The organism is Acidaminobacter hydrogenoformans DSM 2784 (assembly GCF_900103005.1).
In the GTDB taxonomy this organism is placed as follows: Bacteria; Bacillota; Clostridia; order Peptostreptococcales; family Acidaminobacteraceae; genus Acidaminobacter; species Acidaminobacter hydrogenoformans.
Genome location: NZ_FMWL01000003.1, coordinates 228,950 through 286,620 on the forward strand (window position 1 = coordinate 228,950; position 57,671 = coordinate 286,620).

A 57,671-nucleotide genomic window follows, 5' to 3' on the forward strand; every position below is an offset into this window, starting at 1 on the left:
GGATCTGCACAGCTTCAAAAATGTAAACCTCCAGCATTGCTTCGTTTTCATATGTACCAGGCAAAAATGTCACCTCATTTTTTCGGTGTTTGATTAGCTTTGATTGTTTATTTGTCCACTTGGATATTTTCCACCCCAAAGCGTCCTAAAGTCCCAGCACCTTATTCAGGGTCTGCAGCACGTGATCTTCCTTAAACGGCTTGACAATAAAGGACTTCGCACCGCTGATGATGGAATCCTTGACCATGGTCTCCTGACCCATAGCCGAAACCATGACCACATTGGCATTCGCGTCAATTTTCTTGATTTGCCTAAGCGCGTCCAGCCCCGTCATTTCAGGCATGGTAATGTCCATGGTCACAATGTCCGGCTGGAGCTCCATGTATTTTTTCACACCCACAAGGCCATTTTCCGCCTCGCCTACGACTTCGAAATTATGCTTCTGAAGAATATTTTTAATCGCCATTCTCATAAAAGCCGCGTCATCGACAATCAACACTCTTTTCAATTCAAGTCCCTCCCCTTTCTACTTTTCCCATTATTCTTCAGGCGCTCATTTCCTCTGCCGCGACGTTGATGGACAGCGTCCCAAGGCCCTCAAGCTCGAGAGGCACCACAATAGTCGAAATCTTGTTTGACAGCTCAATCTTTTCTCCGGTGAGCAGCGACGGCGGTGTGATGTCAATGTTGACGGACTGGTTCGCGAATAACGTGCTCGTGTTGCCCATGATCATGTTGCCCATCTCGGACACCGCGCTGCGGCTGAGCTCGTCGAATTCGTCCACAGGCATCCCGCCCATCATGATGGAGGCAATGCTTTTGGCAGAGTCCACGGACAGCTCAAACCACACCTGCCCCTTGATCTTTCCAATGACGCCAATCATGATGATGACCTGGTTGACCGAATACGGCGAGTTTCTCAAGTGAACCTTCCCCAGCTTCGCCTCAACGCCGCACAGCATCTGCATGACGGATTTCGCCGCTTCAATAAACGTATTGATGTATTCAACTTTCATAATGCACCTCCCTCATAATGCCGTTCTTTATGCTTATCGTCGAAGATTTCCAATTGTTAATGCTCTTTTTAAAAAATCAGATGAATATTTTACCTACTCTTTTCATTTTTCAGAGCTGAAAACTCAGAGATTCATTCGCGGCTCGTCGACTATCCAGAGAGCAAAAAAAAAACAGAGTCCACATTCAGACTCTGTCTTCTTATATTCAGTTATTCATTTCAATCATCTACTTCAAGCTGTCCACCCGCTGCTCCCTGCTGAGAATCTGGGTGATCCGGATGCCAAAATTCTCACCTATGACCACGACTTCACCCTGGGCTACCAGCTTCCCATTGACGTGTATTTCCAGCGGCTCGTCCGCCAGCTTGTTCAGCTCCACCACCGACCCCGTCCCCAGGGAAAGGACATCTTTGATCGTCTTCTTCGTCTTCCCTAAAACCACGCTGAGCTCGAGGGGCACGTCCATGATCAGGTCCAGATTTTTTTGCTGTGGCGCTTTACTCGACTCTTTAATTGGCGCAAACATAGGCTTTTGAACCTCCACTTCTGGCAGCGGCGCTGAAGTTGCCTGGGACGCAGTGAAAGGTGCCGCTGAGGTCTTTGTCGGTGCTACGGCGGGTTGGGGCTTTTCCTCGACCATCGGCAATCTCTCTGGCACTGGCACTGCATTAGTGCTCAGGTCCTCCTCTGACGCCTCCGGATTGTACTTTTTATGCAGTCCAGCCACAATGGCCTCCGCATGTGCCCCGGCGTAGAGGTGCCAAAGCGCGCCAAGCGCCTGGCCGTTTATGCCGATGGTCGCCGTCATCACACATACCGGCTTTTCCATAAAATGCTTCGCAAGCCGCTTCCCCGCGTCCCCTTCCCATATCGACGTCTCCGCCGTAAATGGCTCAACGGTCAGGCCCGTCATCTCGGAAAGGGCCTCGAACAAGTACCCGGCCGTATAATTGACGCCTTCCGTCAGAGCCGCAAGGGTCGCGGTTGACAGCCCCGCCAATGCTTCTGACGCGGCCCAGTCCCCAACCGGATCGCCGCCTGAGACAATCGACGCAATCGCCGCTGCAGCCTCAGGTTCAAGGGCTATCAGCGTGTCGCCAATCACATCACCTTTAATTTGCATGGCGGCCACTGCCATGGGCGTGGCGAAACGTGCCGCCATAGCCTCAAAAGTCAGCGCCTCCACCGTGGGCGCAGAAATCGTGACCTTCTGCTTCAAAAACTTTGAGAGGGCATCCGAGGCCGCTGACAGGGTGACATTGCCAACCTCTGAAAGAATGTCGAGGTCTTCTGGCATCATCAGTGTCTCTTCTTTTCCGTTCAGTTCCCCATTTTTCCGCAGGAGCGAATCCAGTTCAGCTTGAGAAATAAAATTGTCCATCATTATTCAACGTCCTCTTCCACATAGTCTAAGATCTGTACCCCCAGCTTGCCCTCAAGATCCCCGGGCTGCACGAAGTAGTGCAGCCGGTCCTCAACGAACAGCTTCAGCGGCGTGTCGGTTTTCGCATCCAGCCGTACCACGTCCCCCAGCTCCAGATGTATAAAATCATCTACCGTGATCCAGGTTCTGCCTAACTCCACGGTCATGTCTACTCCGGCGGTCAACAGACGTTCGGAGATCTGCGCCCGGAACTGCGTGTTGTCAATGCCTTTGTCCACCTCAAACCAGCTCCGGATGCTGAGTTTGTCCGTGATCTGCTCAAAGGAGGTGTAAGGGATACACAGATTGATCAAACTTTTAACGGCGAACAGTTCGACACTGAAACTGACCAGGACCACGGGCTCGTTCGGCGTGATGGACTGCACCATCTGAGGGTTGGTCTCCAGCGAATCCAGCTCCGTCTCAATCTCAACAATGTCATCCCAGGCCGTCTGAAAGGGCTTGAGAAGACTGAGCACCAAATCTTCCAAAATACCCAGCTCAATATCCGTAAATTTGTCTTTCTTTGTGACGCCCTTTCCCTTGGTCGCCGCGCCGCCGCACACCCGCTCAATGACCTGGGTAGCGAACTGCGGATTGATTTCAAGGACCTGTGTTCCGTTGAGAGGCCTTGAGCGATAAACACCCAGCAATGTTGGATTAGGTATGGAATTGATGAATTCCTCGTAACTGATCTGCTCAATCATCTCAACCGTCATCAGGACCGTCGCGTTGACCAGCGAGCTCAGCTGGCTTGACGACAGCTTCGCGAAATTCTCAAAGACCATGTAGAGCGTATTGATATATTCCTTGGACAGCTTGATGGGTCTGCGAAAATCATAGGCCTTGACCTTATTGCGCTCCTCGTCCTCACCCACCGAGCTGGCGTCTATTTCACCCGTCTGCAGCGCATTCAGCAGCGCGTCAATTTCCTCCTGCGACAGTATCTCTTTCAATTTATCCCCTCAAATCATAAAAAATCTTGATGTTTGGCAGTTCGAAGGTTCTCCGGACTCTACTGGATTACGACTTTCACGGCACTGACCTGTACCGGATAACTCTCCCGGATGGCAGGCAGAATAGTGACTTCGACTTCAGCGCCAGCCGTCAATGCCGCCTGTGAAAGCGCCCGACCTTCTGAATCCAAAATTTCTGCTTCAGGCATTAAATCCACCCAGGCCACTTCAAAGAGATTACTGCCGATGGTCTCCACCAAAAATCGATTGCCTTCTACAGACGCAATGACGCCTTCAAATACCAAGGTCGATTCGGACGCCATTAGCGTCAGCCACGCGTCTCTGACAAACTGCTGCTGATTTTCAGAGGAGATCAAAGCCTTAAGATCATCCTTTTGATCACCGTAGCTGCCAAACTGGGCGTGATTGCCGCCCTCCACCATAACCACTCTGGTGTGGAGCGGCAAGAGCGCCTCCCACTTAGAAATCTCCTTGACGCTGACCAGGCCATCCCGCGTGCCAAAGAACGCCAGCACCTCGCCGCTATAGTCATTTAAGGGCTTGCTTTCCTGAGGATAGGCCGCAAGCAGGATCAGCGCGTCGACAAGCTCCGGATTTTCATAGACGAAGTCCGCTGCCATGGCGCCGCCAAGAGAATGTCCCCCAAGCCACCAGGTGCTGATTTCAGGGTGCGCCTCAATAATCTCTGCTGCGGCGTTCGCGTCAAACACAGCTAAATTGAATGGCATTTCAGGCAGAAATACATCTACGCCGTGATCCAGCAGCGGCAGGAGCAGTGGCCCATAAGCCTGTGCCTGTACCTTGCCCCCCTGGTAGAAAATCAGGCCAGTGCCTGAGGGAGAGGCGGGATGCCAGTGGATGTGACCATCCGCAGTACTTTTAAACTGGTCGTACTGAGCGTTAAACGCCAGAGCCTCCGGTGTGGGGCCGGCGCTGTCAAAGAGATAAAGACCCGCCGCTGCTGCCGCAATCACCAGGACAGCCGCAACAGCCAGTAAAATGCGTTTTTTCATGCGTCCTCTCAGCATTTGCCCGCCTCCCATTATCCCGATTCTTATATTCCCAACTCAAGTCTTACAACGTGAAAGCCTCGTTATCCTTATCCTTACATCATGCGAATCGCGAAGTGCGGGCACGCGGAGATGCAGTAGCCGCACTGAATGCATTTGTCCGGATCGATCCAGGCCTTGCCGTCGTCGCCATAGGAGATCGCATCACTGTGGCAGGCGTCAAAGCAGGTACCGCAGGACTTGCACACTATTCCAAAAACGAAGATATTTTTTTGGACCAGCTCGAGCGGCACCTCTTTGTAGCTCGGATCATTCTTAAAATATCTTAAGTTGTACTCAACCTCATCCATACGGATCATGCCCAGGGCCAGCGGAAATTCCCCAAGGCCTCGGGCGTAGGTGATGCTCTTTTCAAATTCCGCGGACAGCGTGCCGCCGCCCAGGATCTTCATGAGGTAGACGCCTTTGCCCTTTTCGCCGCAGAGCTTGATCGCCGCTTCCATCTCTTCCTGGGTGCCGTTGTAAATGCCGCGACCCGCAACGTTGATCAGCGCAAAGACCACATCTATGTCCGCCCTGTGGGCAGCCGCCTCGACGACCTTTGGGTTGTGGGTGGAAATGCCCACGGCACGGATAACGCCCTTTTTCTTATAATCCTGAAGACACTGGAGCGCCCCGCTTCTGAGGTCAAAGACGTCCGTCTCGACCTTTGCGGCGTGGAGGTGGAAAATATCGATCACGCTGACGCCCATGGCTTCCAGGGCCTCCTGGACGGCTGCCTCCATGCCCTCATAGGTCGCTTCGTGGGATTTTGACGCTATGACAGGGATCTTGTCCACTTTTTCAAGGGCTCTTTTGATATGGGGATAAGTGCCGTACATTTGGGCGGTATCTATAAAGTCCACCCCTTGCCTGAGCGCCTCCGCTATAACCTCTGAGGCTTCCTCCACCGGCACATTTTTCTGAAGGGGACCAATAGGCAAAATGCCAAGGCACAGCTCGCCAACCTCAATGCCGCTGTCTCCGAGCTTCATGCGCTTTATGCCCTCCATCTCATGCATCGCGTTCATTTCGCTGCTGTCTTTCATCCAAATGACGCCTCCTTTGATGTCTATCGTCTAAAACCACAAATAGTTAAATTATTAATTGTCTCAGCCTTTACATTTCTCAATCTCCTGCCGGCATTTCGCCGCGAAAAGCACACTGTCAAGGGAGATGGCCACATACTTGAAGCCCTGCTCAATTCTCATTCTGGCCGTGTCGCCATCCCCGGCAATGGTGCCGCAAATCTTGCCATGGCGCTTGGTAATCTCAAGGGCCTTTTGGACCGCCGCCTCCACCCGCTCGTGGGTGACCTGGCCGGTGAGTCCCAGGGACTGGGACATGTCGTAAGGCCCCACAAAAATGACGTCAATCTCCGGTATTTTGCAGATCTCCTCCAGGTTGTCAAGGCCTTCAATGTTTTCACAGTGCACCACGATCAGCGTTTCCTCGTTCGCCTGGCTGAAATACTGCTCAGGGGCCGTCATTCCGTAGTCAGAAGACCGCATGAACGCCACGCCCCGTCGCCCAACGGGGTAATACTTGGCGTGCCGGACAAGCGCAGCCGCCGCTTTCGCGGAATTGACCTGAGGTACTTGAAGCCCGTGGGCCCCAATGTCCAGGAAATGAAGGACCGAACTCTCCAGGGTATTGGGAATCCTGACAATAGGCGTGAGGCCTCTGCGCTCCGCCGCCCGGATCAGGGTTAGGGCGCTTTCCGGCCCCATAGGCCCGTGCTCGCAGTCTATGATGGCGAAGTCGAAGCCCGCAAGCCCCAGAATTTCGATCACGTCCGGCGAATTCATGACGGCGAAGATGCCCACTGCAGCCTTGCCTTGACTCAGCTTTTCCTTCAGCGTGTTGTGGAACATGGATGAGTGCCCCCTCATGGTCGTTTGTGGTGGTGCTGAACGAAATGGTGAAAATGATCGCAAAAGTGACAGTGACAATGATTATGCCGATGGTCACACAAGCCCCACCGCATCACCCCATCAAAGTTTCTGTTCACCCTGAGCCATGCCCAGACCTATGTCCTCTGCCACTGTCTTCATGCCCTCCAAGGTATGCTTGATCACGTCATCCAGGGACCACCCCATCATGACCGCCCCCTGGTCGATCACCTCTCTGGAAACCCCCGCCGCGAAGCTTGGCGTCTTATATTTCTTTTTAACGGATTTGACCTCCATGTCCAAAACGCTCTTTGACGGCCGCATCAGCGCCGTCGCGTGAATCAGACCCGTCAGCTCATCTATGGTGAACAGCACCTTTTCCATGGTGTGCTCTGGCTCAATGTCAACACACTGGCCGTAGCCGTGGCTGGCCGTCGCGCGGATCAGCCGCTCGTCAAAGCCGCGCGCCCGCATAATTTCCTGGGACTTGACGCAGTGTTCTTCAGGATACTTTTCAAAATCCAGGTCGTGGAGTAGACCCACGATCCCCCAGAAGTCCTCTTCCGGCTCACTTAAGTGCTTCGCGAAATATCGCATGACCCCTTCCACCGCCAGCGCGTGCTTTTGGAGATAGGCGTCCTGATTGAATTCTGAAAGAAGTGCCCAGGCTTCTTCCCGGGTTGGCATATGAGACATGTATAGTTCCTCCTTGAATGCATTTTACTTATATTTTAGCATACCCATCCCAGACGTGGTGAGTGAAATGCGCGGTTCTTACACTAAAGTTAGGAAAAAGAACCTGCGGCTGCGTCTACCGGCCTATTTTCTACGCAGCGCTCTTATTATCCCGTTATCCCCCCAAAAAACAAAAGAGAAAGCGGCCAATGGTCTTAAGCCACAAAGCCGTCTTTCTCCTGTTCAAATCTGCACATTACTCACATCGATCCCTGGGAGCCCCGGCTGTCTCTGACTGCAATTGACGCCATCAGCCGGTCTTTTTAGCCTTTTACAAAATCACATTCTCAAAAAAATCCGCTTCATGGGAAATTTCAAATCTGATTTTGGAATTCTCCTGCAGCGCATCCGTAAAGACCGAGATCAGCTGAACGCCATAGGACCCAAGGCTTTGATAAAGCGCCTCGCTGTTGATCAGCCTCACATAGAGCGGATCGCTCCAAGTGCTGAGAAGATCCCAAAGCGCATCCAGGTTGTTGCCGTAATAATCCGGGAAGTTGAATTGCTGCTTCAAATGAGCATGGGCCTCTTCTTTGGTCGTCATTTGCGCGCCATCCAGGATGACAAATTGAACCTCTTCATCAGCATACATCCGGCTATTCTCGCTCCTCTCAATAAAACTGAATAAAGCTCTCATAATGATCCTCAGTGTAGTAAATCAAGCCGTCGTTTGAAAAGACCAGCCGCTCCGCGCCCCGGTAGCCGCCCTCATAATTGACATCACATTCAAACCACTTACGGCCATCCTTGTCCGGCAAGCGGCCCTCCCTGTTTCCAAAGTAGTCGCCGCCTATACTCATTTCATCCGTGACTTCCCACAGATTGCCCTTATTGCTCTCCCAGCCAAGGTCACCTGCGTCGCGCTTCGTGATAAAATTTTCCGGCAGCTCGCCGTAGAGATGGAGATACGCCGCCACTTCCTCTGGCGCCGTGTACCGTCCGCCCTCCTCGACATAGCTTTCCGCCTCTGCCAGAAGCGCCTCAAGCGGCGACAGTTCTACCGGCGGCGCACTGCTTTCCGACCCGGCTGACTCTCCTGACTCAGCCCCAGTGGGCTGTTCTGCCGCAGGCTTATCCTGAGCCCCAGGCTCAGCCACCTCAACGGCGACCCCGCAGCCTGACAGACTTAACGCCAAAGCCAAAATCATCATTAACAGAGCCAGACCAGGCCAACGCTTCTTCGACTTGCCCTTAATTTGCGCGTTCAGCACCTTCACCCCCGTTTCTCAATAAGGCCTTAGAACCCCAGCTCTTCACCTACGATCAATACGGTCATATCCGTCAGGGACGGCTTTTTATTCAAGATGGTCGTCACATTGCAGATTCTGGTCGGACTGCTGCAATCCGTGCAGACCCCTGTCTTTACACATGGATTTGGCCGGTTCAGCCGCTTGTTGTTCAGCGGTGCCGCTATAGTCCTGATTCTGAATTCAGCCGCGTCTAAATTGTCTACCAGCTTGTTGACACCCGCGACCACAATAACCTTTTTAGGACCAAAGATCATAGCCGCCACACGGTTTCCAACACCGTCACGGTTGACAATTTCACCCTTCAACGTAATGGCGTTGGCGCTGGTCAGGAAAACGTCACAGGACAGCTGCCCGTGTCTGTAAGCCGCACTTTGCTCTGGCGTGATCCCCGGCTCATTGTGCCATAGCACCTTGTTGCCCCGGTCTCTCAGCAGCTCTGCCAGCCCCAGGGATTCAATGGTCTTTGAGCCGCCAATCCCTACGGTGGCGTCTTCAGGAATCATGCTCAGGACCTGTCTCACGGCCTCGTGACCGCCTGAGACATATTCGGCCTCGAATCGGTTTACCTTCAGCGCTGCCACGGCCTCAGCCCCCAGCACTTCAGGTGTTTTGGTTATCATTTCGATCATGTCAAATCCCTCCTCGCGGTCTCAGTTCTCAGCGCTCAAGCTCACGCCTTCTGCAAAAAGCTCTGAACGCTTGATGTCATTGTTATCAGCATACAACGGAATATAATGCCCGACAAGCTTTTGATACCCAGAATCCCGCAGGTCAAAGCCGCTTAAATATAATCCTTAACATTGCACTTGTCCCGAATCACACCGCGAATCAGCGGTCTTTTACAGGTCATCAGAATCATGATTCCCGGGCCGTGACCCATCTTCACACAGTCGCTGTGCACCACGACCCCTATACTCACCGAGCCCTTCAAATAGGCTCTGCCAAAGGTGTTGTCGCAGTCCTGCAGCATGACGAAGTCCCCAAATCTAAGCGTATCAATCCCCAGGGTGCCAATAGTCTCCGCATCCTGCGTCATGATGTCATAGTCCCCCGTGTATGCATGGACAGATCCAATCCCCGACCCCATCAAATGCGCCGGCACTATGGCTGCTACCGGGAATTCGATCACGCCACCATCGGCCTTCAGATCCATGCGCTCGAGGAGCCCCGGATCCATGTTCATAACGGTGACCTCCGGAAAATCCAGGAGCTTCAGCCCCTGTCCACAGCCCTTAATCTGAATTTTGTCATCTATGGCAAGCTTCTCCATAGTCTCCTCGGAAAACTCGACAATCACGTGCTCAATACCGCCATGAGCCCCCAGAACATAGCCTGTTTCACCCTTTGCGTCCCCGGTCATGACCTTGGCCTGATTGCCCAGGCAGGACAGCACCATGAGCGCGTCATTTTCCGCGGTGATTTCATTGCGGATTGAGACACTCGGTTCAATATGGTCCCCCGCCAGCCCAAAGGCCGGGTCGCCCACATGAAGCCCATAGGTAATAGACCCCGTCGACGGCAAAATCATAGCCTCCCCATGCTGGTTCACCCTAAAGGTCTTCGAATTGATTGGATGATGGATCTTTCCCATGACCGCCTGCGCGACCACGTTCTTTTGGTTCGTTTTCAGCATTTTGACAGCTCCTTTTTTGTTATTGGTTGAGGAAATGGTACCAGATACCTTATCTCCGCCGTTCCTTTACCCCGCTTTTATTTACCCAAATAAAGTGAAAAAACGACCATCGGCAAAATTTTTAGGCCCTTAAAGCCCAAAACTCAGCCGATGGTCATTTTCCATCCATTCATCAATATTTCAGCTTTGTCAAAATCAATCTTGGCCCACTATTTACACCTCAACGCGCCGAGGCCAAGTCCACCTTATTACAGCAGCATGGCACCAACAATGCCAAAGATGACCAGCGGAATATTGTACACGAGGAAGGTCGGCACACATGTGTCCCAGATGTGGTCATGCTGACCATCCGCGTTGAGACCCGCCGTTGGGCCAAGGGTCGTATCCGAAGCCGGTGATCCAGCGTCCCCGAGGGCAGCCGCAATCGCGATCAGGAGGATGGTTGCCTTCGGGCTGAAGCCCATAGTCATTGCCAGCGGCACGTAGATGACCGCCAGAATTGGCACCGTACCAAAGGAAGTCCCAATCCCCATGGTAATCAGAAGCCCCAGGAAGATCATGACGGTTGCGGCAATCAGCTTGCTGCCGCCCATGAGATCCGCAGATGCCGCGATCAGCGTCTCAACACCGCCCGTCGCTCTCATAACCGCGGCATAGCCAGACGCGACCAGCATGACGAAAGCAATGAAGCCCATGATCCGGATGCCGCCGTCCATCATTTCGTTGATCTCGCCCCACTTGATAACCCTTGTGGCGACCATGATGCCAAGACCCACAATGGCGCCAAGAGGCAGGGATCCAAAGACAAGCTGAACCACCAGCGCCGACGCGCCCGCCAAAAGCGTGATATAGTGCACCGCAGTGACCTTGCTGTCCTTAGCTGTGGCTTCACTGTCGAAATTCACGTCGTCAATGCCTTCAACATCTTTATACTCTCTGGGCTTTCTGTAGACGAAAATAGAGATCACGAAGCCCACCAGCATGGCCAGACCCGCTACCCAGTTGGACTTCCAGATCATGTCCATGGAAACGTCCAGACCGCTGGCCGCCATTTGATCCCGAATGATCCCGTGATAGATGATCCCAAAGCCAAAAGGCAGGGTGATGTAAGGCACTTTAAGACCAAACGCCAGGGCAGATGCCGCTGTACGGCGGTCCAGCTTCAACCGGTTCATGAGGGGAAGCAGCGGTGGAATAAGAATGGGAATGAAGGCGATATGTACCGGAATCAGCGTTTGTGAAAGGGATGCGACAAAAGCAATAATTAATAATAAGACCAGTTTGTTGCCTTTGATGAGCTTTGCGATCATCAGCGTCAGCGCTTCCGCTGCCCGGGTCTTGTGAATGGCCGTTGCCAGCGCGCCGAGCAGGATGTAGCTCAGTGCCGTCTGAGCGTTGCCGCCCATGCCGCCAATCAGCGCGTCCATAGTTTCCTGAAGCGGCATTCCAGCGGTAAAGCCGCCCACCAGCGCCGCAATGATCAGCGCGAGAATAACATTGAGCTTGAGCAGACACAAGACTGTCATCACGACGACCGAGACGACTATAGGGTTGGTTAACAATTCCATTTTGTTCCCTCCTGTTTTTAAACTTTCTTCGATTCATCCGCATTCGCCTGTCCCACTTGGGCTCGTGTGGCGTGAATTCGCGGGCAAGCCTCCTTTCTCCTGAGATATGTTAGTGTGACCTTTCTTTGTGAAAGAAAAGACATTGTGTCCAAGTTACCAAAAAAACGTCAACAAATCGTCAATAATTGGATGGCTAAGAAGAATGAAGTGTGAAAAAGACCATCGGCAATTAAAAGCGCTTAAAGCCTTTATATGCCTATGGTCAAGCCGGCCAGGGCGTGCACGGGGCAGAGAAAAGTGAACTGGCGCTGGTCTTTTACCCCTTCAGTTTTTATGCACCATTCGAGGGTATTAATAATGTGTAGGTCCTCCTTCACCCGTCCACCCGTAACCTCATTTGGGGAGTGTGAATGATATGACAAAAGTATTTGCTGTCAATGGAAGCCCAACCATGGAAAAAGGCGACACAGCCCTGCTGCTGAATGTGTTCCTCCAGGGGATGGAAGACGCAGGTGCTGATGCAGCCCTCCATTATGCCAGCAAATTAGATCTCAAGCCTTGTTCCTGCGGGCAAATGTACTGCTGGTACCAAAATCCCGGCGAATGCTGCGTCCAGGATGAATTTCAGACGTTGTATCCCAGCCTGAAGGCCTCAGATATTCTGGTCCTGGCGACGCCGGTCTACATACCGCTTCCGGGGCGCATGCAGGACGTCATGAACCGGTTATGCCCTCTGATTAAGCCAAAGCTCGCGTTCCGGGAGGGCCGAACGCGGGCGGAATCCCACAGCGCGTTCAACATCAAGAAAATTGTCTTGGTCTCTGTAGGCGGTTGGTGGGAGCTTGAGAACTTCGACACTGTGGTCAGGATTGTCCGCGACTTCTCCGAGACGGCCGGCGTTGAGTTTTCCGGCCCGGTTTTGAGGCCGCACTCATTTCTGATGTATGATGAAACGGGGATGACAGCCGCCGGAACAGCCGTTTTGGAGGCGGCCAGGAAAGCGGGGCATCAGCTGGTGGCGGAAGGCTCTATAGACTCCGAAACCCTGGCGGCCATCAGCAGGCCACTCGTCCCGGAAGCAGAACTCAGGGCGCGGTATAACAAAGCGATTGAACGCTTTCCAAAGTGAAGGAAAGCAAAGACCATCGGCAGAGTTTTTTGGGCCTTAAAAGACTCAAAAACTCTGCCGATGGTCATTTTTCACCCATTTATCCAATTCGCCACACAGAAGCACAATCATTTCACTTTCGCCTTATCTCCCGTCATAAAAGATTGAATTTCCGTTTTCGAAAATCGCCATTCCCTGCCAATCTTTTGTGCTTTTAATCTTCCATCCCTGATCATATTGTATATGGTTTGGTTGCTGACTCTTAATAAATCTGCGACCTCAGACAAATTCAGCTGATCAGGTTTCTCTCCCACATCACTTTCAGACAGGCTTTTGCTCAGCTTTTGGAGCATCAGCGCATCTTTTCCTTCAATAGTGATTTCGCCACATTTGGGGCATATATAGGTCTCAACACCTTCTACAGTAAGCTTATACTCACCCCAGCCCGTATGAATCGTCGTTTTTCTTTTTTCCATCTCCAGATTGCAGATATGACACATTTTAGTCACCGACGCTGCACCTCTCTTCTTTTTAGAACATCATCGATCCAGTCCCAGGTTTCTTTTTTTGTTCATGTTTGTTCATGATATCAGTCTTATACTTATTATAAGACATTTTTCTTGTTTTTTATATCAATAATATAAATTATTATAAATTATTGATATATTTTGAACTCATCATCTATTTTTATGACTTTTTACTTCCTATGCGTATAGATTGCATGACGGCCGAAGTCAACAGTTTTTGGCCTTAAAGGTTTTTTCTTGCCGATGGTGTCTTGACTCCAAATTTACCCATAAAAAAAGGGATCAGCCCGCTTGTGAGGCTCGATCCCTGTTTGTGGTTTAAATTCTTGTTCAACTTCATCATCTTCACTGCCTGTACCTGTCACCAAAAAACGTCTTTTACTCTATCTAATCTCTATAAGCCTTGCAATCGCTTCATAAAATTGTTAACAACTTCCGCATCTTCACTGATGGTGACAGGTACGGGGGAATCTTGCCCCCGAAACCCTGCCGATGGTGTCTTGACTCCAAAGCAACCCATAAAAAACAGGGATCAGCCCGCTTGTGAGGCTCGATCCCTGTTTGTGGTTTAAATTCTTGATCAACTTCACTGCCTGTACCTGTCACCAAAATTCATCATTTGCTCAAGTCATTCTCTGCAAGCTATGCAATAGCTACATCAGGCATCAAACAACTTCCGCAACTTCACTGAAGGTGACAGGTACGGGCTAAATCGATGTAATTATCCAAGAAGCTGGAGAACGCCCTGAGGCATTTGATTTGCTTGTGCAAGCATTGCCGTTGCAGCCTGGTTGAGGATGTTGTTCTTGGTGAAATCCATCATTTCCTTGGCCATATCTACGTCTCTGATTCTGGATTCAGCAGCTGTCAGGTTTTCAGAAGTGGTTGTCAGGTTGTTGATGGTGTGATCCAGTCTGTTCTGAACAGCACCAAGCTTGGATCTTTCAGCAGATACCAATTCGATAGCATCGTCAATCGCTGTAATTGCAGAACTTGCACCAGCCTGTGTTGTCACATCAATGGTATCAATGTTAAGTCCTCCACTGGTCATTTCATTGATGGAGAGATCCATGTCCTGCCCTTCATTGGCACCAATCTGGAACTTGAGGCTGCCGCCTGTAACCACTACATCTCCAACTGCATCGTCAGCGGTGTAAAAAGCGTTGGTTTCAACAGTAATGCCAAAATCACTGAAATTCAGCTTCTGAGCGCCATCTGCATTGGTAATGGTCTGAGATTTTGTACCCGCAGAGTTTACCATGGTCAGTTCACCAGCAGCACCACTGGAAATCGTGTAAGTGTCAGCTGCAGCACCTGTGCTGGCAACTTTAGCTACACCCGCACCTGCAAGCAAAGTAGTAGTTGCAGCATCCTGTTCGACCGTAGCTCCAAGACCACCATTCAGAAGAGTCTTCTTATTAAACTCTGTGGTTCCAGCAATTCTGTCTATTTCATCAGACAGTTGCTTCATTTCCTTGTCGATTTCACCTCTGTCAACATCGGTATTGGTGTCATTGGATGACTGAACTGCAAGTTCTCTCATTCTGTTAAGAATAGAATGTGTTTCATTCAGTGCGCCTTCAGCTGTTTGAATTAAAGAAATACCATCCTGTGCGTTTCTTACAGATTGGTTAAGACCCTTTATCTGCCCTCTCATCTTCTCCGAGATCGCAAGACCTGCCGCATCATCCCCAGCTTTATTAATTCTTAAACCTGACGACAATTTCTCGAGTGACTTAGACTGTGCAGACTGCGCGCTTGATAATCTTGAATAAGTGTTCAAAGCCGAAATATTGTTATTAATCCTCATGTTCTTTTTTCCTCCCTGAAAACATTTTTTTGATTTGCGAACATCCATTTTCGCAAATTTGACACCAGCCAACCTATGATCATCTCGGTCCGCTGTTTCGGATGCATTTTTTCACCCTCATGCTGTATTAATCGGTTCCTTTTTCATTTCGTTAATAGCCTTTGATTAATTTTTTTCTTTTTTTGTCTTGGTTTTTCATTTTTTCGTCTTTATTCTTCTAATCTTTCATCCCACCTAATCCCACAAAAAAACCACACCGCTGCCAGCAACCCTCGCCAGCCACGGTGTGACTAATTTAAACCCTTATCCCTTTTTTCTCAAACGGCCCACAAGCCTCTGCCTCAATTCACCCTCTCCTCAACCGTCTCCGCCAGCACCCGCCCAACAAACACAGCCACAACCCCCTCATCAAACTGGGTCCCGACACACCGCCGCAGCTCTGCCACAGCCTCTTCCTTGGTCTTTGGCTTATGGTACGACCGCTTCGCCGTCATGGCCTCATAAGAATCCGCCACCGCAATAATCCGGGCATACAGCGGAATCTGGTCGCCTCTCAGCCCCTCCGGATACCCCTTCCCGTCTACGCGCTCATGGTGGTACAGCACCGCCTCCGCCACGCTGGCATACTCATCCGCGGACTTGAGGATCTGATAGCTCGTCTCCGGATGGCGCTTGATGATCTCAAATTCTTCCTCCGTCAGCCGACCAGGCTTGTTTAACAGCTCCGGTGAAATCATGATCTTTCCAATATCATGGAGCACCCCGGCGGTCTTGATCTCCTGCACGTCCTTCTCACTGAGACCCATCTCCCGGGCGATCGCCTCACAATATTGAGACACCCGCTCCGTATGAATCTGCTCCTGGTCGTACTTCAGATTGATGTTCTTCAGCACCATCTCAATGGTCTGACTCCGCATCAGCTTCCCGTACTTCAGCTTCTCCTTGTACATATTATTATCTGCCAGGGTCATCACGTCGCTCATGTCCTGGCCGGCTTCACACTTGCTTGCATGCCCCACCGCCACAGAGACAATCACCGACTCCAGCTTGACCTTGGCCGCCGCCTCCATGATCCGCTTCTTGATGCGCTCAGCCTCGAGCTCAGAGGTCTTTGGCAGCAAAATGATAAACTCATCCCCGCCAATCCGGCCTATGACGTCCTCTTCCCTGCAGACACGCCTGAGAAGCCCCGCCACACTCTTCAGCAGCCGGTCCCCCATCTTGTGTCCAAAGGCATCATTCGTCAGCTTCAGGCCGTTCACGTCAATGGTCACCACCGAAAACGGCAGGTTTCGCACTGTGTCCATCCGCGCCAAGGCGTCCTCAATATACCTGCGGTTGTACAGCCCCGTGAGGTGGTCGTGGAAGCTCAGGTACTCGATCTCGCTGATCTTCTCCTTCTTCTCCGTAAAGTCCCTGAAGACAATGACCACGCCGGTAATAAACCCATTGCTGCTTCTAATAGGCGCCGCGCTGTCCTCAATAGGGATCTCCCTGCCGTCCTTGGCGACTAAAATGGTATGGTTCGCCAGCTCAATGATCTCCCCAATTTCCAGCACCCGCTCCACCGGGTTTTCGCAGGCCTCCCGGGTGTACTCGTTGATAATGTGAAATACCTCAGCAAAAGGCCTTCCGAAAGCCTCCGCCTGAGTCCAGCCCGTCAGCGCCTCGGCAATGGGGTTCATGACCTGAATCCGGCCGTGATGGTCTGTCGAAATGACGCCGTCCCCAACAGACAGCAGCGTGGTCTTAAACTGCTCCTTCTCGTTGTAAATCATTTGCTCCATCCTGCGCCGCTCCGTGTTGTCCATGAAGGTGACCACCGTACCGACCACCCGCCCCTCCAGCAGCTGCGGATAGGAGTGGTATTCCACGTCGAAGCAGCTTCCGTCTTTTCGCCAGAACACCTCGTCCGCCACATGCGCCCCAGTGCTGTTTGCCGATGCTCGGTAGATCCGGCATTCCTCATCCAAAATAGGCGTCCCGTCCCGCAGACTATGGTGAATCACCTGATGCAGCGACTTCCCGACAAGCTCCCCGGCATCCTCGTAGCCCAGCATTTTTAAGCCACTATCATTGATAAACGTACAGCGCCCCTGCATATCCAGCCCGCAGATCGCCTCCACCGTAGAATCCAGGATCAGTTGCAGTCTGTCCTTGTAATCCTCCAGGGCAACGTTTCGATCCCGCAGGTCCTCCGTTCGCGCCTTGACCTCATCCTCCAGGGCATGGACGTGATAGTCAATGACCTCCGCCATGTGATTAAACGACGCCGCGAGCTGCCCAATTTCGTCATGTCTGAGGATGGGCGCTCTTTGGGACCGGTGACCATCGGCAAAGCTTTCCTGGGCATTCAGGAGCATGATCACCGGAGAAAACAGCTTTTTTGAAAGCTTCAAAAACATGAGAATGATCAGAATGAGCAAAGCACCGCTGAGCAGTACCGAGGTCTCAAAGCTCCTCTGATAGCCGGCAGCGAGAAAGCCCTCCGGCACAGAGGTAATGACGAGCCAGTGGATGCCGCTTGCCTGGATGGCGGCAACTTCCGTGAACACTTGCTCGCCATCCTGGTCATAGGCATAGTCGGTTTCTCCATCAGCCATATAGCGCTGATAGGCCGCCAGCACGCCTGCGTCGTGAAATGACGCTATGGGGAGCCTTTGAAATTTCCCTTCAGCGTCCAGAGTATAATTGTCTGCTCCATAGGAATTGGCGACGAGATATCCGGTATCCCGCTCCACAATCACGGACTTGGCATCCTTTCGCCCCGCGATCTCCGCCAGCTTTTCGTTGGCGTCTTCCAGGGTGATGTGGGCGCCAAGGACCCCTTTCAGCCTGCCCGCCTCGTCATACAAAGGCGCCGCGGCAGAGATGGTCAGATCGTTCATGACAAAATGCTTATAGATGCTGGAATAGGCAAGGTCTCCCGTCTCGGAGGCCGCCTTGAACCACGCCCGTGTCCTTGGATCAAATGCCCCGGCTTGCATGACAAGGGGGCCTGCGGTCAGATCCTCCTGAACGGTATAATACCAGGAATGACCTTCCGTAGAGTCGTCGTTTCTTATGATCTCAATAGTGCTCGCATCATTTCGCCGGGCACCGTAATACTCGCCCCTTGCGGAGCCGTAGCTGAAGCTGTATACCGACTCGCCCTCATGGCTGGCCAGGGCGTTGACGAAGAATTTTTCCCTGAGGGAAGGCTGATCCATATCAATAATCCCCTGCTCCAAAAGTCCTCGGTTAACCGCCACCATGTGCTGGGGGACCTGGATGTAGGCTTCGACTTGATCCATGATTTCATGGTTGGTGCCCCGTGCAATTTCCGCGACAGTGGCATCAATAGAACTGTTCCAGTTCGAAAAGACTATGCCGCCCAAAGCTGCAACCGCAACGAGTGTACTTAAGGTGAAGGCGATAATAATAATGGACCGGATTGAAATGGTGCGTTTGATTTTTGGACCTTGCTGCATGTCGCGCTCCTTTTAGCTTTACTTGAGTCTCTTAGGGTGATGTTTTATGGCTCAGGGCTCATTATACGAAAAATAATTCAGACTAAAGTATTTTGAAAATATTGATCACAAAATGTCGAAATATGTCGCATCGCTTTGCCACTTGAATTATATCGTAGATTCCTTCTAATTGTTAAGTGAAACTTACATAAATTATTTAACTATGACAAAATTTGTGGAATCCTCACCTCAAGTAATTTCAACAACAAAAACAAGGTGCCGTAAAAGAAGCCGCCTCGCGACGTTCTTTCAGACACCTTTTAACGCTTATTAAATCCTATCTTTAATCCCATTAACCCCCAAGCTTTGAAACAACGCCTTCCACAAACTTCTTAATGCTGATCTTCCCCCGCTCCTTCGAGCGGCCATCGAGATACTTCATCTCCTGGCGGACCTGCGGAAAATCAAAAAGCAGGGTGCCATATTCCGTAAACTTGGTGTTGTAGGGATCCTCCTGACCCAGGGCAGCCATGTTGGCGAGCGCTTTTTGAATAGTCCTGCGAATTCGCTGCTCCACGGTGCGGGCGTTCACTGAGCCACCCTCCTGTTCTGCCTCCGCCTCAGCGATCTCCTTGTAGATCTCTTGAAGCTGATAGGAACCTGAGGCTGCGGTCTGATGGATTCTGAGGACCAAGCGCGACAAGTCCTTGCAGCCGCTGTCCCCCACAATGCCAAGATCTGAAAAAACGGCGCTGAGCTTTGCGTTCGCGTCCTGGGGCTGAGCACTCATCTGGGTTTTAGGCTGAGCGCCACCCATGAACTGCAGGGCGTTCTGGATCAGCGACATGGACCGCTCGAGCTCGAGGTTGTGGGCCACGCCCCGGATGACGTTGATCACCTCGATCCGGTTGACGGGTTTGCCTATGAAGAAGACTATGCCGGCGGTGTAGGCTTTCGAGACCATCGGCTCATCCTCGACCTGGGAGATCATGATGAACTTGCCCTTGTAGCCCTGCCGCAGGGCAGCCTCCATGACGGCGACCCCGTCCATGCCGGGGAGAAGGTAATCGATCAGCACGACGTCCGGGTTATAGAAGAGGATCTCCTCCGCCCCGTGGGTGCCGGCGGACAGATCCGCCACGACTTTGCCCAGCTTGTTCTTTTCTATGATCTGCTTCAGCATCACGCGGACGCTGGGGTCGTCATCAATGACCATAAAGGTGTGGGGCTGCTGGCTTTGGGCGCCGGCCCCCGGATGGGTCTCATTTTGTGATTGAAACATTGCTCACGCCTCCAGTGCCTGACGGGGGATCGTCAGAATAAATGCGGTGCCGCGCCCCACTTCTGTGTTCACTTCAATGCTGCCGCCCAGGGCGTCCAGCAGGTTCTTCACATGGGCGAGGCCTATGCCCGTGGACGCGGCGCCCGTGGCTTCGTCGTACTTCGTCGTGAAGCCCGGCGTGAAGAGCACCGGCAGCACGTCGTCCTCAATACCCTCGCCCGTGTCCCGGACTACAAACCGTGCCTGGGTCTCGTCCGCATCCAGGATGACCATAATGTCGCCGCCCTTGTCGCCACAGGCGTCCATGGCATTCACGATCAGGTTGTTGAGCATGGTGAATACGCTGTGGTAAGCCTTGATCTGGATCGACTGCCCCACCTCCACCCTGAAGGTGACCGCGCTGCCCAGCTCCTCAAGAATCCGCCGGGCGTTGACTTCAATGATGGACGCAATGTCCTTCAGGCTCATGGCACCATCTTTCTCAAAAGTCTTCACCAGACCCTCGAAGCCCCGCAGCACTCTATAGTAGTCTTTTTTGATTTCATGTACGTCCCGGGCAATGGTCAGCGCTTCGTCCCTGACTCCGGGATTGTCCTTGTGGGCCTCATACAGCCGGTGACTGCGGCTCATGACGCTCTCAATCTCCCCCATGGACTTTTTCAGGTAAAAAATCTCCGCCTGAATGTTCGCCATCACCGCGTTCAGCTGGGCGTAGCGCTTCTGGTGCTCCCGCTTCATGATCAGCAGTTCCTGGCTCCGGTAGAGGAAATAGACAAAATATGCCAGCACGCTGCGCGCTATACCTATGGTCACAATCAGTACCAGCAGCCGGGAATTGAAAGTGTTGCCCACCCAGGCCTCGACGAGGTTGCTGGCCACATCCACCACAGCGAAGGCCGCCATGGTTACAAAGGGTTGATCTTTGCGGGCTCTGAGCCTTAACGCCCAGACCATGAGGCCAAAGGAGAGGTAATATAACCCCGCAGGAAGATTTTCTTCGATCAGTGTCAGAAGTGGCAAATCCGTGAGATAGAGGCGGATGGCTGTTCTAAGGAGGACAATGGCTGTCGACGTCATCACCGCCAGCTTGACTTCTGAAATATCCTCCCGGATCAGCAGAATCAGGATCAGCGCGAGAACCCCCGCGGAAAATCTGAAGGTCGACTGAAACGGATAAAAATAGATCTGACCGAAAAAGGCGACCACGGCCATCATGAGCAAATATGTCCTAATCTGCGGCTTACGGCTTGGGTTCAATGGCAGTCGTCCTCCTTCTCAGCATTGTCAGGTCAAGCACGTTCTTATATATTTACAAAATACATGAATCCCCGAGGAACTTCAAGATGCGCCGGAGCGCCTGGTCCCTGGCAGGGCCTTGCAAAAGGACGTGACCGGCGGGCTCGAAATACTCGAGCTCAGCTTTTGAGTGTGACTTTATGCTATGAAGGCCCTTCAGAATGCACGCGGCGCTCTGGTGATGAACGGTGTCGTCGTCAAGGCCTTGCAAAATCAGCGCTGGACAGCGCACCTCGCCAAACCTTGATTTGGTATGTCTCTGAATCCGCTTGAACTCCCATAGGGCTCTGACCGGAAACTTTACGGTACTTTTCATATAATAGCGCAAATGGTCTGGTCTGCGGTTCTTTATATCCTCTCCCAGGTTCGTCATGATCCGTTTCAAATCCCAGTGCTGGATGGGGGTGCTCATGAAAATGATGGCTTCAGGGTTGTGCCGGATGGCCAGATGCACTGCAATCAGTCCGCCTGTGGAAAAGCCTGCCAGGACAATTTTGTCCGACTGCGTTTTCAGGGCTTTGTAGGCCTCTTCCGCCGCCCAGATCCATTCTTCATAGGCATAGCGCGCCATGTCCCTGCGGCTGCTGCTCGAAAGGCCTTTTATAGTAGGTGCTGCCACCAGGTAGCCCCGTTTTCTGAGGGCCTCCGCCAAGGGCTCAACCTCCCAGGGGGCGCCGCCAAAGCCGTGGAGGAGAAGAAACGCCGGCTGGCTGCGATTGCTTTGACTGCTGTGATTCATAGGCCGTTCCCCCTTTCAGGATGTTCAATCCACGTACTGCTCCCATTTTATCATACTGGAAACGCCCCTTGGAACTTTTATTGCGGTTTGGTTGGGGACAGGCACCCGCCAGATTTTCAGGCGGTGCCTGTCCCCGACCAAACATTCAGGCGGTGCCTGTCCCCAACCAAACATTCATCTATCTTTTAAAATAGTTGTAGGCAAATCCGGAAAACATTTCTATAATGGTAAAGGATGCATGCGCAGCCAATTCTTTTGAGAAGGAGTCAATTCTATATGAACTTTCTGGGTGAATCCGCCGCTTTCGCGACGGCGATCTGCTGGACCCTCACCGGCATCAGCTTCGAACAAGCCGGCAAACGCGTGGGCTCCTTTGCGGTCAATCTGCTGAGGCTCATTATTGCCCTCGCCATGATGACCGTCTTCAATTTCATAACCAGAGGGACCCTGATCCCAATGGACGCCACACCCACCACCTGGCTCTGGCTCTCCATCTCCGGGCTCATAGGCTTTGTGCTGGGCGACCTCTTCCTGTTCCAGTCTTACCTGTTGATAGGCGTCCGGGTCGCAATGGTCATTATGGCCAGCTCTCCCATATTCGCCGCCCTCCTGGGCTTTATGCTCTTCGGCGAAAAGCTCACCCTGCTGAGCTTTGCAGGCATGCTCATCACCATTTTTGGCATAGCCCTGGTGGTGTTTCTGAGAAGTGGTGGACGCGAGGACAAAGACACGACCAAACTCACCGAGCTGCCTCTCAAAGGACTGCTCTATGCTTTTATAGGCGCCTTTGGCCAGGCGACAGGCCTGATCCTCAGCAAGCTTGGCATGGGCCCGGACTTCAGCCCCCTGGCCGCGACGCAGATCCGCCTCATAGCAGGGCTCGCGGGCTTTTTGGTCCTCTACGCCATAGGCAACCGCTGGTCTGAAGCCAAGGTGGCGCTTAAAAATCCCGGCGCCATGGGCTTTATCACCATGGGCGCTTTCTTTGGGCCTTTCATGGGCGTCTCCTTCTCCCTGATTGCCGTTCAAGCCACCAAAGCCGCCATTGCGTCCACCATCATGGCGCTGCTGCCGGTCATGATCATTCCCTTTTCCGTATGGCTGTACAAAGAGCGCGTCACCTTCCGCGAAGTTATTGGTGCCGTGATGACCGTTGCGGGCGTTGCGGTGATGGTGTTTGGGCAGTGAGCCTTGGCAAAGTCCAAAAAAAATTGCAGGCGCCAGCTGGCAGGTTTGAATTGCCGGTTGGCGCTTGCTTGGTCTCTGCTGCGAAACCAGAATTTACTGGTTTTGCAGCAGCTTTTTTTTGCCGATGGTCCCTTAGCGCACCCCTTCCTCCGGTACCAAGACCCCCGCTTCGTAGTGACAGCTCGTGACAGCGTCAAAGCCGAACACCTTGCAGAAGTAAGTCGTGACCAACTCTGTGATGTGTCCAAAATCCTGGGTTTCCCCCGTAAGCTTTTCAAGGGACGTGACGCCGCGGTCCGCGATGCCGCAAGGGACAATAAACTGAAAGTGGGACATTTCAGTGTTAACATTAAAGGCAAAGCCGTGCATGGTGACACCGCGTTTAACAGCGAGTCCTATGGCCGTGATTTTACTGTCGCCTACCCAAACCCCCGTGTGCACAGGATCTTTTCCCGCAGGAATGTCAAATTCTTCTTTCAGGAGCCGGATGAACAGCTGCTCCAGATTTTCTACAAAAGGCCGAATGCCTATGCCCCCGCGCTTGATGTCAAAAATAGGATATCCCACGATCTGGCCCGGCCCATGGTACGTGACGTCCCCGCCACGTTCAATCTGATGAACCTCAATTCCCTGCTCTTTGAGAAATGCTTCAGCAAAGAGAATATGGCCATCCTCAGCGGATTTGCCCAAAGTAATAACAGGCGGATGCTCCACGAGGATCAGGGTGTCTTCAATTTCGCCCTTTTGGCGTTTGGCTACCAAATCGAGCTGAATCTGGTAAGCGGTCATATAGTCACATCTGCCGAGGTTGAGTACTTGAAGCGCTTTCATAGAGGTCACCCCACTATACCGTCTTCAGAATGGACAGCTCTTTATCTGTCCTGAGCTCCCCCATCTGAGGGACATAGAGCTTGAAATGCGGTGCCTGGAAATGGGCTTCAAGATGGGCTTTGCTTTCCCAGGTTTCCACAAAGACCAGAACGTTAGGATTGCTCTCGTCTTCAAAAAGTGCGTAGTCAATGCAGCCGTCTTCCTTGACGGTTTCTTCCACCATCTTGGCTGCCAGGGCTTTAAAGGCTTCTATATTTTCAGTGGGTACTTGGTTTTTCGATACAACTTTAATCATAGCGGATGCCTCCTAAACAGATTCTTATTGGGATAATTATAACATTTTTTTAGAGGACGTGTGGTGGATTTTGCCACGACATCTTCTTAGGGACACTTATGCACGGTTTTGCAACTCATAAACAGAAGGTTGGTTGGGGACAGGCACCAACCAATCTCCTGCGTTAAACAAAAAGCTGAAAGATCGCCAGATGGAGATCTTTCAGCTTCTTCTATCTCTTAACTTAAACTACATGGCTTATGCCAATCGATCACTTTTCAATCATGACCATTTTGGATCGCCTATCCCCACAGTGCTTTGAGACCTTGCAGCGACTGAACACCCATGTAAGCCGTGATGAGAACGACCAGGATACCGAGGATCAGCAAGGATTTAGGGTGCTTGTAGTCGCCAATAATTTCTTTTTTCCCAGACGCCAGCAGCATAGTCCCCAGCGTCAGCGGCAGGATTAATCCGTTGAGTGAACCGGCAATGACCAGCAGCGTCGCAGGACGGCCTATGGTCATGAAAATAATTGTAGAGAGACCAATGAAACCAATAATCCATTTGTTGACGTGGTTTCCAATTGCGGTGGAGAAGGTCTTCAGGAAGGAAACGCTGGTATAAGCTGCTCCGACGACAGAGCTCAAAGCTGCAGCAAAGATAACCGTACCAAAGAGCTTATAACCTACGACACCCGCAGCGGCTTGAAACGCTGATGCTGGTGGGTTGGCAGGATCAAGGGCAAAACCTTTGGTGACGACACCGAGAACCGCAAGGAACAACAGGATCCTCATGATAGTCGCAATGCCCATCCCCATCAAAGCGGATTTATTGATTTCACTTAGATTTTCCACGCCCGAAACGCCAGCGTCGACAAGTCTGTGACCGCCGGAGAAGGTGATATAGCCGCCGACCGTACCGCCTACCAGCGTGATGATTGCCAGCATCGGGATATGTGTTGGCATAAAGGTTCTCGTAATAGCTTCTCCTATCGGAGGATTTGTTGAAAAGGCCACATAGCCAACCAGAATAATCATGGCGGCGCCAAGAATTTGAGTCAATCTATCCATGGCTTTTCCGGCTTCTTTAGAAAGGAAAATTAAGATTGCTAAAATCGCTGCGGCTGCTGCGCCAATTTTGAGGTCAAGACCAAATAAGACGTTTAAGCCAAGTGCCGCGCCACCAACGTTGCCTATGTTGAAAGCCAAACCGCCAAGGGCAACCAGGAAGGCAAGAAAGTAACCAAGGCCCGGGAGCACTTTATTCGCAACTTCCTGACCTCTGAGGCCAGAGACGCCTATGACGCGCCAAACGTTGATCTGGGCTACAAAGGACAAGATGACTGAGATGAGGATGACAAAGCCAAAAGTCGCGCCGAGCTGTTCAGTAAAAACCGCAGATTGCGTCAAGAATCCAGGTCCTATTGCGGAAGTCGCCATCAGGAACGCTGCGCCAAGAAGCACTGAGCCGTGTTTTGATTTTGGTTTTTTTGCATTAGCCATAAATTTACCCCTTTTTAACTTATTTGTTTAAATATGGTTTCACAAACATAGAAAGCTCCAGTTCTACAGCCTTATCCAGGCTAAATATCCGTATGAATAAAGATAATGATACCCTTTGACTATTATAAGCGGGGGAAGGCCATGATCTATAGGAGTGTCAGTGTAACCGTAAAGGGTCTCTGACGTTCCCCCGCTTATAGCTTAATTAGAATGCCGCAAACTCATGATCCTGAAGATCCGTAATAAACATATAGCCTGGAGCATGGGTCAGCATGATTGGCGGTTTTGACTGCATTGCCACCGCTTGCGGTGTGACGCCGCAGGCCCAGAAAACCGGCACTTCGCCTGGCTTAATTTCGACCGCGTCGCCGAAGTCTGGCTTAGAGATATCCTTGATCCCAATCTGCGCCGGATCGCCAATGTGTACCGGGGCACCGTGGACCGCAGGGAAACGGGCGGTGATTTGAGCCGCTTTGACGACTTGGTGGTAAGGGATTGGACGCATGCTCACAACCATAGGGCCAGAAAAGGCACCCGCAGGGCGGCACTCCATATTGGTAATATACATTGGCACATTGCTGCCTGCAGCGATATGGCGAACTTCTATATTCGACTGCATGAGGGCGGCTTCAAAGCTGAAGCTGCAGCCCAGGAGAAAGGCGACGAAGTCATCCCGCCAGATGCCAGAGACGTCCTCGAGCTCCTGGACGAACTTGCCATTCTCATAAACTCTGTATTTTGGAATGTCCCGGGCAATGTCTGAACCAGGGGCAACAATGGCCATTTCACGGCTGCCCACCTCTGTAACGTCGAGGATTGGGCAAGGCTTAGGATTGCGCTGGCTGAAGAGCAAAAAGTCATAAGCCAGATCTTTTGGCAGGACCACGAGGTTGCCTTGGGCATAGCCCGGGCAGAGACCTGCTGTTGGTTTGACGAACTCACCATTTCGGATCGCCAGCCGCATTTCGGTCGGTGTAGCAGTTTTGAAAGGTATCAAGAACGTACGCCTCCTTCAATTGAATGTGTTTTGGTTGGGGACAGGCACTTAATGAAAGTCAATTTTTTGAGAACTGTCACGGTAATGCCCCGCAAGCAGTCCACGTTTCTTTTGTTTACAATTTCCGCCTCTTATTGCCGACCCTTAGACTTTGACCTCTTCAACCTTCACGTCGTAGACAGCGCCTGCGACATTGAGGCGGAAGAGTCGGGTGCTGATGATTTCTTGAGCCTTAGGGCTTTGAGCGCCCGAAGTATCAAACGGCACTGGCGCTGCCATTTCAGGGATTTCATTAAAGAACGCCTCCCTGACTTTCAAGAGCGCATGCGCTTCTTCCAAAGTGACTTTTTTGAACCGGATTTGATCCCCGGGCTTGGACTGTGCCAGCAGCGGCAAATCCACGGAGATCACACCAGCGATCTTCGTGTAGCCACCGGTGGTTTGACGGTCCGCCATCATGATAATAGGCTTGCCGTGACCCGGGACCTGAATGGCGCCAAAGGCTATACCATCAGAAATGATGTCGCCGCCCTTAACGTGTTCTATGGAAGGACCGTCGAGGCGATAGCCCATCCGGTCGCATTCATTGGTGACGGTATAAACGTTATCAAGAAAGGTCTGGATGCCGGCTTCGGTGAAAGCGTCATCCTGAGGGCCTAAAACAACGCGAATGTCTTTCGCTGCGCCATAGACCGGGATTTTATCCGTTGGAATCGCGAGTACCGGAAGGCCCTCAGCCCCAGCCCCAACAGGTACCTGATCCCCTGCTTTCAGAGCCCGGCCTTCGAAGCCGCCAAGGGCTGCCTTGGTATAAGTAGAGCGGCTGTTCATTACCAGCGGCGTGTCAATACCGCCACTGACAGCCAGATAACCTCTTAGGCCGGCTTTCAGACCTGCAAAGCTCAAAACGTCTCCTGCTTTAACGGCCAGGGTCTGCCACATGGCCACTGGAGCGCCGTTGAGCTTAGGCCCCAAATCCGCGCCCGTAAGCGCAATGTGGCCGTCGAAGTCCAGCTTCAGTTCAGGCCCAAGCATCATCATTTCGAGCACCGCTGCGGATCTGTCGTTGCCTACGAGAAAGTTGCCCACTGCTGCAGCGTGCTGGTCCATGGCCCCCGCCACAGGTACCCCAAACTGCTGATAGCCATAGCGGCCGAGATCCTGTACCAGCGTCAGCATGCCAGGCTTGATGACTTCAATACTACGTACTTGAGACATACCTACGCCCTCCCTTCTCGAGCCTTGTCCTGTGCCTCGCGGCTCATACGGTCATAGGTCTCCTGATCAATTGGGACAAAGCGGATGGATTCGCCCGCCTTAAGTAAAATGGGCTCTTCACTGAGAGGATCGTAAAGCGGGACAGGCGTGCGGCCAATAATTTGCCAGCCACCAGGGCTGTCAATAGGGTAAATCCCAGTTTGTGCCCCGGCAATGCCCACAGAACCCCCTGCAATTTTCGTGCGAGGTGTCTCGAGACGCGGGGTCGCTATGCGCTCATCCATACCGCCAAGATATGGGAAGCCTGGCGTAAAGCCCAGCATATAGATCCTATAGCTCTTAGAAGCGTGGATTTCAACGACCTCTTCAGGGGTCAGTCCATTGTGCTTAGCGACAAATTCCAGGTCAGGGCCATATTCACCGCCGTAGAGGGTTGGAATTTCAATGATCATAGGCTCAGGAAGCTCTATGTCGTCAAGGCCGCCAAGGGTATTCCTCACCTTTTCGCAAAGGGCCTCATACCCAATGTGAAGGGGATCATAGTGAATCATCAGCGAACAGTAGGTAGGCGTCATTTCGACAATGCCCTCAACGTTCACTTTTTGAAGTGCCAGCATCAGTGACCTGACCTTCGTGTTCAGCGCTTCTGAAATTTCATTGCCAAAGCTGGCTACCAGTGCGAGATCGCCGGACGGCGCCAGTCGAAGCTCTGTATCCAAAAGCCTTCACCTCCATTTTCTTAAACTTCTAAATAGCTGCTTATAAATTTGCAGCAGCCGTTACACAAAATTCTTAAAAGCCGTTATAGTCACGCCCTCTTTTTCAAGGGTTTCTTTGATTTTCTTGACAAACTCGACAGCCTCCGGGTTATCCCCATGAACACAGATGGAATCCGCTTTCATCTCGACCTTTTCGCCTGTGATGGCCGTAACCTCGCCCTTCTTCACCATGGTTACCACTCGGGCGATCGCTTCATCAGGATCGTGAATCACTGCGCCAGGCTGACTTCTTGGCACCAGTGTGCCATTTGCCTGATAAGCCCGGTCAGCAAAAACTTCCTGAGCAACCCTAAGTCCAACAGCCTTCCCAGCCGTTATCATTTCGCTGTTTGCAAGTCCCAGAAGAATGACTTCAGGCGCGGCTTCATAGACAGCTTCCGCAATGGCCTGTGCCAGCTTGGCGTCCGTTGCCGCCATGTTATACATAGCGCCGTGAGGCTTCAGATGCTGCAAAGATCCATTTGCTGCTTTGACAAAAGCTTGCAGCGCACCGAGCTGATAAAGGGTATAAGCTTTGACCTCCGCTGGCGTCACCGCCAGGTTTCTGCGTCCAAAGCCCATCAGATCAGGATAACCAGGATGCGCACCTATAGCTGTACCATTTTCAATAGCCGACTTGACGGTCTTTGCCATGACCAAAGGATCTCCGGCATGCCACCCGCAGGCTATATTGACTGAAGAAACAAAAGGAATAATTGCATGATCCATACCAATCGTGTAGCTGCCAAAGCTTTCACCTAAATCACTGTTCAAATCTACTTTAAACAATTGCGCCACCTCCTGCACTATACTAAAGCAAGTTTGATGCCAAAAATAACAATTCTGAATTTCCAACGCTCTCAAAAGTTACATTTCTAAATTTTGTGCCAATTCGTTCGATATCGCACATAAAGCGAGAGCGAAATCGCACATTGTGCGATTTCGCTCATCATAGAGGTCAGCGACAACACCACTTACCCTTTACCTGACTCCCACCTCATTAAACTTTCTCCAGTTTTCTTTTAAGCGCAAACCGGCTAATCCCCAGCAGGTCCGCGGCTTTGGAGATTTGCTGGTTGCTGAGCGCCAGGGCCACTTCAATGTACTGGTTCTCCAGAGACTTGACTTCCTCCTCCAGAGAAAAATTGCCGCTGAGCAGCTTAGTCATCAGCTGTTCGCCAGCGTTCTCCTCCACTATGCCGCCATCCGGATTCTCCGCGAAGCGCAATTTTGAAATCTCCGGCGGCAAATGATTCGGTTCAATGCGTTGCTTTGGATATAGAAGCAAAGTCCTCTCCACGACATTCTTCAACTCCCGCACATTGCCAGGCCAGCGATAGGACAATAAACTCTGCTTGGCTGCCTCAGAGAGCTCCGGAACGCTGCTCTTGTTTTTTTTAGCTTCGTTTTCAAAGAAAAATTGGGTGAGAAGCAGAATATCCTCGCCTCTTTCCCTGAGGGGCGGCAGCTGAATTGGAAAAACGTTAAGGCGATAAAATAGATCTTCTCTAAAGAGTCTATCTAAAATTGCCTGCTTAAGATCCCTATTGGTCGCAGCCAACACCCGTACATCCACCTCCAAATCCTCAAGGCCACCCACACGCTTGAATTTATGGTCCTCAAGAAACCTAAGGAGCTTGGACTGAAGCTCAAGCGGCAGCTCTCCTATCTCATCCAGAAAAACTGTCCCACCGTCCGCCAGCTCAAGAAGTCCTTTCTTACGGGCATTGGCACCTGTAAAAGCGTTCTTCTCAAAACCGAAGAGTTCACTTTCCATGAGGTTTTGGGGTATAGCCCCGCAATTGATTTTTACAAACGGCAACGCAGACCTGGGCGACAATTTGTGAACCGCCTCTGCTACAAGCTCTTTGCCGGTTCCTGTCTCACCTTGTATCAACACCGTTGTCCTCTCACTGGGCGCAACGACCTCGATCCTGTGGAGCACCGCTTTCAGCGTTTCGCTTTCACCAATCATGAATTTACTGCGGTGAAGGGTCTCATCCTCATAAAGAGAAAGGCGGTTCATAGCCTTCAGATGCTCGACACCTTTCTGGATCAAAATATCCAGCTCATCAAACTCAAAAGGTTTGTGCAGGTAATCATGAGCGCCGGCTTTGATCGCTGCCACGGCTGTCTTGACGTCTCCGTATGCCGTCATCATGAACGCCACCAAATCAGGGTCCAGCTTTTTAAGCTCCGGCAGCAGCGTCAATCCGTTGTCACTTCCCAGCCTCAGATCCAGCAGCGCAATATGGGGCTTAAAGCTCACCATCTGCTCCAGGGCCTCTGCTGCGCTGGAGGCGGAATGTGCTTCATACCCCAAATCCCCCAAGCCTTCACATAAGGAATGGCTCAAAGATTTTTCGTCGTCTATGACCAACACTCTGTAAATCATCCTAAAGCCTCCTTCTGAGCCACAGGGAAATTAAGGGTTACAGTGGTCCCCACGCCCGCCTCACTGATCAGCTCAATCTCGGCGCCCATGTCCGTCATGAGCTTTTGAACCACGGACAATCCAAGTCCTGTACCCGTGGCATGGGTGGTAAAGAACGGATCGAATACCCTTTCAAGATCTGAAGCCGCTATCCCGCTCCCCTCATCCTCAACAACCACATACACCCTGGCGCTTTCCGCAATTCTGCCGCTGTCTGCGACTTCGACTTCGACTTTGCCAGTGCCCGTCCCAGCCCCCGAACCTGAGCCGGGATCCATTCCCATACCCTGGTGAGACATAACCCGCAGTTTAATCGTATCCTCTTCAGAGGAGGCATTGATCGCGTTGGTGATCACATTTAAAAGAATCTGCTCCGTCTGGTTTTCGTCCGCTATAATCTCAACAGGTGCCCCCACCGGCTCAAAAACCAGCCTAACCCTCCGAGCCTCGGCGGCAGGTGCGACCAACGATAACGTCCGCTCTATAACCGGTTCGAGACTGAGCCTTCTCAGATCCGGCTTATGAGGCTTCGCGAAATCCAGAAGCTCTGAAACCAGCTTGTTCATCCGGTCGATCTCATGGACCACATTGTCAAACAGCGGGCCGTTCCGGTCGTCCTCCGAACACACCAGCCGCCGCTTCAGCACCTGAATGCTGGTCTTCATACCCGCCAGCGGATTCCTGATTTCGTGGGCGAGCCCTGACGCCAGCTGCCCCACATATGCCATGCGGTTGACGCGCTCCATCCGCATTTCCAGGCGCTTTCTCTCCGAAATGTCAGCAAAGCTGAAAATTGCACCTGTCATGTCGCCACCGCTGTTGATCAGCGGGGCCGCAGAGGTGGCATAATAACGCTTGTCATCACTTGGTCCCGCCTGCAGCACATAAACCTGATCAAAGCGCCCAGGCGTCTCCAGAAGCCCTGTGAGCTTAGCCCGAAGGAGTGCCATGAAGGGCTTGCCCGACTCCAGCTCCTTCAGTGCAGGATCCAGCAGCCTTACCGCTGCCTCGTTTTGATTCAGCACAGTCCCCTCCTGACCCATCACCAGAACCCCCGTGGTCAGGCTCCTGAGGACATCCTCGTTGAACTGCTTCGCCTCCAGCAGCTTCCTTGCGTTTTCCTGAAGCCTATGAATCATCTGGTTAAAGGACTCCGCCAGCATGCCAATCTCGTCCGTCCTGTCCATTTCCAGCTGCGTCTCCAGGTCCCCGGCAGACATCTCATTACACTGCTCTGCCAGATATCGCACCGGCCGTGACAAGTGGTGCGCAATCAGGATCGTTGCCTGCATGGACAGAATCAGCGAAATAATAGCCACGAGAATGGAATACTTCTGGGCATCCACCAGCTCGCCAGCGAACAGCTTCTTCTCCCCTGCAACCGCTACCGTCCAGCCGGATCCCGCATCCCTGGCATAGGTGATCATCAGCCCGTCGTCCTCATAAAACCCTCTGATGAGGTCTCGATTAATCTTCCCCACCACTGCCATTGGCGTGATGGTCCCAGAACCCTTTGGCAAATGGTCCACCCAAACCTCAGCCTCATCAAAGACATAAAGCCCCTGCCGATGGTACCCCGCCAAATACCCCGCCACTTCGCGCTTGTCCGCCTCATCCTTAAGCTCGACACTTTCCAGATGATACATCACTTCCATCATGGTCATCATCTGTTGCTGCCTCTGGTGGTCCAGAAGAAGCCTATAGCCGTTCCAATATGAAATCAGTCCCAGCACCCCAATGGAGAGGGCAATCAGAATCATAAATGGAATCAAAATTTTATTTTCAATATCCAGTTTGATCATTGGTCATCCCTCCGACCGAAGTGCCCAATCCCAAAAAACAGGACGGACGCCACAATAATGCCCGGAAAAGCAGGATGAATCAGATGTCCCGGAGAACCATAGAGGCCGCGGTCAAATATTGAAAAAATGACCATGGTAAGCACGCCACCATAAGCAGAATAAAGCGCCGCTTTCTTACTTGCACGCTTCCAGAAAAGTCCTCCATAAAGCGGCAGAAGGAAGGCCACGGCAAATAAGCCATAGACGTAACCGCCAAAGGTTAAAACACTGGATGGCGGATTAATGGACAACAGCAAGGAAACGACACCAGCAAACACAATAAAAATCCGATTCAAAGTTATTAAGCGGTCATTATCCACTTTTGAGGCTACGGTAAGCCCAAATAGATCATAGGTAAACCCGCTTGCCAGAACCAAAAACTGTGAATTCGCCGTCGAAACCGCTGCTGCCGCCATGCTGATCAGAATAAACCCGCTCAGCTTTGTATAAAGTGTGTTATTGATTATGTAAGCATAGACCTCGTCAACAGTTGATATGCCTGCAATGGTGGGCTGAATTACCCTTGACCCGAAACCGATCACAATCAAACCCAAATAGATCAATGTCAAGAAAACAAAGGAATATCCAATCATTTTATAAGCCGTCTTGTCATCTTTGGCCGCAAGTATCCTGACCGCATATTGGGGATTTGCCGCGACACCAAGTCCCCACCCAAAAAATCCTGTCAAAACCATAAGGGGAGGATACGCCTCTGAAGAAAGAGGTTTGATAAGCGCTCCTGCAACGGTCGGCTGGGCGCCAGCAAATGGCACAGTCGCAATGTGTGCTGCCTTTTCCAGAATCTCTATCAGTCCTTCAAATCTTCCCGTTACCAAAACAGCCGAGAACAAGACACCTAAGCAAATCAGAAAAAAATTCAACCCATCCGTGCGCGCCACTGAAAACAGACCGCCAAAAGTAGAATACAGAATAAATAAAAACACTAAGAACGTCGCCAAAGTGTAGTGTATATCCAACAGCTCACTCATGACCACGCCAAATCCACGTATTTGAATAGTCATGTAGAGCGTAAATGTAAACACAATGACAATCCCGCCCAGCCTTTGAAGGGCCAAACTATTATAACGCACTCTGAAATACTCCGGGAGTGAAAGAATATCATACTGGCGAAGCCTTTTAACCAAAAAAAACAGAAACGCAGTCCCTATATACCAGGGCACAACGGAGAACAGCAGACTGGACAATCCGTAGGCGTATAACGAGCCCGTAAGGCCTTGCATGGATGCTGAGCTGAACCATGTGGCTGTAAAGGTGAAGACTGACACCCAAATGCCCAGGCTGTTTCCCGCCAGAAAGAAATCCCTGAGGTTCCTCGTTTTTTTTATGCCGCTCTTCCCGAACCAAAGCAGCAAGACCGTATATAACGTAAAATACAGAAGATATTCCACTGATTTATTCACGCTGATGCACCCCCTCCCAAGACAACAAAGGTGAACAAAACCTTTTCTTATATGGTATCGTTTTTTCAAGGGACTTACAAGAATTTCAAAGTCGGTAACAACCAGGCGAGCGAGATTTGAACCCAGCAACCGCACCGGGAATGGAAACTTTTACCCAAATCTAAGCAAGAAAAAGAAGCAGCGGCAAACGGGGGCTTGCCACTGCTTCTTAATATATTGCAAATGAACTTTAGGCCTGGCTTAAGAAATCCACGGCGAACTGCGCATGGAGCGCCGTGCCGAGTTTGAAAAAATCTTCATCCAAATTGAATTTTTCATGATGCGGAAAATAAATCGATCCTTTAGCTTCGTTTTTATATCCGAGCAAGGCGAATGCGCCAGGCGCCTTCTGGAAGTAGAAAGGCATATCCTCGGAGCCCATATTCTTTTTCAGTTCAATATTTCGATCCGTTCCAAAAATCTTTTCTCCTGCTTCCGCTGCGATTTTGGTGACCAGCTCGTCGTTAAACAGGCTGACCGCACTTTCCTCAATGACAATGTCCACACTGACTTCGTACATCTCCGCAATGGCGTTGGCATGACGTTTTAGTGCTTCGTGAACTGTTTTTCTGACCTCAGGATTGAAGTACCTCATGGAAATATCCAGCTCTGTATATTTCGCGACAATATTTGCTTTAGTACCGCCAATAAACTTGCCTACAGACACGACGACCGGCTCCTGAGAGTCCACATTTTTTGCGATTATGCCTTGAATGTCATTAACGAACATACAAGCAGGATGTATGGTGTCTTTCGCGAGGTGAGGCGCTGAGCCATGTCCGGATACACCCTCAAATTTGATAAAGATGGTATCACAGCCTGCCATTCTGTAGCCAGGCGTCAAATCGTAATAGCCCGTTTCCATAAACGGCATGCCATGCATGCCAAACACTGCGTCTACGCCGTCCATACCACCATCTGCAATAATCTTCTTAGCGCCTGCAAACGTCTCTTCTGCTTCCTGAAAGAAAAATCTGACTTCGCCAGGAAGCTCGTCTTTCATTTCAGAAAGAATTTTCGCAGCGCCTAACAACATCGCTGCGTGGGCATCATGACCGCAGGCGTGCATCACGCCTTTATTTTTGGATGAGAACGGCACACCGCTCTGCTCTATAATCGGAAGCGCATCAATGTCAGCGCGCAGCGCAACAGTTTTACCTGCCTTGTCTGCATTAAGACGTGCGATCAGCGAGGTGCTTCCGGATTTTTCATAAGGGATCCCGAGCGCATCGAGCTCCTCCATTATTTTCGCTTGTGTTTTAAACTCCATGCTGCTCAGCTCAGGATTTTCGTGAAAATAACGGCGCAGCTCAATGACATAAGACTCAATTTCCTGTGCTTTCTTTAACATTTCTGACATAATGTCCTCCTTCGAATGTACGCCGCGGGACTTCAGCTTTGAAGCCCGCGGCACCATCTCGTCAAAGATGTAGTTTTTTTAGGTACTTTATTAGTTCGGTAACTTGTTCTATGCACTCAATAACAATCTATGCTTTTGCGGCTGATTCAGTAGTATGATCTTTTTTGGCTGAAAGGATGGAGTAAAGAATGCCAAGTACTGCAATGATCCCTGTATCCGCGAGTGATATTGGTGTGGCGATACTAGCTGGCAGAAACTTAGGTACAAAGCGTATGAAAACCATTGAAGCAACGCCAATTGCTACTAATGCAACCAGGTTAGGCACTTTTATCTTAGAGCCCATCATAACGAGCATTGCACCCAATATTCCCGGTAAGGCAAAGTTAAACGAGGACAATATTGCACTTGGTAAAACATTGACTATAACCTGACCGGCAACAAGCACAACAGCCAAAACAGCCAAATTAGTGAACGTGGAGGAAATGAGGGCAAATATTCCAGCAACCTCTGCCTCTTCTGATCCCGGGGTCAGTCCCAATGCATCCTGAGTCCCTACAATGACGGGCAGACGCATGTTGCCAATATTGCCTGAGAGGAATGACATATAGGTTCCAGCCGGCCCCAAGGTTGGGAAGTATGAAATAGGTTCAATAAACCAGACGATCCCAACAAAGCCCGCTATGGAGATCAGGCCGCTGATTATATCAGAAGAATTTGGACGATAACCCAATACAAAGGTCAGATAGAGTGGAATCGTCAGGGTACAAAGCAACGCAATCGCAATAGTGAGCTGACCCCAAAAGTGAATGGATTTATGAAATGGATTTACATTTTTATTGTTTGACATATTGTTTACCCCCTATCTTAAGATGGTGCCTACGACCATAGCAGCAACAACCGCAAAGCCCATTGCCCAATCTTTAAGCCATTTTTTTGAGCTGTCTTTTGCGACAATTTTATTGACAATTACAACGGATAAGCCACCAGCGATCAATGCGGCCAAAGGTGCAATAGTGAGTTCTTTCGCTAAAACACCTTTATTGATGACTTCTTTATAAGCCAGGGAAAAGAATATGATAAACGGGGCAAAGAGAGACATGTAGCCAATGGTCAGTGGATTAGCTTTTTTAACCGTTTCTTGAAGCTTGTCAATATGCTTCGTTGCAAACAAGACGACAACCAACCATCCAGCGCCACCTAATGTCATAACCCATGCAGCAGCTGAAAGCATTTTGGGTGCAAAATCTGGTGTGCCTGCCGTGCCACCGCTGCCGATCTGAGCAGCAATCATTTCAAAAGCAGCAGATCCAATGATGCCAACCCTGGCTAAAGTCAACGGACCGCCAATTTGTGCAATCAGCGCCACCGCTACGGCGAATACCGCAAAGGCTGGGCCGATGGTTCCTATGAACCCAATTTTAAAAGCTTCCTTGACCTGCTTTGAACTTATTAAGGATGTTTCTTTCACGTGCTTATTCGCTATTCGATAAAAAATAAAGGATTGAACGATAACGTTGGCAATAATAATCAGAGCTAAAATCCACATCACCGGATTATTAGCAATTAACAATGTTTCTTTCATACATTTACCTCCGTTCAAAATTAAGTGTTTGAGAATATGTACAGTGCAGCGTGACTGATAATCAGATCGATCAGGCGATCTAACGTGGTTCTGGTTACATGCTTGCTGATGCGTGAGTTTTCTTAGTTGAAAAGAAAATGAATGAGTGCGGGTGTGACATCCAGCCCGGCGGTGATCCACGATATAGTGCTGCTGACAATTTCCTAACAGTTCATTTTCAAACCTCCTGAATGATTATTTTGAAGTTTCTGAAAATAGGATACCATTCTGTAACCTATTTTTCATCGCAAACAGATTTCGTTTTAATATTCGCTAAATTCAAAATGAACATTTTTTCTTTTTCAAAAGTGTAATCCGAAAATATTTTCACTTTTTTTGTCTTTTTAGCAGCATTATCGCCATAGGGCACCTTCTAAAATTGAAATTCCCTCTTGAAACGTATATAATAAACCTTGAAATTCCAGCATCAGCGACGAAATATCACTCATTGGGGGGGATCCAGCGTGGGCTTGTCAGTAGGGGAAATGCTCCAGAAAGATTTTTTCAAAGATTTCGTACTCGCCGCCGGTCACAAAGGACTGAGCAAACACGTACAAGGTATCGCTGTATTAGACGCTCCTGATGGTTTTGGGTGGACCAGAGGCAGAGAGTTCATTATTTCCTCAGGCTATGTCTTTAAACAGAAACCAGATTTATTGGATCAATACATCCAGTCGGGACAATTCCCCAAAGCCTCCTGCATAGGAATCAAGCTCGGGCGGTATATTGATCAGTTTCCTGATGAACTCATACAGGCCTGCAACGACTATGATATTCCTCTGGTGAACATTCCCATGGGCATCTCCTGGATGGATATCATGAATAATTTGAACGTCATAGTGATGAATAAAAATATTGAACACTTTAACATAGGAAAGGTTCAGTTCAATAATTTGTCGGACTTGTCCTATCACGTCAGGAAGATCAACAGAATTCTCTCCGCTGTTGAAACCGAAATGGATTTTCCGGCTATGCTCTATAACCTGACAAACGATAAAGCGTTTTACAGCTCTGAACGCTTCAAAGAAATTTCTCAGGGCATGCAACCTGAGGAATTCTGGAATCCGCCGTTTAACTTCAGCAAGGAAATATTGTGTGAGAATTTAAAAATGGCGCGCTACAGAATCTTCGACACAAAATATGACAGTCCCTACAGCTGGATTACCGTGCCTATTAAGGTAGATAACAAAGTCCAGGCTTATTTTGTCGTCCTCGAGGCCACAGGCCTGATTGACTATTTTGATCAATTTGCCCTCAGAACAGGCTACCTACTCCTTCAGGAGCTCTATGAACAAATTTTGGTGACGCAGAGTATTGGTGACATAGGCTTTGAGAGTTTTGTCAACGCTCTGGTGTCGGGCAAGCTGACGAATGAAACGGAAATAAGATCCCACGCCGAAGAGCTGTCACTCGATCCAGATCTCGAGTATTATACGCTTGTCGTGAAAGAAACCATCGGCAAAGTTTCTATGAGTAAAAACAGGGATTTGATCAGGACGTCTATCCGTGGTGTGTTCAGCAGCACAGAATGCAGAACGGCAATCATCAATGACGATCATTGCCTCATGCTCTTATTTAACAAAGAAGGTCTCGAAGAGCAGCACTACATCACTGAGCTCAGGACACGTCTCAAAAAATTGAATCAACGACTGACCACAGACCTGGAAGGGGCGCGGCTCTATTATGCCCTTTCTGATGTCAAAGATGACGTCGTCATGCTTGAGCGCAATTACAAACGCTGCCTGCAGACCCTCAGCGTTGGAGAGATTCTGGATCCACAGCAGCTTTTTAAAACCTATTCCAGCCTCGGCGCTTTGGCATGGCTCAGTATCAGACCGGACGAAATCGAGCTTATGAAGCGGGATCTTGGCCAGCTCCAAAATCACCCTGATGCCGAAATGCTCATGGAGACGCTGAAAGTCTATCTGGAATGCAAAATGAACTTCAGTCAGACCTCCAAGCAAATGTTCCTTCATATCAACACCGTCAGGAAACGCATAGATGAAGTCATCTCCCTGCTCCCGGTGGATCTTGAGGATCCTGCCATTCGCCTGAAGCTTGAGCTTCTGCTGAAGTTTGTAAGTTGAATAATTTCCGCGACTCAGCGCCTACGCCATGCTGAAAATGCTTAAACCCTCAGTTTTGAGGTATAGGTATATAAATCAGGCTTAGGAGGTGACCGACATGAAACACCTTCCCAACATCTTGACAATCATGAGGCTGTTTCTCGTGCCTATTTTCGCTTTTCTTTACTTTTCAAACATTGAAAATGCACATTTTTACGCTCTCGCCGTCTTCATTCTCGCCGGAATCACAGATTTGCTGGATGGCTACATTGCGCGCAAATATGATTTGATCTCCGTTGTCGGCACTGTGCTCGATCCTCTGGCGGACAAGCTGATGCTTCTGACAGCACTGCTTTGCCTGACGGTTGATGGTATCATGCCGCTGTGGGCCATGGCGATTGTACTGATTAAGGAGCTTTTCATGATTGCAGGCGGTCTCATTATGTATTTCCGAAAAGAGAAGTCCGTCATTCCTGCAAATAAGTTTGGGAAGCTGGCCACCCTGTTATTTACCCTCGCCGTGTTTTTTATGATCGTTCAGCCCACAGCCTGGTACACCATGGCGCTTTTAGTTTCTGCGATAGCTTCGAAGCTTTGGGCCTTCACATCCTACGCCAAGCACTATTATCATAACGTCAGGACGCAGAGTCACTGAGCCTTCTGTAAAGTCATAACTTAATTTGAAAGCCGCCATCTAAAAAGGCGACAAGTGCACTGCTTTTCAGAGCAGTAACGCTTGTCGCCTTTTTTTAATGAAAAATTCAAGCTTTTGCGGTCTTTAATCCCGGAATCCCAAAATTGGAGATGAGAAGCCCCGCCAGGATAATGGCACATCCGAGCCACTGAGTCGGGGTCAGCTGCTCACCCAGAACGAGCCGGGCACTCAGCAGCCCAGTGACTGGCACAAGCAGTGACAGGGGCGCGACTTTCCCGGTAGGATACTTATCAAACAGCATAGTCCAAACCCCGTAGCCAAAAAGGGTCGCGAGGAACGCGAGATAGAACGCAGAAAAGACAGAGATCAGCTTTAAGTTCGTCAGCGCCATTAAAATCTCTTGAGGGGAATTTACGTTCAGCGCAAGGAGCATCAAGGGAATTGGCGGCACAAGGCTGGACCACACCACAAGACCCAGCATATCCAGCTTTTTCCCCTGCCGTTCGGCTTCTTTGTTCGCAAAGCGAATTACTATATTGGAAACGGACCAAAAGAATGCCGCAAAAAGTGTCATAATCAGCGCGCCTACCGGTACCAGCGCCAAATCTCCAGAACCGTAAATACCACTGAGGAGCAATAGCCCTACAGCCATAATGGCTAGTCCAACCACTTGCTGCCTCTTGAAAGCTTCTTTTAAGAAAACAGCTGCCAGAAGGTAGGTAAAAAAAGGCTGCGTCTGAAGTACAACAGACGCAACGCCTGCCGGCATCCCAATTTCAATGGCGTAAAACAGCAAGCCAAATTGCCCGACGCCTAAGGTTAAACCATAGATCACAATGTATTTCCAGGAAATCTGTGGTTTTCTGACAAAGAATATGGCCGTCGCGGAGACTATGAAGAATCTGGACGCCGCAAGGACCAGTGACGGAACCCCGGAGAGCCCCAGCTTGATTACTGTGAAATTTGCGCCCCATACTATGACTAATAACAGCGCCAAAAAAGAATCCCGTTTGCTCATTGCTTCACCCGCTTTCATGATTAGATCTCAAAACGTTCTTTTTTCTTATGTAACAGCCCAGGACAGAGGATCAGCCTATGGACACTGACCACAGACTCTGACTACGAACTTAGACTTCAAATTCAAGCCACAGACTAATGGTAGCATATTTCCCATTTCTATACAAAATGTTTATTGACTCGTAACTGGGATCAACTACTTCGTATTTTGTGGCTATATCTTACGCTTTTCCCAGGTGATATAAGATAGTTTCCCATTCTTTAAAATTACTCAAAATGAATTCAATTAATTTTTAACTTTCATTATTCATACCAGCCGCTATTCGGGATAATATTGTATATATATCCATACACACTTCAAATAATTGTCGAACTTTTCAACCGTGTTTAGAGATTAAAACATTATATAAAATCCTAACCGCTATAATACCAGCTGTTTATAACGTTTTTTCATTGTTGAGCAAAACGAAATTTTGCACAGAAATAAAAACAGTATATTTATCTGTTTTCACTGTTGACATTTGTATAACTGGGTCGTATAATCGTATACAATAAAGCGAAAAGGAGTGACAATTGCAATGATGAATATCAAACCTTGCAAATCCATCAGCAATTCCAATCTGAAAGGCACTTACTTCCCCGGCACGAAATCAAATCTGCAGCGTCACTCCATGACGTCGTCCCCTGAACTGGACATGAACTTAAATTTAACTGTCAGTCTGATTTCAGATGATAGTTTTAACTCAGATCCACATTTCTTCCAGCGCGCGTCTTACCTGCGCACAAGCATTGTGGTTGCCGGAAACCAATACGGTGATTTTACGGATACTGCCAATACTTTATTATCTGAAAACTGTAAAGGCGTAAAAGCCGTGATCGCGAAATCCTACAATACTTTATTCAGGCAACAATTGATCAACGCCGGCATCCTGCCTCTTGAATTTGTTCATGCTGAAGATTACGACAAGATTTCACTTTACGACACGCTTTACTTAGAACATCTGGAGACCGTCCTGAAGCCTGGCGCCTGGATGATCTACAACCGCTCTTCAGAAGAATTTTATGAAGCTGCCTTCCCTTCAGAAGCTGCTTTTCATAAAACCTCAGCCAGGATTGGCTTTGAGACGACCGTAACCATCGGTTAACAGAATGGTAAACAAGAGAGCGAAAAATAAAAAGAACGGGGGTGCCCTTATGTGTCTGGCAAATGATTACACAGAATACTTCGGCCACTTGGCCGAAATGGCATACAACAACAACGTAACGGATTGTGAAGTTTATGAAAAATACGAGGTCAAACGCGGCCTTAGAAACGCCAACGGTACAGGCGTGTTGGTCGGAGTGACCAGGATCGCGGACGTCTACGGCTACCGCCTTGAAAATGGCGTGAAAATTCCGGATGAAGGGCGCTTGTCCTATCGCGGCATAGATATCTGCGACTTAGTGGAAGGCTTTCAGCAGGAAAAGCGAAGGGGCTTTGAAGAATCTGTCTTCCTGCTCCTGTTTGGAAAACTGCCAACCCAAAGCGAGCTCGCGGACTTCAACGGATTGCTCGACGACTTCAGGGCATTGCCGCCTGGCTATACCGAAAGCATGATTCTGAAGATCCCAAGCAAAGACATCATGAACAAATTGATGCGCAGCGTTTTGGTGCTCTACTCCCATGACGACGACCCGGACAACACCAGTGTTGAAAATGTCCTCAGACAAAGCATTCAGATGATCGCGCGTTTTCCAACCATCATTTCATATGGCTATCAGGCGAAAGCCCATTACATCGACGGCAAATCTCTATTTATCCATGCACCACGACGCGGTGTCGGCACTGCGGAAAACGTGCTGCACATGATTCGCAGCGACAACCGCTACTCCAGAACCGAAGCGGAAACCCTCGACCTTCTCCTGACCCTTCACGCAGACCATGGCGGCGGCAACAATTCCGCCTTCGCGACTCATGTTGTGTCCTCTACAGGAACCGACACCTACTCTGCTCTTGCAACAGCGGTGGGCTCTCTCAAAGGTCCAAAGCACGGCGGCGCCAACAAAATGGTCATCGACATGGTCGCGGACATCAAGGCAAACGTCGAAGACTGGAGTGATACGCACCAACTCAAAGCCTACCTGCACAAAATCATCACAAAGCAAGCCTTCGACAAGCAAGGCCTAATCTATGGCATGGGCCATGCCGTCTATACCTTATCTGATCCACGTGCCGTACTCCTCAAGAAAAAAGCTTTCGAGCTCGCCTTGGAAAAGAACGCTATGAAGGAATACGAGCTCTTCTCGAATATTGAAGCTTTGACCAAAGAATTGTTCCTTGAGCTTAAGGGTCCTAATGCCGTTATTTCTGCTAATGTGGATCTATATTCAGGCTTTGTCTACGAAATGCTGGATATTCCAGCCGACCTCTACACACCACTGTTCGCCGTAGCCCGAGTCGCCGGATGGTGCGCTCACCGCATTGAACAGATCGTCAGCGACACCAAAATTATTAGACCAGCTTACAAAAATATCCTCGACCCACAGGATTATGTGAAGCTTAAAAACAGATAATCACATGCCACAAATCAAATGAATGAATGTAAAAGGTTGCCGGACGGGGCAGATTGACACTTTTCAGAAAAGGTGTCCCCCGCCGGCAACCTTTGTTTTTGAAATAAATTTCAATAAAACTTTGAAATTTATTTCATTTTGCAAGTTTCTTCAAACCGACAAGCCGCTTATTCAGCGATTTTTCATTTTGGCATGACTCTTGCTTTATATGAAACCATCGAAACTAAAGGAGGATTTTAATGAAAGCAAGAATGCCTTATCTTTATGAGTCCATCATCACCTTCGCGCTCTTGATCGCCACTATGGGTGTCGGAATCGCCGTCTATGGCGCCAACCCTCATATCCCAATGCTGATTGGCGTAGCCTTTGCGGCCCTGATGGCACTCAGGATTGGACACAAATGGAGTGACATAGAGCAGTATATGTTCGATGGCATCCGTCAAGCCCTGCAGGCCATCATCATCCTCGCTATTATAGGCGTTCTTATTGGCGTCTGGCTCCTTTCCGGTGTCGTACCTACCATGATCTACTACGGCCTGGGCATCCTGTCGCCAAAAATCTTTCTTGTGGCGACCCTGTTCATTGCGTCCATTACTTCACTGGCGACTGGAACGAGCTGGGGCACGGCAGGTACTATCGGCATAGCCCTGATGGGTATCTCTACCGGTCTTGGGATCCCGGCACCAATCGCTGCGGGCGCTGTGATCTCCGGCGCTTACTTTGGAGATAAAATGTCACCGCTGTCCGACACGACTAACCTCGCGCCCGCTATGGCAGGCACAGATGTCTTTACTCACATTAAATTTATGTTGAAGCCAACCCTTGTAGCGTATACCATTTCCATCATATTCTTTGCTGTCCTGGGCATGCGTTACGGCGGTGCTTCTGTTGATCTGAGCGCCATCAGCGCCATGAGAGAGGGCCTCGCGGCTTCCTTCACCATTTCTCCGGTCTTGCTGCTGCCGCCTCTGGCCGTGATCGTGCTGATCGCCAAGAAAATGCCGGCAATTCCAGGAATCTTTGTAGGCATCATCTTGGGTGCGATCCTCGCGCCAATCTTCCAGGGCTCCAGCTTTGGAGACATCCTCAACGTGGCTTACAGCGGCTTTGAGTCCAACACTGGTGTTGCTTCCATTGACGACCTTCTCTCCTCCGGCGGTCTCAGCAACATGATGTACTCCATCTCCCTCACCATCATTGCCATGATGTTTGGCGGGATTATGGAGAAAACAGGACAGCTTGAGGTTATTGTCAACAAGCTCCTGAAGCGTGTCAGAACGCCGCAGGGCCTCATTGCGCTGACTGAGGCGACCTGCCTGGGCTCCAACATGACTATGCCGGAGCAGTACATCTCCATAGTCGTACCAGGTCGTATGTATGCTAAGGCCTACAAGGACATGGGGCTTCATCCGAAAACCCTCTCAAACGCCCTCGAATCTACCGGCACACTGACCTCAGCGCTGATTCCTTGGAACACCTGCGGCGTCTTCCTGTTCGGTGTCCTCGGCGTCACGACTATGGAATACCTGCCTTACGCCATCTTCAACTACACCATGCCGCTGGTTGTACTGGTTCTCAGCTTTGTGGGCGTTACCGTCGCGAAGCTCGATCCAAGCGAAAGAGACGAAAAAGACGAAATCGAAAAAGACTTGTCAGCATAGTGTAAAATACGTCATACTGACTCTGGGAGGAAGTTGGGGTTATGCCCCCTTCTCCCGGAGTTTTTTATATTGAACCAGAAATTTCGAAGCGGACGGAGGTGTGCCATGCGCAAACTGGCGCTCTTTATTTTTTCAGCGACGCTGCTCCTGATCCTCAATTACATCAATGCAGTCGTTAAAATTGATTATGACCTTAACCTGATTGATTACTTTGAATACTCCAGAGCGTTCACAGCAGAGGAGCAAAAACTCCTGAGCGATTATGGCGTTCTAATCTTTGGCGGCAATATCAACGACCCTCCACTGGGCAGGTATTACGAGGAAACGGAGCAGCACCTCGGGCTCACCGTAGATATCATCAATGCTTTGGCTATTGAGCTGCAAACCAATATTGCGACCAAGGCCATGGTGTGGAGCGACGCGATTGAGGCCCTCAAAAACGAAGAAACCAACCTGATTGACATGGTGCCTTCCGAGGCCCGCGCCGCAGACTTCGCTTTTTCCAACCCCATTTACAGACTTTCCGGCGCGGCCCTGTCCCCAACCAACAATCATGACCTGCGGACACTGAAGGACCTTGACGGCGTCTCCGTTGCGGTACAACGTGCAGATGTCGTCATTGATAAGCTTTGGGAGCAAGGGATTTTCCCCGAATTCGTCTATACGGACCACCTATACGAAGCCATGGCGCTCCTGGAGTCCGGTCAGGTGGAAGCCTTGGCCGGAGACGAGCCGGTCATCCGTATGATCTTGAACGAGCTGCAGCCTACCGGCAGTTATCTGGTCATGGAGGAGCGGATTTACAACGCCTATACCGTCCTTGCGGTGCCCAAGTCTCAAAGTGAGCTGATTCCCGTCCTCAACAAAGCGATTCTTCGGCTGAGAAAATCCGGTGTAATGACCAAAATCGAGGAAAAATGGCTGGGCTATGGCACCGCGGAAGTTCAGCGCCGCTCCTATGAAAAAATGAAGCACTTGTGGCTGCCGCTGCTGGGAACCCTTGGCATGCTTTTTTATGCCATTTACCTCTGGAACCTGAACCTGAAAACGCTGGTGGACCGTCGCACCCGTGAGCTCTCTATCATCACCGGTGAGCTGGAAAGCGTCTTTGACGCCATACAGTCCGGCATTGTATTGGTAGATGAGCAAGGGACTTTGAAGAAGGTCAACGAGGAGTTCGAGGGGTGGTCCGGACTTACCGAAGGCGATCCTTTGGTTCGCAGTCCTTTTGGAGAACCGTTTGCCAGGCTTCTGTCCGTATTCGAAGGCTCCGAATTAAACGAAACCGGGACCGGAAAAACACTTCACTCCAAAACCGCTTCAACAGAGGTTTCAAACGGTCACACCATAGTTCCCCTCGAATCCAGGGACACGTTTGTCATAGACAACAAAATATTCGATTGCAGGCTGACCACAATCCAGGAGCTTAAAGGCCTTTACCTGATGCTCGTCACAGATATCACCCTGGAAAAGCTGCAAGCTGACAAGCTGGTACACAGCAATAAGATGGAAGCCATTGGCCGACTGGCTGCCGGCGTCGCTCATGAGCTCAGAAACCCCCTCGGCACCATACGCAATTCCAGCTATCTCCTGAGGGCTACACAGGAAGCGGACGGCGACACCCTTGCCGCGACCGCCGCCATAGACAGGGCTGTTGCCAGGGCTGGCAAAATCATAGATAACCTGCTGAATTATTCGCGGCTCAGCACAGATGAGCTGAGTACTTTTTCAGTGCCCGACCTCGTCAGCGAGACCCTCTCCTTTTATAGGAAGACCATGTCAGAGCACAGCATTAGCCCGGACTACAGCCACGAAGGTCTGACCCACGCCCGTTCAAACCCCAGCGCCCTGCGCCATGTGCTTCTAAACCTGATTCACAACGCAATAGATGCCATGCCGGCGGGCGGCGGCCTTACACTGCGTTCGTCTCTCGACGACAAAACCCTGCGCTTCAGCATCAGTGACACCGGCACCGGTATTGCACCGGAAAAACTCGGCAATATTTTCGAGCCCTTCTACACGGACAAGCCCGTTGGCCAAGGTACAGGCCTGGGGCTCTATATTGTTTACACCGAAATCGAGAACCTCGGCGGCGAAATTCAGGTTCAAAGCACAGCGGCCCAGCAGGACGCGCCGTCCTCTGGCACCACCTTCACCTTCCATGTGCCGTCACACCACAACCTGTTGACATCCGAGGAGGTCTGATCCCATGCGCAAACTTAAGCTTCTCCTGATAGACGACGAAGCGGATTTTCTCGAGCTGCTGAGGCTGATCCTCACCCGTAAGGGCTATGACGTCACCACCGCCAGTAGTGGTGCCGATGGTCTTCGCCACCTTCAATCCGCCCGTGATTTTGACGCCGTTCTCACCGACCTTTTGATGGACGGCATGACTGGCCTTGAGGTATTAAACCAGGTCAAATCAGACTTTCCCCAGACCGAGGTTATAATCCTTACCGCCTACGGCAGCATTGAAACCGCCGTGGAAGCCATGAAGCAAGGCGCTTTTTCTTATTACATCAAGAGCAATGATCCTGAAGAGATTTTGATGTCCCTTGAGAAAATTAAAAAAATCCTGTTTCTCGAAAGCAAGAACGCGGCACTTCATGAGGCACAGTCCACGGGCAGCGCTATGCTGGAAAGTCGCAGCCCCGCTTTCAGGCAGGCTTTGGATCACGCCCTGAAAGCCGCTGCCACGGATGTCAACGTCTTATTGCTTGGGGAGTCCGGCGTTGGCAAGGAGGTTTTCGCCCGCTTCATACACGAAAACAGCGCCCGGTGTCAAGAGATCTTCCTTCCGGTTAACAGCTACGCATTTTCAGACAGCATGCTGGAATCCGAGCTCTATGGCCACGAAAAAGGTGCCTTTACCGGATCGACAAGCCAACGCACCGGTCGCTTTGAAGCAGCGGACAAAGGCACCTTATTTCTTGACGAAATTGGCGAACTGCCCCTTTCGACCCAAATCAAAATGCTAAGGACTATAGAGACCCGGGAGATCTCACGCATTGGCAGCAATACACTGATCCCTACGGACTTCAGACTGTTAAGTGCCACCAACCGGAGTCTCCTTGAAGGGATCAGGGAGAAGACCTTTCGAGAGGACTTGTACTACCGCATTAGCACCATCATTATTGAAATACCCCCCCTAAGGGAACGCTCCGAGGACATCCCGCTTCTGTTTGACTACTTTCTGGAAAAAGCACAGCGGGAAATAAAAAAGACGATTACAAGGGTGGACGAAGGCCTGAAGGAGAAGCTGTTCCGCTACACCTTTCCGGGCAACGTCAGGGAGCTTAAGAACACCGTTGAGCGGCTGGTGGTGCTCTCCGAAGATGGCGTTTTAAAAGATCATGGCCTGTTTGAGAAAGCAGCTTCTGCTGGAATGGTTTTAAACCGGCCTTCCGTCGATCAATCCCTGCGACAGGTTCGTCAAACTGCCGAACGCCAGCATATTATCGCGGTAATTGAACATTGCAGCGGTGACCTCCCAAATGTCGCGGAAATTTTAGAGATTAGCCTCCGGCAGCTTTACAACAAGCTGAATGAATATGGGATTCAGAAGTGATTCAAAGAAAAAGACAGAGCGCTTCTGTCTTTTTTGACTTTAATTGCGCATTAATCTCAATTCAGGGTATTAATTTATGTAAACTCCTTTTAAAGTAGATCTGCAGAAAGAGAAAGGGTGATTCCTTTGAATCGACCTGTACCTCCAGATTGCTACACGTCCATTTTCAAAAATGCGCCTGATGCCTTGCTCCTGGTTGATGGCCAGGGCCAGGTCCAACGCATGAATACCGCAGCGCAGATTTTATTTCGCGCTGAATTCTCAGCGCTCGAAAACTTGAGTTTGGAGGCGCTTATAAAGCTATGGGAAGAAACGCCGCTCTCTGAGCAGTTCGTCAGGCTGCGGTCTGAGAAATCATCCAGAAACGTCACAGCCTTTATCCCCTCTGATGATGACGAACGTGTCGATTGCGAATGGACCAGCGCGTGCTTTGAGGATCAGAGCGGAAACCTGTGGTTTTTACTTAGCTTTCGAGACGTCAGCAACACCATGTCCGCCTATCGCGCCGCCTTGGAGGCCGCGACACTGGCATCCGAGCTGGCGAGCCATGATTTCTTAACAGGCCTTTTAAACAGACGAGGCTTTATGGAATTTCTTGAGCACGAGCTCGACCGTGCCAAGAGGACAGGCACGCACACTGGGCTGGTCATGATGGACCTGGATTATTTCAAGCAAGTCAACGATCAGTATGGGCACGCTTGCGGGGACTGGCTGCTTCAGGAAGTCTCTGCGCTGATGACCGCCAGCCTGCGGGAATATGACATCTTGGCCCGTTTTGCAGGGGATGAGTTTATCATGCTTTTGCCTGAGACCACACAGAGCGAAGCGCTGATCATTGCCGAGCGGCTCAGGCATATAATTGAATTAAAAAGCTTTGAGCAAAATAATATACGTTTGAAAATCACCACAAGCCTTGGCGTCATAAGCGTCCAAGCGAACTTTGACGCGCCTGCTGAGAGCCTTATTTCTGCTGTGGACAAAGCACTGTACTTGGCTAAGGCGTCAAGGAACAGTGTTTATTGTTTGGACGTTGAAATGACGTAAAACGACTGGTATGAAAACTTAAGCTCTTCCCAACAAAAAACCACCCTGATGCTTTCAGGCGTTCATTCGCTGAAAGAATCAAGGTGGTTATCTTTATACACTGACTATACTGTTTAGCGGATCTGTCAAGCTTGACAGATTAAGCCAGGTGGTACTCAATGATGGACTCTTTTTTGAAGCCTTCGAGCATCATGTTGTCTGCGAGGCAAGCGGCAATAGCGTCAAAGTCATTGTCCGCGCCAGTGTAACCAAGGGCTTTCGCGGAATCGAGGAGGTACTGGTGCTTGACCGGACCGACGATTTGCGTTGCAATGACCTTAGTACCGCGCTTGTCTGCTTCTTTGGATATGAACTCTTTGAGCATTGCCAGCGGCGTGCTTGCAGCGTCGAAGACGTTCATGGAAACTGCAGTGCCCACGTGACCTTCATCCTTAAAGCCAATGCCTTTGATGGAAGTCCAGCCAGTTTCAGCATTCTTGACGACTTTTGCAATGTCGTTGGCAACAGAAGCATCCTCAGTCTCAACGAAAACGTTGTAAGCTGTAAGACCTTCGTAGTCCGCGCTGACAGTGCAGCCACCCATAGTTGGGCTGAGCTTGCCGTCAACAGAAAGGTCAGGCTTTCTCATTTCGAGATCAGGATGGTCAGGCGTTTCGAGAAGCGCCTTGAGGCCCTCATATTGACCTTTACGGATGTTCGTGTTGGATTTTTTGTAATCCGTGCGTGCATTGAGGCCAGAGAAGTAAACCGGCACTTTGTAAGTCTCGTGAAGGGCCACGCCAATTTCCTCAGCAAGCGCCTTTACTTCTTCAATGTCCATGTTCTGGAGCGGGAATACCGGTGCCGTGTCAAGCGCACCAATACGCGGGTGGTCGCCTTTTTGAACTTCCATGTTGACATACTGATAAACGGCACCTGCAAGCTTAACCATTGCTTCCTTGCAGAACTGCGGCTCACAGATGAAAGTCAGAACGGTACGGTTGAAGTTGGCCTCTGGCTCAACAGCGACAATCTTGACAGACTCTACAGCTTTGACGGCGTTGACAGCAGCATCGATGGCTTCCTTGTTGGCGCCTTCGCTAAAGTTAGGGACAGCGAGAACATATTTCTTACTCATGGCGGAAATACACATCCTCTCAATAGTCTAAATTCTGATTTGATCATATCAAAAATTGCGAGGAATGTCATTTCTGTTTTACTAAAGAAATTGCCGTTTTTTTGACAAAATACCGGCCTAAAGTTGTAGAGTTCTTATAAAAACTTCAATTGAAAGCATGTATCGAATTGGATTTTGGTAAAATTAGTTTAGTTTTATTTAAATTTAGTCTTCAGAATTTGCCGCGATCATAATTTTGCCTGATGACATTTCAGCATGAAGCTCAGGCAAGATTTCTCCAAAAAAACTGAGCGGGACAAAAGTTCTGCCGTCTTTGAGTACAGGTGCTGTTCCGAGCGGCTTATGTGCCATTCTCGCAAAAGCATAGGCATCCTGACCTATAGTTAGCGTGGCTTTTCCCACCATGACACTTTGAGTCTCAGGAAGCCAGGTCACTTCATGGCCTAATGCTTCTGCTGCTGCCCGCAAAGGAACCATCACTGTCTGATCATCCGTCACGAACGCGGATAAGGCATGGATGACCTCGCCATTGATCAGGACAGGCTTTTCACCAGCTATCGTCAGCCACTTCTGGTCTTCAATGACGTAGACAGTCTGTGGCACGGTTTGGGCAGGGATACTGCGGGTTGAGTAGCTGTAGCTGACCAGAAGGTGTTTTTCAGCGAGGCTCTCTGTGTAAAGCTGTCCTTGCCTGTCCCAGAGTTTGAAGCTGCCGTCCTGCTCCAGGTTAAGCTTCAGGGTGCCATCCGCGCTGGTGAGTGTCTCATCAAAATAATCCGCCTTTTGGGACATGCCCTCTTCCGGAGTTGTGACAAGCTCTATAGTATATTGCGGCGGGTAGATGAGGATCATAGGCTTTCTGGTATCATACCAGCCTGTGACCGTTGTGCCCACTTCAAGTTTGACTTGGTCAGCCAGGACAGTGGATTTTGTGACGACAAAGTCCGCAATTGCCTCGCCTTCACCCTGAACCCGGATCATGAACGCCTCTGGGATGCTGTGATGAGGCTCGACGCTTTCAATTTTGCCGGTAAAGCCGTTGTAATGGGCATATTTCATCTCAGCGACCGCCTCAAGCGCGGTATCAGAATAAGGCACAGTGCTCAAGGCCTTCCCATCCGCCAAAGAGGCCAGTGGCGTACCGCCAATTAAAAAGCTGGTTAACAGAAGGCCCATCGTAATGTTTTTCACGTTCATTTTGTTTTTTAAGATCATTATTATGCTCCTCTCAAATCAGTCTGACAATAAGACGCCCATGCCTCTTAAAAAGTTGCAGGAAAAGACATTAAGAAAGCGTAACAGAAGTTTTTTGGCAGGGGACAGGTTTGGTTGGGGACAGGGACTTACCGGAGCAAAGCGCTCCGGTAAGTCCCTGTCCCCAACCAAACCTCGTTCAACCATAAAAAGAAACCGGCGGCAACCACCACCGGTTTCTTTTCAGATCATTATTAACCAGCTTAACAGGACTGAACTGGCTCTTCAGCGTTTAAAACCTTCATAAACTCCTCACCGGTCATGGTTTCTTTTTCGAGCAGACACTTTGTCAGCTCGTGGAGCTTGGCCTTGTTCTCCTCAAGAATGCGGCGGGCATTTTGATAGGCCGTATCCAGAATCTTCATGACCTCTTTGTCAATCAGTGCTGCAGTTTCCGAAGAAACCATCAGGGTCGTGTCCGCGCTGAGATAAGGATTGTTCACCGTTTCCAGCGCCATCATACCAAAGGTCTCACTCATTCCAAAGCGCGTCACCATGGCACGCGCCATTTTGGTGGCTTGTTCAATGTCGTTGGAAGCGCCTGTGGTGATGCTGTCGAAGATCAGAGCCTCTGCTGCCCGGCCACCCATAAAGGTGGAGATTTTGTCAAGGGCCTGCTCTTTTGTCATCAAAATCTGCTCGGTTTCCTCCACTTGCATGGTATAGCCCAGGGCCCCAGAGGTCCTCGGAACTATAGTGATCTTCGTCACCGGGGCCGAATGGGACTGTTTCGCCGCCACCAGCGCGTGACCAATCTCGTGGTATGCAATGGTCAGCTTGTCCTTCATGGAAATCACAGCATTCTTCCTCTGATAGCCGGCTATGACGACTTCGACGGATTCCTCCAGGTCGCTCTGCACGACCTGGCGCCGTCCCATCTTGACCGCTCTGAGGGCGGCTTCGTTGATCATGTTGGCAAGGTCAGCGCCGGAAGCACCGGAGGTCGCCCGTGCAATCGCGTTAAAGTCTATGGCAGGTCCAAGCTTGACCTTCTTGGCATGGACCTCAAGTATGGCTTCGCGGCCGGCTAGGTCCGGGAGCTCCACTGGAATTCTGCGGTCAAAACGTCCCGGTCTGAGCAGCGCCTTGTCCAGAGTTTCCGGACGGTTGGTCGCCGCCAGAATGACGACCCCTGTGTCCGCTTCGAAGCCGTCCATTTCCGTCAGGAGCTGATTCAGCGTTTGCTCCCGCTCGTCGTTGCCACCCAGCCCCCCTGAATTCCTGCTTTTGCCGATGGTATCAATTTCATCAATAAACACAATACACGGCGCCTTTTCCTGGGCCTGCTTGAAGAGATCACGGACCCTGGCCGCGCCCATCCCCACAAACATCTCAACAAATTCCGAGCCGGCAATGGAGAAAAACGGCACTTTGGATTCCCCGGCGACGGCTTTGGCAAGCAGCGTTTTGCCTGTTCCCGGAGGGCCTACCAGCAGGGCGCCTTTGGGAATGTTGGCCCCGATTTCCTTGTATTTGCTTGGATCGTGGAGGAAGTCGACGATTTCCTGCAGAGCTTCTTTAGCCTCCTCCTGACCGGCGACGTCTGCGAAGGATTTCCCAGTCTGGGCTTCGACGTAGACTTTTGCCTTGCTGTTGCCAAAAGACATGGCGTTGCCGCCCATTTTGCCCATCATCTTCTTCATGAGGAATTGGCCGAGGGCTATGAAAATGACCATCGGCAAAATCCAGCCAAGGATGGAGGCGAGAATAGGCGAGCTTTCCGCCGGAATGACCTTGTTGAACTCAACACCGGACTCATACAGACGGTCCACAAGCTGCGGATCTTCAATCCTGCCGGTGACATAAAACGCATCATTGCCCTGCGCGTCTTTCTGAACGTAGACGACTTGCTTGTCATCCACCTCGACTTTGGTGACCGTACCGGCCTCAACTTGCGTCAGAAAGGTCCCATAGTCGACCTTGGTGACCTGAGGCTGCGTCATCATAGGGAAAACAAATGCGTTCAGCAGCATAACCAGCAGCAATACAATCAGATAATAATAGTATATGGGCCTCTTGGGGTTATCGTTAAATTTCATGGTCGTCGCGCTCCTCCGAGTTATTATGCATTCCCTTTTCTGTCTGTAGAGATTGATGTGGGGCTTGATCTGGCACCCCGGTGTTCAAGCTGAGCAGCTGGCTGAACTTTTTCAGCCCGGAGAGCATTTCCTTGAGCTCGTCCTCGTCAACCGCATCCATCATGTAGCTGATTTTCTTGTCAAAGGCTTGGTTTATGATCGCCATTCGCGCTTCGCCGTCCTTGGTCAGAGCCAGCATGACCATGCGCTCGTCCAGTGCGTTGCGCCGCCTGTCGATCAGGCCGAGCTTCTCGAGCCTTTTGCACATGGTTGACACATTGGTGCCGGCTTGGCCCAGATGGCTGGCCATTTCACCTATTGCCATGGTGCCGTCATTATAGAGCTCCATGAGGAGCCTGAGCTGCATGGCCGTCAGTCCATGACGCACTGCCTCTTGGTTTAGCAATGTGTTTGTACAGTCGTTGATCTTTTTTGAATAGTCCAGGAGACTGCGTTTAAATGCCTCAATGACCACCAATGCGTCACCTCCATACTTTCACTCTTAGATATATATACATTATAGCTATTATGAATCATAAATATTATTAAGAATCTATTAAATAATGCTTTGTTAATTCTCAGGGTGACAAAGCTCTGCCTCAAAAATATAGCCCACACCCCGCACAGATTTAATGTAAGCTTGGTCATCCTCCCCCAGGCGAATTTTCTGCCTCAGCCTTTTAATATAAGCCGTCACAGTGTTCTCATCATAGTGCTCGCTTTCCCAGACCTCGGCCAAGAGCATCTTTCGGGAAAAAACGACGCCCGGATGCTCAATCAAAAAGGTCAGCAGCTTAAATTCCGTCGAGGAGAGCACCAGCTCCTCTTCCCCTTTCATCAAGCGGTGGGCACTTTTAATAAATGTAAAGTCCCCAAATCGAATGGCCTGATCCGGCTTGAAGATCTCATTGTATTCTGTATAACGTCTCAGGTGGGCTTTAATGCGTGCTATCAGTTCCATAGGATCGAAGGGTTTCGTGATATAATCATCCGCACCGTAACCCAAACCCAGGATCTTATCCGCGGATGAGATATTCGCGCTGAGAAAAATTATTGGTACTTTGTATCGTTCGCGAATCCATTTACAAGCCTCCATACCCCCTATGTCCTCCATGTTCACATCCAGCAGGACCAGGTCGATCCGCTCATCCATCAAGGCAATGGCGTCCCTGCCATCATAGGCCTTTACAACGTTCATGCCTTCAAGGGTCAAAAACTGCTCCACCATTTTAACTATGCGTTTATCATCATCCACAACCAGAATTCTCGGCATTATACTCCCTCTTTCCATATGCATTCGAGTCATTGTATACCTATATACCCTTTGGTGACAAATTGGTGACAAGCTTATGATGGCTTCGTTAATTTTAAAGAAAATTCAAATTTTCGAGGTATAGTGAGTCATATCATTTCACTTCATCGTCATCATTATAACTCATAGGGGAGGCAATATTATGGAAAAAAGCGTCAACAGCCAGCAACCGGCCGTCTCATCGCACAACCTCGCGAAATTGGTGCTTTACAGCGCTATCGGCATCTTGATGTTCTTTATCCCCATCACTATTGGAGAAAAGACGACCATCCCCCTCGACCATTTAGTCACCTTTATAACGACAACTTCGGGCGGCGCCGCGAAATTTTACGCCCTCGCCGTCATCATCATGGGTGGCCTGCGTCCCTTCATCATCAGAACCTGGAACAAAGATCCCGTCACCCTCTTCTTCTCCATCTTCAAAGTCATTGGCATTGGTGTCGCATTCATGGCCGTGTTCAATTTTGGTCCGGCATTTCTCTTTGAACCTGATATGATCCCATTCTTACTTAACAAGCTCGTCATTCCCGTAGGTCTTATTGTCCCTATTGGTTCGGTATTCCTGGCGTTCCTGGTCGGTTATGGCCTCCTCGAATTCATTGGCGTCATTGTCAGACCCGTCATGCGCCCTATCTGGAAGACGCCTGGCCGCTCAGCGGTTGACGCGGTCGCGTCCTTCGTTGGCAGCTATTCCATAGGCCTCCTCATCACCAACCGCGTTTTCAAAGAAGGCAAATACACCATCAAGGAAGCGTCCATTATCGCTACAGGCTTCTCCACCGTTTCAGCGACCTTCATGATCATTGTGGCCAAGACCCTTGGCCTTATGGACCACTGGAACGCCTACTTCTGGTCTACGCTGGTCATCACTTTCATAGTCACCGCCATCACCGTCAGAATCTACCCGCTTAAAAATAAGAGCGACGACTATATCACAGAAGTGGGCGACCCTGAGCCGGAGCTTCACGGCAACCTGTTCAAAAACGCCGTTGACGAAGGCCTGAAGGCGACGAGCCATGCCCTCCCTATTGGGAAAAACGTCACAGATAACTTAAAAGACGGCTTCGTCATGGCCATGGGCATTCTCCCAACCATTCTCTCCGTTGGCCTCCTCGGACTCCTTCTCGCGAAGTATACGCCGGTATTCGACGTCATAGGCTACATCTTCTATCCATTCACCTGGGCACTGCAAATTCCGGAGCCTATGCTCGCGGCTAAAGCCTCGGCCCTTGAAATCGCGGAGATGTTCCTCCCGGCACTTCTCGTCGTGGAAGCCCCTATGGTCACGAAGTATATCATAGCCGTCGTCTCCGTTTCGGCTATCCTATTCTTCTCCGCGTCCATCCCATGCATTCTCTCCACTGAGATCCCGCTAAAAATCAAGGACATCCTGATCATCTGGTTTGAAAGAACGGTTTTGACATTGATCTTCGCAACGCCAGTCGCGTTCCTGTTGTTTTAAAGGCTGAGGCCGATGGTCCCTGAGCCGCAAAAACGCTCAACGCTTCATGTTTATGGTACAATTAAGGTGTCTGGGCTGATGACCATCGGCTCAGGCACTTTTTATAGTTTTTGTTTGTCGATGCATCAATCGAGGACGAAAAGACGAGAGCGAGGGATGCCCATGAGCTTGAGAAGACGCCTGGCACTGGTTTTATGTGCTTTAATCCTATTCTTGACAGTTTCCGTCAGTTATTTGCTGTATCGAAGGTCCGCCGGCATCATCAATCAGGACGCCAGCGACTACATGTCTGCCCAGCTGGAGCGGGCGAAAGAAAACATTGATCTCCTGCTTGAGATTACACAGCTGGAAACCAAAAATCTCGCAGGCGATCTGACCGTCAGGCGTTTCCTGGAAGGCGGGCTGTCCCAGGAGGAAGCGAGCGCCTATCTGAAAGCGCTAAAGACTGCGCAGACCGACGCGCCAAAGCACTACATGGATATGTTTATCCTGGACTTGACCGGCCACATTACCGCCGCGACAGACCCCAGCTTCATCCAGCTGGATCTGTCGACCCGGGATTACTATCAAAAGTCCCTGCGCACCGGGGAAACCGTCACCAGCGACATTCTGATCGGCCGGGCGGATGACTCGCTGATCGTCA

Annotated in this window: 51 protein-coding genes (2 of these 51 running past the window's edge); 12 read left to right on the forward strand and 39 right to left on the reverse strand. The window is 50.3% G+C overall.

The features are described from left to right. The 14 genes from BLP63_RS04845 to BLP63_RS04910 all read right to left on the reverse strand — a co-directional run. A protein-coding gene (locus tag BLP63_RS04845) for a chemotaxis protein CheA (protein ID WP_330387089.1) crosses the window boundary here: on the reverse strand, positions 1–64 show its 5' portion. Its footprint begins 2,225 nt before the window's first position; 64 of the gene's 2,289 nt are visible here — the first part of the coding sequence; it begins with the start codon at positions 62–64; its stop codon lies beyond the left edge, outside the window. Between the two features lie 81 nt (positions 65–145). Further along, positions 146–499, reverse strand: coding sequence for a response regulator (locus tag BLP63_RS04850; protein ID WP_456297593.1), 354 nt, complete (start codon positions 497–499; stop codon positions 146–148). Positions 500–545: 46 nt separating this feature from the next. Next, on the reverse strand, positions 546–1,016 hold the full coding sequence (locus tag BLP63_RS04855; protein WP_092589763.1) for a chemotaxis protein CheX: 471 nt from the start codon (positions 1,014–1,016) through the stop codon (positions 546–548). Positions 1,017–1,242: 226 nt separating this feature from the next. Next, positions 1,243–2,400, reverse strand: a complete 1,158-nt coding sequence (gene fliY, locus BLP63_RS04860) for a flagellar motor switch phosphatase FliY (protein WP_092589764.1) — start codon at positions 2,398–2,400, stop codon at positions 1,243–1,245. Further along, entirely contained in the window at positions 2,400–3,395 is a 996-nt protein-coding gene (fliM, locus tag BLP63_RS04865) for a flagellar motor switch protein FliM (protein WP_092589765.1), read from the reverse strand. Before fliM ends, fliY begins: the two co-directional genes overlap by 1 nt. 59 nt (positions 3,396–3,454) lie before the next feature. After that, complete coding sequence (locus BLP63_RS04870) at positions 3,455–4,444, reverse strand: alpha/beta hydrolase (RefSeq protein WP_170829294.1); 990 nt, start codon at positions 4,442–4,444, stop codon at positions 3,455–3,457. A gap of 77 nt (positions 4,445–4,521) precedes the next feature. Further along, on the reverse strand, positions 4,522–5,514 hold the full coding sequence (locus tag BLP63_RS04875; RefSeq protein WP_207646408.1) for an aldo/keto reductase: 993 nt from the start codon (positions 5,512–5,514) through the stop codon (positions 4,522–4,524). A 63-nt stretch (positions 5,515–5,577) separates the two neighbouring features. Continuing rightward, positions 5,578–6,339, reverse strand: a complete 762-nt coding sequence (locus tag BLP63_RS04880) for an HpcH/HpaI aldolase family protein (RefSeq protein WP_092589767.1) — start codon at positions 6,337–6,339, stop codon at positions 5,578–5,580. Positions 6,340–6,459: 120 nt separating this feature from the next. After that, the gene (locus BLP63_RS04885) at positions 6,460–7,053 is read right to left on the reverse strand and encodes a hydrolase (protein WP_092589768.1); all 594 of its coding nucleotides are present in this window, start codon (positions 7,051–7,053) and stop codon (positions 6,460–6,462) included. 310 nt (positions 7,054–7,363) lie between these two features. Beyond that, positions 7,364–7,684: a barstar family protein gene (locus BLP63_RS04890; protein WP_207646409.1), complete on the reverse strand. Its 321-nt coding sequence runs from the start codon at positions 7,682–7,684 to the stop codon at positions 7,364–7,366. Between the two features lie 19 nt (positions 7,685–7,703). Beyond that, on the reverse strand, positions 7,704–8,303 hold the full coding sequence (locus tag BLP63_RS04895; protein WP_242870795.1) for a ribonuclease domain-containing protein: 600 nt from the start codon (positions 8,301–8,303) through the stop codon (positions 7,704–7,706). Between the two features lie 26 nt (positions 8,304–8,329). After that, positions 8,330–8,971, reverse strand: coding sequence for a lactate utilization protein (locus BLP63_RS04900; protein ID WP_092589769.1), 642 nt, complete (start codon positions 8,969–8,971; stop codon positions 8,330–8,332). Between the two features lie 152 nt (positions 8,972–9,123). Beyond that, complete coding sequence (locus tag BLP63_RS04905; RefSeq protein ID WP_092589770.1) at positions 9,124–9,975, reverse strand: DUF4438 domain-containing protein; 852 nt, start codon at positions 9,973–9,975, stop codon at positions 9,124–9,126. 248 nt (positions 9,976–10,223) lie between these two features. Then, a complete protein-coding gene (locus BLP63_RS04910; protein ID WP_092589771.1) occupies positions 10,224–11,543 on the reverse strand; it encodes a Na+/H+ antiporter family protein in 1,320 nt (439 codons plus the stop codon). Between the two features lie 415 nt (positions 11,544–11,958). Here BLP63_RS04910 and BLP63_RS04915 point away from each other — a divergent pair, with 415 nt between their 5' ends. Then, the gene (locus BLP63_RS04915; protein ID WP_092589772.1) at positions 11,959–12,672 is read left to right on the forward strand and encodes a flavodoxin family protein; all 714 of its coding nucleotides are present in this window, start codon (positions 11,959–11,961) and stop codon (positions 12,670–12,672) included. A gap of 107 nt (positions 12,673–12,779) precedes the next feature. Here BLP63_RS04915 and BLP63_RS04920 read toward each other — a convergent pair whose 3' ends face one another. The 6 genes from BLP63_RS04920 to BLP63_RS04945 all read right to left on the reverse strand — a co-directional run bounded on the left by BLP63_RS04920 (position 12,780) and on the right by BLP63_RS04945 (position 21,754). After that, entirely contained in the window at positions 12,780–13,151 is a 372-nt protein-coding gene (locus BLP63_RS04920; protein ID WP_242870802.1) for a helix-turn-helix domain-containing protein, read from the reverse strand. Positions 13,152–13,899: 748 nt separating this feature from the next. Continuing rightward, positions 13,900–15,060 carry a flagellin N-terminal helical domain-containing protein gene (locus tag BLP63_RS04925; protein WP_330387090.1) on the reverse strand — a complete coding sequence of 387 codons (1,161 nt, stop codon included), beginning with the start codon at positions 15,058–15,060 and terminating at the stop codon, positions 13,900–13,902. A gap of 269 nt (positions 15,061–15,329) precedes the next feature. Beyond that, positions 15,330–18,458: an HD domain-containing phosphohydrolase gene (locus tag BLP63_RS04930; RefSeq protein ID WP_092589775.1), complete on the reverse strand. Its 3,129-nt coding sequence runs from the start codon at positions 18,456–18,458 to the stop codon at positions 15,330–15,332. Between the two features lie 331 nt (positions 18,459–18,789). Beyond that, positions 18,790–19,719: a response regulator gene (locus tag BLP63_RS04935; RefSeq protein ID WP_092589776.1), complete on the reverse strand. Its 930-nt coding sequence runs from the start codon at positions 19,717–19,719 to the stop codon at positions 18,790–18,792. Positions 19,720–19,722: 3 nt separating this feature from the next. After that, a complete protein-coding gene (locus tag BLP63_RS04940; RefSeq protein ID WP_092589777.1) occupies positions 19,723–20,976 on the reverse strand; it encodes a sensor histidine kinase in 1,254 nt (417 codons plus the stop codon). Positions 20,977–21,028: 52 nt separating this feature from the next. Continuing rightward, positions 21,029–21,754, reverse strand: coding sequence for an alpha/beta hydrolase (locus tag BLP63_RS04945; RefSeq protein WP_092589778.1), 726 nt, complete (start codon positions 21,752–21,754; stop codon positions 21,029–21,031). A 276-nt stretch (positions 21,755–22,030) separates the two neighbouring features. Between BLP63_RS04945 and BLP63_RS04950 the strand changes: the two genes are divergently transcribed. Further along, positions 22,031–22,942, forward strand: a complete 912-nt coding sequence (locus BLP63_RS04950; protein WP_092589779.1) for a DMT family transporter — start codon at positions 22,031–22,033, stop codon at positions 22,940–22,942. Between the two features lie 132 nt (positions 22,943–23,074). Here BLP63_RS04950 and lipB read toward each other — a convergent pair whose 3' ends face one another. The 13 genes from lipB to BLP63_RS05015 all read right to left on the reverse strand — a co-directional run bounded on the left by lipB (position 23,075) and on the right by BLP63_RS05015 (position 37,202). Then, a complete protein-coding gene (gene lipB, locus BLP63_RS04955; RefSeq protein ID WP_092589780.1) occupies positions 23,075–23,773 on the reverse strand; it encodes a lipoyl(octanoyl) transferase LipB in 699 nt (232 codons plus the stop codon). A 13-nt stretch (positions 23,774–23,786) separates the two neighbouring features. Next, positions 23,787–24,068 (reverse strand): putative quinol monooxygenase, encoded by a 282-nt coding sequence (locus tag BLP63_RS04960; protein WP_092589781.1) that lies wholly within the window; start codon positions 24,066–24,068, stop codon positions 23,787–23,789. 281 nt (positions 24,069–24,349) lie between these two features. Next, positions 24,350–25,552: an NRAMP family divalent metal transporter gene (locus tag BLP63_RS04965; protein ID WP_092589782.1), complete on the reverse strand. Its 1,203-nt coding sequence runs from the start codon at positions 25,550–25,552 to the stop codon at positions 24,350–24,352. 205 nt (positions 25,553–25,757) lie between these two features. After that, entirely contained in the window at positions 25,758–26,549 is a 792-nt protein-coding gene (locus BLP63_RS04970) for a putative hydro-lyase (RefSeq protein ID WP_330387091.1), read from the reverse strand. Between the two features lie 144 nt (positions 26,550–26,693). After that, on the reverse strand, positions 26,694–27,767 hold the full coding sequence (locus BLP63_RS04975; RefSeq protein WP_092589783.1) for a 5-oxoprolinase subunit C family protein: 1,074 nt from the start codon (positions 27,765–27,767) through the stop codon (positions 26,694–26,696). A 2-nt stretch (positions 27,768–27,769) separates the two neighbouring features. Then, positions 27,770–28,486 (reverse strand): 5-oxoprolinase subunit PxpB, encoded by a 717-nt coding sequence (gene pxpB / locus BLP63_RS04980; protein WP_092589784.1) that lies wholly within the window; start codon positions 28,484–28,486, stop codon positions 27,770–27,772. A gap of 60 nt (positions 28,487–28,546) precedes the next feature. Beyond that, complete coding sequence (locus tag BLP63_RS04985; protein ID WP_092589785.1) at positions 28,547–29,314, reverse strand: LamB/YcsF family protein; 768 nt, start codon at positions 29,312–29,314, stop codon at positions 28,547–28,549. Between the two features lie 211 nt (positions 29,315–29,525). Further along, the gene (locus BLP63_RS04990) at positions 29,526–30,920 is read right to left on the reverse strand and encodes a sigma-54-dependent transcriptional regulator (protein ID WP_092589786.1); all 1,395 of its coding nucleotides are present in this window, start codon (positions 30,918–30,920) and stop codon (positions 29,526–29,528) included. Beyond that, the gene (locus BLP63_RS04995; protein ID WP_092589787.1) at positions 30,917–32,761 is read right to left on the reverse strand and encodes a sensor histidine kinase; all 1,845 of its coding nucleotides are present in this window, start codon (positions 32,759–32,761) and stop codon (positions 30,917–30,919) included. The genes BLP63_RS04990 and BLP63_RS04995 overlap by 4 nt, the downstream gene beginning before the upstream one ends. After that, a complete protein-coding gene (locus tag BLP63_RS05000; protein WP_170829295.1) occupies positions 32,758–34,221 on the reverse strand; it encodes a sodium:solute symporter family protein in 1,464 nt (487 codons plus the stop codon). Before BLP63_RS05000 ends, BLP63_RS04995 begins: the two co-directional genes overlap by 4 nt. 229 nt (positions 34,222–34,450) lie before the next feature. After that, positions 34,451–35,620 (reverse strand): amidohydrolase, encoded by a 1,170-nt coding sequence (locus tag BLP63_RS05005; protein WP_092589789.1) that lies wholly within the window; start codon positions 35,618–35,620, stop codon positions 34,451–34,453. A 127-nt stretch (positions 35,621–35,747) separates the two neighbouring features. Then, on the reverse strand, positions 35,748–36,467 hold the full coding sequence (locus tag BLP63_RS05010; RefSeq protein ID WP_092589790.1) for a hypothetical protein: 720 nt from the start codon (positions 36,465–36,467) through the stop codon (positions 35,748–35,750). Between the two features lie 12 nt (positions 36,468–36,479). Then, positions 36,480–37,202, reverse strand: a complete 723-nt coding sequence (locus BLP63_RS05015) for a DUF5058 family protein (protein ID WP_092589791.1) — start codon at positions 37,200–37,202, stop codon at positions 36,480–36,482. 503 nt (positions 37,203–37,705) lie between these two features. Here BLP63_RS05015 and BLP63_RS05020 point away from each other — a divergent pair. Both BLP63_RS05020 and pgsA read left to right on the forward strand, forming a co-directional pair. After that, positions 37,706–39,328, forward strand: coding sequence for a PucR family transcriptional regulator (locus BLP63_RS05020; protein WP_092589792.1), 1,623 nt, complete (start codon positions 37,706–37,708; stop codon positions 39,326–39,328). Positions 39,329–39,425: 97 nt separating this feature from the next. Beyond that, positions 39,426–39,962 (forward strand): CDP-diacylglycerol--glycerol-3-phosphate 3-phosphatidyltransferase, encoded by a 537-nt coding sequence (gene pgsA / locus BLP63_RS05025; RefSeq protein ID WP_092589793.1) that lies wholly within the window; start codon positions 39,426–39,428, stop codon positions 39,960–39,962. Between the two features lie 106 nt (positions 39,963–40,068). On the opposite strand, the gene BLP63_RS05030 is transcribed toward pgsA, so the two are convergent. Further along, the gene (locus BLP63_RS05030) at positions 40,069–40,980 is read right to left on the reverse strand and encodes an EamA family transporter (RefSeq protein ID WP_092589850.1); all 912 of its coding nucleotides are present in this window, start codon (positions 40,978–40,980) and stop codon (positions 40,069–40,071) included. A 577-nt stretch (positions 40,981–41,557) separates the two neighbouring features. Between BLP63_RS05030 and BLP63_RS05035 the strand changes: the two genes are divergently transcribed. From BLP63_RS05035 to BLP63_RS05060, 6 genes are all read left to right on the forward strand, one after another. Next, entirely contained in the window at positions 41,558–42,124 is a 567-nt protein-coding gene (locus tag BLP63_RS05035) for a 3-isopropylmalate dehydratase small subunit (RefSeq protein ID WP_092589794.1), read from the forward strand. A gap of 49 nt (positions 42,125–42,173) precedes the next feature. After that, entirely contained in the window at positions 42,174–43,532 is a 1,359-nt protein-coding gene (locus BLP63_RS05040) for a citrate/2-methylcitrate synthase (protein ID WP_092589795.1), read from the forward strand. A 239-nt stretch (positions 43,533–43,771) separates the two neighbouring features. Further along, the gene (nhaC, locus tag BLP63_RS05045) at positions 43,772–45,193 is read left to right on the forward strand and encodes a Na+/H+ antiporter NhaC (RefSeq protein WP_092589796.1); all 1,422 of its coding nucleotides are present in this window, start codon (positions 43,772–43,774) and stop codon (positions 45,191–45,193) included. A gap of 105 nt (positions 45,194–45,298) precedes the next feature. Next, positions 45,299–47,398 (forward strand): ATP-binding protein, encoded by a 2,100-nt coding sequence (locus tag BLP63_RS05050; RefSeq protein ID WP_092589797.1) that lies wholly within the window; start codon positions 45,299–45,301, stop codon positions 47,396–47,398. Between the two features lie 4 nt (positions 47,399–47,402). Continuing rightward, positions 47,403–48,761 (forward strand): sigma-54-dependent transcriptional regulator, encoded by a 1,359-nt coding sequence (locus BLP63_RS05055; protein WP_092589798.1) that lies wholly within the window; start codon positions 47,403–47,405, stop codon positions 48,759–48,761. Between the two features lie 126 nt (positions 48,762–48,887). Next, on the forward strand, positions 48,888–49,805 hold the full coding sequence (locus tag BLP63_RS05060; protein WP_092589799.1) for a sensor domain-containing diguanylate cyclase: 918 nt from the start codon (positions 48,888–48,890) through the stop codon (positions 49,803–49,805). A gap of 139 nt (positions 49,806–49,944) precedes the next feature. On the opposite strand, the gene BLP63_RS05065 is transcribed toward BLP63_RS05060, so the two are convergent. From BLP63_RS05065 to BLP63_RS05085, 5 genes are all read right to left on the reverse strand, one after another. After that, entirely contained in the window at positions 49,945–50,922 is a 978-nt protein-coding gene (locus tag BLP63_RS05065) for a hypothetical protein (RefSeq protein ID WP_092589800.1), read from the reverse strand. A 204-nt stretch (positions 50,923–51,126) separates the two neighbouring features. After that, positions 51,127–52,137: a stalk domain-containing protein gene (locus BLP63_RS05070; RefSeq protein WP_092589801.1), complete on the reverse strand. Its 1,011-nt coding sequence runs from the start codon at positions 52,135–52,137 to the stop codon at positions 51,127–51,129. 242 nt (positions 52,138–52,379) lie between these two features. After that, on the reverse strand, positions 52,380–54,215 hold the full coding sequence (gene ftsH, locus BLP63_RS05075; RefSeq protein WP_092589802.1) for an ATP-dependent zinc metalloprotease FtsH: 1,836 nt from the start codon (positions 54,213–54,215) through the stop codon (positions 52,380–52,382). Further along, positions 54,205–54,729, reverse strand: coding sequence for a MarR family winged helix-turn-helix transcriptional regulator (locus BLP63_RS05080; protein WP_242870804.1), 525 nt, complete (start codon positions 54,727–54,729; stop codon positions 54,205–54,207). The genes ftsH and BLP63_RS05080 overlap by 11 nt, the downstream gene beginning before the upstream one ends. A 96-nt stretch (positions 54,730–54,825) precedes the next feature. Next, positions 54,826–55,527 (reverse strand): response regulator transcription factor, encoded by a 702-nt coding sequence (locus BLP63_RS05085; RefSeq protein ID WP_092589804.1) that lies wholly within the window; start codon positions 55,525–55,527, stop codon positions 54,826–54,828. Between the two features lie 181 nt (positions 55,528–55,708). On the opposite strand from BLP63_RS05085, the gene BLP63_RS05090 reads away from it, so the two are divergent. Next, positions 55,709–57,028, forward strand: coding sequence for a YjiH family protein (locus tag BLP63_RS05090; RefSeq protein ID WP_092589805.1), 1,320 nt, complete (start codon positions 55,709–55,711; stop codon positions 57,026–57,028). A 162-nt stretch (positions 57,029–57,190) separates the two neighbouring features. Next, positions 57,191–57,671 carry the 5' end (the start) of a sensor histidine kinase gene (locus BLP63_RS05095; protein WP_170829296.1) on the forward strand. It continues 1,442 nt past the right edge of the window, so 481 of the gene's 1,923 nt are visible here — the first part of the coding sequence; it begins with the start codon at positions 57,191–57,193; the stop codon falls past the right edge of the window.

What these genes read in the sequence shown, in the direction of transcription:
- BLP63_RS04855 (WP_092589763.1), bottom strand. Translation starts at nt 1,016, where the DNA reads ATGAAAGTTGAATACATCAATACGTTTATTGAAGCGGCGAAATCCGTC.
- fliY (WP_092589764.1), bottom strand. Translation starts at nt 2,400, where the DNA reads ATGATGGACAATTTTATTTCTCAAGCTGAACTGGATTCGCTCCTGCGG.
- BLP63_RS04870 (WP_170829294.1), bottom strand. Translation starts at nt 4,444, where the DNA reads ATGCTGAGAGGACGCATGAAAAAACGCATTTTACTGGCTGTTGCGGCT.
- BLP63_RS04875 (WP_207646408.1), bottom strand. Translation starts at nt 5,514, where the DNA reads ATGAAAGACAGCAGCGAAATGAACGCGATGCATGAGATGGAGGGCATA.
- BLP63_RS04880 (WP_092589767.1), bottom strand. Translation starts at nt 6,339, where the DNA reads ATGTTCCACAACACGCTGAAGGAAAAGCTGAGTCAAGGCAAGGCTGCA.
- BLP63_RS04885 (WP_092589768.1), bottom strand. Translation starts at nt 7,053, where the DNA reads ATGTCTCATATGCCAACCCGGGAAGAAGCCTGGGCACTTCTTTCAGAA.
- BLP63_RS04890 (WP_207646409.1), bottom strand. Translation starts at nt 7,684, where the DNA reads ATGTATGCTGATGAAGAGGTTCAATTTGTCATCCTGGATGGCGCGCAA.
- BLP63_RS04900 (WP_092589769.1), bottom strand. Translation starts at nt 8,971, where the DNA reads ATGATCGAAATGATAACCAAAACACCTGAAGTGCTGGGGGCTGAGGCC.
- BLP63_RS04905 (WP_092589770.1), bottom strand. Translation starts at nt 9,975, where the DNA reads ATGCTGAAAACGAACCAAAAGAACGTGGTCGCGCAGGCGGTCATGGGA.
- BLP63_RS04910 (WP_092589771.1), bottom strand. Translation starts at nt 11,543, where the DNA reads ATGGAATTGTTAACCAACCCTATAGTCGTCTCGGTCGTCGTGATGACA.
- BLP63_RS04915 (WP_092589772.1), top strand. Translation starts at nt 11,959, where the DNA reads ATGACAAAAGTATTTGCTGTCAATGGAAGCCCAACCATGGAAAAAGGC.
- BLP63_RS04920 (WP_242870802.1), bottom strand. Translation starts at nt 13,151, where the DNA reads ATGTGTCATATCTGCAATCTGGAGATGGAAAAAAGAAAAACGACGATT.
- BLP63_RS04930 (WP_092589775.1), bottom strand. Translation starts at nt 18,458, where the DNA reads ATGCAGCAAGGTCCAAAAATCAAACGCACCATTTCAATCCGGTCCATT.
- BLP63_RS04935 (WP_092589776.1), bottom strand. Translation starts at nt 19,719, where the DNA reads ATGTTTCAATCACAAAATGAGACCCATCCGGGGGCCGGCGCCCAAAGC.
- BLP63_RS04945 (WP_092589778.1), bottom strand. Translation starts at nt 21,754, where the DNA reads ATGAATCACAGCAGTCAAAGCAATCGCAGCCAGCCGGCGTTTCTTCTC.
- BLP63_RS04950 (WP_092589779.1), top strand. Translation starts at nt 22,031, where the DNA reads ATGAACTTTCTGGGTGAATCCGCCGCTTTCGCGACGGCGATCTGCTGG.
- lipB (WP_092589780.1), bottom strand. Translation starts at nt 23,773, where the DNA reads ATGAAAGCGCTTCAAGTACTCAACCTCGGCAGATGTGACTATATGACC.
- BLP63_RS04960 (WP_092589781.1), bottom strand. Translation starts at nt 24,068, where the DNA reads ATGATTAAAGTTGTATCGAAAAACCAAGTACCCACTGAAAATATAGAA.
- BLP63_RS04965 (WP_092589782.1), bottom strand. Translation starts at nt 25,552, where the DNA reads ATGGCTAATGCAAAAAAACCAAAATCAAAACACGGCTCAGTGCTTCTT.
- BLP63_RS04975 (WP_092589783.1), bottom strand. Translation starts at nt 27,767, where the DNA reads ATGTCTCAAGTACGTAGTATTGAAGTCATCAAGCCTGGCATGCTGACG.
- BLP63_RS04990 (WP_092589786.1), bottom strand. Translation starts at nt 30,920, where the DNA reads ATGATTTACAGAGTGTTGGTCATAGACGACGAAAAATCTTTGAGCCAT.
- BLP63_RS04995 (WP_092589787.1), bottom strand. Translation starts at nt 32,761, where the DNA reads ATGATCAAACTGGATATTGAAAATAAAATTTTGATTCCATTTATGATT.
- BLP63_RS05005 (WP_092589789.1), bottom strand. Translation starts at nt 35,620, where the DNA reads ATGTCAGAAATGTTAAAGAAAGCACAGGAAATTGAGTCTTATGTCATT.
- BLP63_RS05010 (WP_092589790.1), bottom strand. Translation starts at nt 36,467, where the DNA reads ATGTCAAACAATAAAAATGTAAATCCATTTCATAAATCCATTCACTTT.
- BLP63_RS05015 (WP_092589791.1), bottom strand. Translation starts at nt 37,202, where the DNA reads ATGAAAGAAACATTGTTAATTGCTAATAATCCGGTGATGTGGATTTTA.
- pgsA (WP_092589793.1), top strand. Translation starts at nt 39,426, where the DNA reads ATGAAACACCTTCCCAACATCTTGACAATCATGAGGCTGTTTCTCGTG.
- BLP63_RS05030 (WP_092589850.1), bottom strand. Translation starts at nt 40,980, where the DNA reads ATGAGCAAACGGGATTCTTTTTTGGCGCTGTTATTAGTCATAGTATGG.
- BLP63_RS05035 (WP_092589794.1), top strand. Translation starts at nt 41,558, where the DNA reads ATGATGAATATCAAACCTTGCAAATCCATCAGCAATTCCAATCTGAAA.
- BLP63_RS05040 (WP_092589795.1), top strand. Translation starts at nt 42,174, where the DNA reads ATGTGTCTGGCAAATGATTACACAGAATACTTCGGCCACTTGGCCGAA.
- nhaC (WP_092589796.1), top strand. Translation starts at nt 43,772, where the DNA reads ATGAAAGCAAGAATGCCTTATCTTTATGAGTCCATCATCACCTTCGCG.
- BLP63_RS05050 (WP_092589797.1), top strand. Translation starts at nt 45,299, where the DNA reads ATGCGCAAACTGGCGCTCTTTATTTTTTCAGCGACGCTGCTCCTGATC.
- BLP63_RS05055 (WP_092589798.1), top strand. Translation starts at nt 47,403, where the DNA reads ATGCGCAAACTTAAGCTTCTCCTGATAGACGACGAAGCGGATTTTCTC.
- BLP63_RS05065 (WP_092589800.1), bottom strand. Translation starts at nt 50,922, where the DNA reads ATGAGTAAGAAATATGTTCTCGCTGTCCCTAACTTTAGCGAAGGCGCC.
- BLP63_RS05070 (WP_092589801.1), bottom strand. Translation starts at nt 52,137, where the DNA reads ATGATCTTAAAAAACAAAATGAACGTGAAAAACATTACGATGGGCCTT.
- ftsH (WP_092589802.1), bottom strand. Translation starts at nt 54,215, where the DNA reads ATGAAATTTAACGATAACCCCAAGAGGCCCATATACTATTATTATCTG.
- BLP63_RS05085 (WP_092589804.1), bottom strand. Translation starts at nt 55,527, where the DNA reads ATGCCGAGAATTCTGGTTGTGGATGATGATAAACGCATAGTTAAAATG.
- BLP63_RS05090 (WP_092589805.1), top strand. Translation starts at nt 55,709, where the DNA reads ATGGAAAAAAGCGTCAACAGCCAGCAACCGGCCGTCTCATCGCACAAC.